Source organism: Nostoc sp. DedQUE02, from assembly GCF_034531035.1.
In the GTDB taxonomy this organism is placed as follows: domain Bacteria; phylum Cyanobacteriota; class Cyanobacteriia; order Cyanobacteriales; family Nostocaceae; genus Nostoc.
In genome coordinates, this window is record NZ_JAVRBY020000054.1 from 1 (window position 1) to 47,495 (window position 47,495).

Here is a 47,495-nt window from a genome sequence, read left to right on the forward strand (position 1 = left end):
CTATGGGTCAGCCACTTTATATAGTACATAAATACTATAAAATAGCGATCACGCTGTGCCAGTTGCGTAAGTCCTGATTGCAATTTATCAAAATCCCTATTAGGGATTGAAACAGCAGAAACCTTCTTCAGTTCAGCTTGAGATTTAGATTGCAATTTATCAAAATCCCTATTAGGGATTGAAACGAATATACGCTCTAAAGCAGAAACTAAAAGCTGTATGTGAATTGCAATTTATCAAAATCCCTATTAGGGATTGAAACATTGTGAGGGACATGCAACTGAATGTGCTGCTTTCGGATTGCAATTTATCAAAATCCCTATTAGGGATTGAAACGACTCTGTGATTATTAATAATCAGCCGCTAGACCAATTGCAATTTATCAAAATCCCTATTAGGGATTGAAACCTCGGAGTGAAGTTTATTGGACTCGGTGAGCGATCGCATATTGCAATTTATCAAAATCCCTATTAGGGATTGAAACTAATCCTAAATCAGTAAATATTTACCTGCAACGGATTGCAATTTATCAAAATCCCTATTAGGGATTGAAACTAGAGTTCCAGCGTAGGGTAGCAGTATCATATCTATTGCAATTTATCAAAATCCCTATTAGGGATTGAAACGCTACCTAAATCTAGTTTTAAAGGGAAGTAAATTTATTGCAATTTATCAAAATCCCTATTAGGGATTGAAACGGAATGCGTTTAACGTAGGCTGAAAGCTTATCAAGAAATTGCAATTTATCAAAATCCCTATTAGGGATTGAAACTGTTTATCAAGTGTCATCACCAGAACTCCGCTTATAAGTCCAAATTGCAATTTATCAAAATCCCTATTAGGGATTGAAACCCAACTGTTCATCGGAAGAAAAATTATCTTTCCATTATTGCAATTTATCAAAATCCCTATTAGGGATTGAAACCCAACTCGAAAATTTGACAGGCTATGATTTTCATTGCAATTCATCAAAATCCCTATTAGGGATTGAAATAAATCTAATTTCTTTTGATAAATTGCCATTTTGTATTGCAATTCATCAAAATTATTATATATAGGACTCATATTTTATTTCTGAAAAAACATAGTACAACTCAAAGAGGCTTCTTGACTATTGCCTATTGCCTATTGCCTATTGCCTCTTGCCTCTTGCCTCCTATGCAAATAAGTATGGCTACGCTCCCGTAAGGGATACAGAAATCAAATCGGATTGCTATATAAAAACTGTTTTACTCCTGCCTCTTACATATCTCTCAGCAGATAGCTTGCTTGTTAAGCTTATCCGTGGTTTTATTAAAATACGACATCTACATCAATTTAGCGTATTTTATTGACAACTCAATTACCTGAATTAACTTGTCAGCCCTAAAATAAATATAAAACTTTCCATGCCTATCCAAACTATTGGTATTTTAAGTCCAGGTGATATGGGACAGGCGATCGCAGCTGTTCTCAATCAACATGGATTGAAAACTATTGCAGCCCTAGACGATCGCAGTGAACGAACTCGGCAATTAGCAGCCGCCGCCAACATTCAAGATGTAGGTTCCCTCAGACAACTGGTAATTGAATCTGATGTGGTGCTGTCAGTTCTAGTCCCGGCAGAGGCTACCCAAGCCGCGAAGCAAGTAGCTGAGGCGATCAGTAATGTTGGTAAACCCATTCTCTACGTCGATTGTAATGCGATCGCACCCCAAAAAGTCATAAATATCGGCCACCTCATTGAATCAGTTGGGGGAACATTCGTAGATGCATCAATTATTGGCCCACCACCGCGAGTTCCCAATCGCACCCGCATTTACACTTCCGGAAAACAGGCAAATCAACTCCTACAACTGCGGGATCATGGCTTGGATGTGCGGGTAATTGGTGATGAAATTGGTCAGGCTTCCGGGTTGAAAATGTCCTACGCAGCCCTGACAAAAGGGCTTACAGCAATCGGCACAGAATTACTAATTGCAGCCCATCGTTTAGGTTTAGATAAAGAACTATGGGATGAAATATCTAATAGTCAACAAGAACTTGCTAGCATTTTAACCCGTTCTATTCCAGCGATGACACCGAAAGCGCATCGTTGGGTAGGAGAAATGGAAGAGATTGCAGAAACCTTTAAAGAGTTAGGTTTAACTGAGCGCATTTTTTACGGAGCAGCTGACGTTTACCGTTTGGTGAAAGAAACCTCCTTGGGTAAAGAAACACCAGAAGAGTCTAATCGCGATCGCTCTTTGGATGAAATCATTACAATCCTTTCCGATGAAGCAAGGTCTGATATCATGTCCGCCTGATTGCTTATTAAACCCGAAGAACCCCACCCCGCCAAAGCTGTGCTTTGTCTCCCCTCCCCGCAAGCCTACGGTGTACACACATCTCTGTGCCAAGTGCAAAATGTGGTTTGATCCCCCTAAATCCCCCGATAAATTGGGGGACTTTGAGAGCTTTTTGCCCCCCAATTTATCGGGGGGTTGGGGGGATCAAAACGTTGTGGGGCTAGGTTATCATACTTGTGTGTACACCGTAGCCCCGCAAGCGGGGAGGGGTTGGGGGTGGGTATGGGTAATTTGGCGGACATGATATGACACTTAATCGTAAAAGCGTTGGGAAGCAAGAATCAAAGCCTCTCGACCTTTCGCGCAGAGGAATGGAAGCGGGGTTCCAATTTCGGTAATTATGCAATTCTACTGATTAACCCCAAACGCTTCTACGTTCCCAATATTGGGCGACTCTTTTTTCCCACTGCTCCCAATAATCTTTGATGACTGCTGATTCAAACCAAAATACTTCTGCTGGCATTTCTGGAATCGCTACTACCAAGAGAGCGTGCTTTAGCTGAATACCATAATCTCGATAATATTCGTTAGCTGCTCCTATATATGCTGTAAGTTGCAGTGGATGTTCATATAAATGCTCAATTGAACCTTTGGGTTTGTCTGCTGTTTTCCACTCGCAAATACAGGGAATACTTTGATAGCTGGCAATACAATCAACTTTGCCAGAATAACCTAAATTACGATGAAAAACAGAGCCTTCCACAAGTCTAACTGTGTCGATTTGTTGTAAAACTGGCTGGATACTCTCCCAATAAGGGCGACTCGCTTCGGGACAAACAGGGTTTTGTCCGAGAAGGTAGCGCTCAATTTGTTTGTGTGTTTGGGTTCCCCGCCGACTAGCAGTTGTAGTAATGCGGGTAGCTTCTTCTGTACCAACACGCGTTTTCCAGTTTAATAATCTGTCTCTGTCTGCTTGTGATTTGGTGGCATTAAGTATTGTAGTCACACTGGGAAAGCGATTTCCGTTGGCATCTACATAATATTGTTTACCATTTTCTCTCTTGGCTGTGGCATTAATGCGTGGTAGCAGTTGGGTATCAAATTGCATCAGTTGGTGTGTTGACTTTAATCTGTGTGATATATTTCCGAAATAGACAGAATTGCATTTGTATTTCCCAGTATGATGTCGTATTTTATTACTAAATTATGCAACCTGTAACATTAACAGCAGTTGCAACAGCGATCGCTACTATAGTTTTAACGAGCTATTTTGAAGCGAGTCGGGAGAAAATACTTGTTGCAACAGCGATCGCTACTATCAAAATATTTCATAGTTGCTGACAAAAAGCTGTTGCGTATGCTGAATGACTTTGTTTTTGAGGGTGATTTTTAAGACAAAGTAAAAGAGAATATCAAAGTTAAATTACTGATGGGAGGAGCGATCGCACTCATTAAAAGATTTTCAAAGATAAAAGTGCCTAGTTTACCTCCATAGGCATAGCACTAAAATACAGCTTGTGTACATTAGACAGGGGGTTGGGTTCTGGTATCTCACTCAACCAAGAACTGCTATATTAGGATAAATAAAGTTTTGAAACACCTAATACACACAAAGCGGGCGATGGGACTCGAACCCACGACGTTCACCATGGGAAGATGACATTCTACCACTGAATTACACCCGCGAATTGCTGCCATAAACTTATGGCTAAGGTGAAGTATAGCACTATCTACAACTGTTTTCAATCGTCCTTAATTGAATGATGTTGGAAGTCCTAACCTCAGCAAAGCAGGTTGCTGTACTTCACCTAAAGAACAATGTCCTTACCTTGCTCAGTAAAGCGAACCTCTTTAATATTCCATTGAGCATTACTCGTTAGGGTTTTGCGGAGACTGCCAAACAGAGCAAACTGTTCACAACTAGAAAGAGAAGTTATTTGCCGCTTTGACTCAGGAGATATTCGCAAATCAACTGTAGCAATGCCATTTTTGATGTTGACACGATACCCAGACAAGCTAAAGTCGCTTGTATCTCGTTTTTCTAATATTTTACTTACTACATTTTTAACTGGTTCTTCGGCTGGTACTGAAACCTTTTCTGGAATTAGTTTTTGACATTGAGTGTCACTTGTATAGAGTGTGACGTTGGTAGTTTTGCTAGTGACAGCTTTAGGAGTTGATGAGGAAGGCGTATTTTCCTTAAGAGGTTCTTGATTAGAAGATTTTTCTCTCAACTGAGCTACGCTAGGAATTTGGCTGGGAGTTTGAGACGGAGTTTGAGCCGCTACGCTATTTGTCGGTGTTGTAGTAGGGAATGGCGTTTTGCTCTCAATATTACTAGTGGTGGGGTTAGAACTACAACTGCTGAGGCTGACAACCATTGTCACAAAAATAAAGGGTAAAAAATATCTTTTGGTTGTGTTCATAAATTTTGCTTATAAATGGTGTTGCTGCTATCAATTTCGGTGTCGCTGATATCAATTCCGCATAAATTTGTGAATATTGAGCCAGTCTATAAAGTGTCAACCCGAAATCTGTTTAAGTCAAGGGCTATACAATATACCAAAATGGCCTTGCAGAACAGTGGGATAAGCAGGGGAGGCAGGGGAGGCAGAGGAAGCCGGGGAGGCAATTTTAGAAGTTGCCAAATCAGCCCATTTTTTCTACAATGCCACCAAAATTAGCACATCTGCAATTACTAGTTTTCACTACTTTTTTGTTTGGTTAACTCCTGAACTAATAATTGAACTCCCAGAGCCAACAAACCAATTGCTACTATACCGAATACTCCGCTTCCTAAAGCAACTACACCAACAACTAAAGTGCGGACAGCAGAAGAAATCTTCACCACCAACGGATTAATTGAATGTATAGGTTTAGCCGCAAAATTTGTTGCGATCGCAATCATCAACGAATAGGCTGCAAATCCCATTCCTCCCGAAATCACCGCTCCAGTAAAACAGCGTAATGGACTAGCTGTAACCTCTTTTTTAGCATCTGTTTGCGGCGTTAGATTTTGGTCATTCATAACATTTTAGATTTTAGGTTTTAGATTTGGGATTGGAGCATTAGGAACAATTTTCTCTTCAACTAATCGTCATTCAAATTGCTTCTGTGCGTTCTTTAGTAGTAACTTGAACTATAGGACTCATATTTGATTGCGTGAAAAAAATTCGGTACACCTTAATCTTCTGAAATCCTCTTGCCTATTGCCTATTGCTTATTGCCTATTGCCTACTAAGCCAAGTGATTTCAGTAATCAAACCGGATTCCTATACGCAACTTCAAAACTCATCATATTCCTTATACTCTATTAACGATAAAGATTTATTAAATTGAGGATGCTACCTGAATTCCATGTGTAATTGTCCGAATCACAAATAATTCTAAGTCTTCATCAACAATTGCTTGCCTCACTTGCTGCAAAACTAGTTCTGCTTGCTGTTGAGACTCAAAAAGAGCAAATACTGTTGGGCCAGAACCAGACATCATTGTTCCTAAAACTCCTTCTTGATTTGCAAACACTTCTCGCAGTTGCAAAACTTGGGGATAGGCTGGTAATACCACCCGTTCTAAATCATTGTGCAGTTTTTGGGCAATTTCTTTCGCATTTTTATCCAGGACAGCTTTTACAATTGCTCCCGAATGAACTGCATTCGCACGCGCTACCAAGTCGTCACTATTTCTAATATAAGAATTACCAAACTGCTCTCGATAGGTTTTGTATGCCCAAGCGGTGGAAACTTCCAGACTGCGGTATTTTGCTAACACTATATATATACTATCCAAACTTGGTAGTGGAGAAAGTTGTTCACCTCTACCTGTTGCGATCGCAGTTCCACCCGCTATACAAAATGGTACGTCAGAACCAAGCGTGCCTCCCAACTCTTCTAATTCTGACTGAGTTAATCCCAACTTCCACAGTAAATTTATCCCTACCAACACAGCTGCTGCATTCGTGGAACCCCCAGCCAACCCAGCAGCTACAGGAATCTGTTTGTTGATGGTAATCTCCACGCCTCCATATTTAGCAAAGGTTTCGGGAAATTGCCTCACCATTAATTCTGCTGCGCGGTATGCCAGATTAGTTTTATCTGTTGGTACTTGTGGGTGGTTGCAGTGAACACGGATATTGTCAGTGCTAATCGAACGCACATCAATTTGGTCTGCAAGCCCGATACTTTGGAGGATCATGGCTAACTCGTGATAGCCATCGGGGCGATCGCCAATGATTTCCAGATACAAGTTGATTTTAGCAGGAGCAATTAGGCTGTAGGAACGCATTTTCTGGGAGTGGGGAATGGGGAATGGGGAAGGTGGGGCCCCCTCTGGGGATAAGGGGTAATGGGGAATGGGGAATGTGGGGCCCCCTCTGGGGATAAGGGGTAATGGGGAATGGGAAAAAATCTGCCTTATCCTCTTTTTCCTTACTCTTTTGTACAGACGCGATCAATCGCCTCTCCTCCCATTCCCAATTCATTTGCTAGAATTACCCATTGCTGAACGCTGAGGTCTTCGGCTCTAGCTTGGGGATTTATTTTTAATTGTTCCAGTAAGTGGCTCAAGCGATCGCGTTCTATAACTGATTGCAAATTATTTCGTAACATTTTGCGCTTGGCACCAAACCCCAATTTTAAGAAATTCTCTAACTGTCGGGGATTAAGTGCTGGTATTTCTATTTTTCGGGGGCGCAATCGCACCACTGCTGAATCGACTTTTGGCGGTGGATGGAATGCGGCGGCTGGAACTGTGCAGATTAACTCACACTCAGCCAAATACTGTACTCGCACACTCAACGCCCCAAAAGCTTTTGATCCTGCTTTAGCATACAATCTTTCTGCGACTTCTTTTTGTACCAGCAACACTATTGAGTCAAATGGTTCGGGATTGGGGTTAGCGATCGTACCCAGTAGTTTCTCGATGATTGGCCCTGTAATGTTGTAGGGAATATTGGCTACTACCTTATTTGGCTTTTGGAAATTGGGAAAGGCTGCTAGATAAGATGGTAAATCTAGAGTGAGAAAATCGCCTTGCAGCAGTAAAAAATTTTCAGTCTTACCAAGCTGCTTTGACAACATTTGGCATAAGTCGCGGTCTATTTCAACTGCAATCAGAGATTGCACTAAGGGTAATAAACGACGAGTCAGAATGCCAGTTCCAGGGCCAATTTCCAAGACGCGATCGCCTTTGAGGGAGCGATCGCTTTCTGTACATGCTGCTTGAATAATTGCATTGAGCGCCTTTTCACTTTTGAGCCAATGTTGAGCAAAGACCTTACGCGGTCGGATCATCTGTATTTACTGCCTAGTCTAGTTTTTAGCTTTTTATCAAAATTTAATTATAGATTTTCAAGTCCCTCTACAGCGCTAGACTCACTGTAACGCCTACAGGGGCAGGGAGCAGGTGGTCACTGAATCTCGACTTCGCTCGATTTCCGCGTAGCCGAAGTGGGGCAGGGGGTTACTGAATCTCGACTCACTTCGACTGCGCGGTAGTTGAATCTCGACTCACAACGACTGCGCGATAGTTGAATCTCGACTTCGCTCGATTACCGCGTAGTCGAAACTCAGTGCAAGTCGCTCGATTTCCGCCAAGCGATGCACTGAGCGCAGTCGTTGTGTCGAAACTCAGTGCAAGTCGCTCGATTTCCGCTTAGTCGTTGGCGCAGCCTCTCCGACAGGAGAAGTGAGGCAGGTGGTAGAAACTCTTTATGTCTGATGTTGAGTCCTGTATTTTTTACCTTATTTACTCGAAAACTGCTGTATATTCACCCTATGAAAGTTGCGTAAATAAACCACCCATTCCAAACCAATGAAACGCTTATACTGTATTCATTTTTAATTTTTAATACTTCGGCTACGCTCAGTACAAGTTTTTAATTTTTAATTCCGCTTTGCGGTACTAGCTACTTCATACATTTGCTTATGTTTGGCTAAAAGCTCTTGATATTTCTCATTTGTCTTTGCTTGTACCCACTTGGCTTTAAATATTGCTGCTGACTCGGCTTTAACTGAGTCTACTTCATAAGGAAGAATCTCTTTTTTGGAATCTGAAGTTTCGGAAATTTGTTTATACTTCCTGCCGCTTTTGTGATTAGCGTAACGGCGAGAGCGAGTATAACCCATTTGGATAAACTTTCGTGCCATATCCGCGCCGACAAAATCATCTTTCTCTAAATAATCAAGAAACATCTCATAGATTTTTTCACTTGATTCTCTAGCAATATCAGGAGTTTTGAAGCGCCAGTAAGGAAGAATTTCTGATTTGTATGGTTCTACCAAAAGTACACCCTGCTCACCTTTGCCAACACGATATAGTTCGGGATGTTGGCGAAAATCAATATTTTTAAAGTCTAAAGAATAATCAAAAGCCATGATAGATTTTTATTAGGAATAGTAAACTTTAAAAAAAAGTTCAACTTCTATCTAAGTATTGAGATTTTATTCTACTATGCTATCTAGCACCCAATCCGTGAACAGTGTGCTTGCGCCAGGAAATCTGCGTAAAGTGCATCATATTGCCCTCAACGTCCAAGATATGCAAGCTTCTCGTTACTTTTATGGCACAATCCTGGGTTTGCATGAACTCACAGGCGACGAAGTACCTGCAACCCTAGTGGAACTTGTCGCATCTGGGAAAGTAGCCAACTTCATCACCCCGGATGGAACGATACTAGATTTATTTGGGGAACCCAATTTAACACCACCAAATCCAGACCCAGAAAAGACTTTCACCAGAGCGTACCATCTAGCCTTTGACATCGATCCGCAGTTATTCGATCGCGCGGTGACAGTGATCAGAGAAAATAAAATAGCGATCGCACACGGCCCAGTCACTCGTCCTACTGGTAGAGGAGTGTATTTTTACGATCCAGATGGCTTTATGATCGAAATTCGTTGCGATCCAGAAGCTAGTTAACTTAGGGATAATCACAAAAGTATCTACTATGACCGCAAAAATCACGCAACTCTTTAAAGTAATTGAAGATACAATCACCAAACCGCCAATTCCACACGAACCATACAAGCAATCATTGAAAGCTTGGGCGATGTATTGTTTGCGAGACAAAGGTTTTATAGTCGTTTATGCTCAAAATGCCGACTTTGCTATTGAAAGAAAAGGCGCAGAAAAGCTATATTTTAAAGTTTCAAATAGCGGCGATGATTTAGATAATTCTATTAATTGGATTGTTTGGGATAGTGCAACCAAAAGTGCTAGCCTCATTCCTCAAAAAATAGACTGATGCCAAAAAATCGCCGATAAGCATTCCAAATGCTTATTTTATATACCTAACTCATTTAGCGATCGCTGTAACTCCTGCCCAAAGAGTAAGTGGCTGCCCGACCTTTTTATACAATAAACTTTCTAAAATCACACCATTATTGTTGGCTGTAAGAGTTTTATTCGGCTGGCGTAGAGACTCATAAAAGCCGTTGTACCAACCATCTTTAGATTTAAGGTTAGCTTGGACGAAATCAAATAATTGGGTGGTGTAAGTCGTATTATAAAGTACATGCCAGCCGATCGCAGCTTTGGCACTGAGGAATCGCAAATCGTTGTGCTGTTGTTGAGTATCTGTGATCGTTGCCCAAGGTTCTCCGTTGACAAACAAACTGCTGTAAACAAAATATGGAGGTCGATCTAAGTTGTCTTCGGTGAGAGCGGTTAATTGTTTTGTTGCTTCATAACGCGCTGCTTGAGCAGCTAAAATTCGATCGGCATAAGCTTTAGGCAAAGCTTGAAATCCAGTTTCGATACCATCTAAAATATAGGGTTCGCTAAGAACATAGTTATTAGCTCCAGAGTTTTTATAATCTCGTTTGTCGTAAGGAATTCCCTGCCCGTAAAGATCAACAAAGGCAGTATGGGATTGATAATCCAAAGCTTGCTTAACATCTAAGCCCCAAAGCTTTAAACCGTAGGCAGCATAATTCTCATAGCCCAAGCGACCTTCTTGGTTGTACTGTTCTTTGCCTTTGATCGCGGCAGTACCGTACATTTGTCCATTTTGGGTCAGGCGCTTAACTTGCCAATGTTTCCAAACGTCCGTGGAAAGCGATCGCAATTCGGGATACTTTGCCCCGACAATTTTCAGCCAGATTGCCATCCGCCCTAAATCAATGGCTGACCAACCAATTTCTTCGCGTTTTTCTAGTTGACCATAATTAACGGGTACGAGGGTTTTGGCATTGTAGACCTTGTTGGGAAGTTCGCCTTTGTATAAGGGCATAGATGCCAGTGTTTTTAACATTTTGCTCATTTTGGCATCAAATTCAGCCACAGGCACGATATTGAGTTCTCTCGCGCTGACTAAAGCTGCGATCGCTGCTGTTTGATCCCACATACTTACAGAGGCAAAGCCATCAACAGAATTCACCAAGCCAGTTTCATCGTTCCAATTACGCTGAAAGTATGACCAAGCCTGACGGGCAGTTGTTGTTTCCTCTGGGGTGAGTTTTCCAGAACCAGGAGCAACGTATGGAATTATCGCTACTGTTAGTTGGTTCTTAGGAATCGGTTGACCTGGCAAAACTACAGATTTCGCATCCAAGCTGGCTACTCTTTCAGCTTCTTGAGCAGAGAGGGAACTTTGGGCTTTTTCTGGTTGTATCGGCTGCCGTGGAGCCGTTTCGGATGTTGATATTTGAGGTTTTTCTATAGAAGTTTTAGAAAGTTGCTTAGACCAAACATTTAAAACTGCGATCGCGATTACAGCAGTAACTACTCCTCCTACAGAAGCTAGTACGGACAAGCTTTTAGGTGGCGGTTGAAAATCAGAACTCATGCAGATTAAAGCCTTATGTTGTAAGTCAGGGTTGCTTGCGTAGTTTCACCAAATACATTCTTCCCAACTTTGAAATCTAACTAACACCCAGAAGTTCATCGTGAAAGAAAGCACTTCTCCCGCCTTTCCTTGACTGCTTGTGTTTAGCTAACCAGCGCTGCATTCACTAACGTAATTTTCTTTTGTCATGTCTTAACAAGCATATATTGTGGGCATCATAATCCCAAGCTGAATACATCAGTTAAGTAAGTAGACGTGATTAAACCGAACTATGTAAAGTTTTGTATGGGTAAAGGGAAAAGGTTATGGTTCGGCAAGCTCACCAACCAGGGGAAAGGTTTTTCCCTTTTCCCCTTGGTTGCCCGATTTGATGTTGCGCTCGTACTTGTCGGGAAAAGGTTATGGTTCGGCAAGCTCACCAACCAGGGGAAAGGTTTTCCCCTTTTCCCCTTACCCTTTACCCTTCTTAATATAGTTATATTTATTTCCGTCGGCTTACTTAGCAGCCATAAAACTATTTGGCAGCAAGTTTTTGATTTACAACTATAGTATCGACCTATGGCAGATGATTTTAGACGTTATTTCTTTGTTTCTCGATATAGTTTGTCCACTAAGTTAATTTTAGGATGCCTACAGATTCAATTGGGAGTAATCTGTAGCGTAGGTATTTGGACATTATCAGGAGCTAAGTTACAAGCTGCCCAAGCACATCAGACGTGGAAATCACCTTTAGAATTAACCGAGCGAGTCACCAAGGTAAATCCTGAGTCAGCACGATACTCAAAACTTAGAACACACAGATATGTCAGAGCAGAGGCTTTGGCTGTTGGCTTTTCTAAAGGCGAATTGAACTTTGGTGACTTAGAATTGTCGATGCCGCTCCCCTCTAAATTAAAGCGAACACCTATTTTGATGGCGGCACCCGAAAACTTCAATCCTGATTTGCAATTACCACCAGCGTTACCCGAACCACCGCAGAATTCCAATCCAGCACCAACTTCTACCGAACCAAAAACGCCAGATGCAGTTTTGGAAAGTATTTATACAGACTATCGCTATGACACAGACAACTTTGACCAAACCAATTTATTCTTTGAACCAACGGTTCAGTTTGGATTGAGTAATGGCAATAAAATATTTTTCAAAACAGGTTTTAACTTCTTTGAGCAACCTGGTGTTGAATCAATTACCAATTTTCCTTTGCAAGTTGGATGGCAGGGAAAAATTGGGCAAGTAACTCTGCGAACAGCCGCCGGAGTCGATGTATTCAATCGTTTACCTACAGCTATCAATCTCAATGCTAAGGCAGAGGTTCCCATTTCGCCGCCGCAAGTTTCGTCATCTGGTCAATTGTTATCAGTAGTAGTACTATCAGGTAATTTAGAACAAGGGCCTTATAAATCCAATGCCCGAACTTTAGATAATCAAATTACTGCTTGGCGATTTGGGCCTGATTTATATTGGCAGATTAACCGTAATACCAGCTTTTTTTCATCATTGCGTTTGGGCAGTTACAACGATGGTAATTCCGAAGTGCAGTCATTTAGTAGGCTAGAGCGCAAGTTTGGACAGTTTTCTCTAGCAGCTAACTTATTCAGTTGGAGTTTCGATCGCGATTTAGAACGCACAAGTGGCTATTTTTCTCCACCAGATTTCCTAGTTTACAACGCTGAGGTGGCTTGGGAGGGAGATATTGCTAATTTCTTACGCTGCCGCCTTGCTGCCAATTTAGGACAGCAACGGCTTAAAGGAGAATTTGACAACGCTAATACCTATCAAACGCGTTGTACGGTAAAGGTTTCGCCAAATATAGAAGCAGACTTAGGCTATAGCTTTAGTAATGTCCGAAATCAAGAAACCGGGGGAAGTGCTTACGGTGGTAATTCCTTGACAGGGCAGTTGCGGGTCAAATTTTAGGGGGCAGGGGGCCACTTCGACTTCGCTCAGTGACCGGGGGCAGGAGGCCACTTCGACTACGCGGAAATCGAGCGACTTGCACTGAGCGGCGTCGTTGGCGCAGCCTCTCCGACAGGAGAAGTGAGTCGAGATTTAGTGACCGGGGGCAGAAGTAAATCCAAAATCTAAAATCTAAAATCTAAAATCCAAAATCTAAAATTCAAAATGGTATAAGGCTGAAAAATGAAAGCACCATTACCTGATAACGAAACACAGCGAATCGAATCTCTTTTGGAGTATAAAATCCTCGATACTCCTTCGGAAGCTGCCTTTGATGACCTTACCCGTTTAGCGTCATATATTTGTGGAACTCCCATTGCCTTAATCAGTTTAATTGATAGCGATCGCCAGTGGTTCAAGTCAAAAGTTGGTTTGGATGCCTTAGAAACACCCCGAAATGTGGCATTCTGCGCCCATGCTATTATGCAACCTGAAGTTTTTGTTGTGCCTGATGCCACAGTTGACGAAAGGTTTGCGACAAACCCACTAGTTACCTCTGATCCAAATGTTCGATTTTATGCTGGTGTACCACTGACTAACCCTGAAGGATATGCACTAGGAACACTTTGCGTAATTGACCGTGTACCAAGAAACCTCTCTCCAGAACAAGTTGAAGCATTACGAATTCTCGGTCGCCAGGTAATCAAGCAACTAGAAATGCGACGCACTTTAGCAAGTTTAGTATTGGCGAATGAGACGCGCAAACAGGCGCACAAGGGACGCAAACGATTTTTTCAAAGAGTAGCCGGAGGGTTTGGGTTAGCATCAGCAATTTTAGTTTTGATTGGGGTGATTTCTTATCAAAACACACGTATATTGATTGATAATAATAATCAATTACAAAAAACCCAAGAGAAAATCAATAAACTAGAAGAATTACTGTCCGACATGAAGGATGCTGAGACTGGAGAACGCGGTTACATCCTCACTGGACAAGAAAGTTATCTGGAACCTTATCAGGCAGTAATTGGAAACATCAATACAAAAATTGTAGAACTGAAAAATTTAATTGTAGATCAACCTAGCCAACTAAAGCAGTTTATAACCGTTGAAGCTCTAATAGGTGCAAAATTTGCCATACTCAAACAGACTATATACCTGCGTCAAAACCAGGGATTCGAGGCGGCGTTGCAGGTAATTCAGACAAATCAGGGAAAAAATCTCATGGATGATATCCGCAAGGTCATCAATGAGATAGAGAATAATGATAGAGGGTTGCTTCAACAGCAGTCACAAGCGGCAAAAGCCAGTGCTAAAAACACAGTTTTGACACTTGCGATCGCTATTTGTCTAAGCTTTTTGATTCTGGCTATAGTCTACTACTTTATTTATCATGAGGTCAGAGAGCGGAAATTAACAGAGGAAACACTAGACAAAGAACGCAACTTTATCTCAGCAGTCCTAGATACAACCAGCGCTTTAGTAATAGTTCTTGACCCTAAAGGGCAAATCGTTAGCTTCAATCAAGCTTGTGAACAAACAACTGGTTACTCATTTGATGAAGTGAAAGGAAGGCATTTCTGGAACCTGTTTCTACTTCCTGAAGAAATGGAGCCGGTTAAAACAGTTTTTGAGCAGTTGCGATTTGGTGAAGGGCCTAACAAATATGAAAATTATTGGTTAACTAAGGATGGCAGTCGGCGGCTGATTGCCTGGACTAACACTACCTTGCAAGACTATGAGGGTTGCGTTGAATACATTGTTGGCACGGGTATCGACATCAGCGATGTTTACGAGGAGCTTCGTTTACGTAAACGAACTGAACAACATTTGAAAGCACAATACTCCACAACACGCGTCTTAGCAGAGTCAACTACAGTCAACGAAGCCATGCCCCAAATCCTGCAAGGAATCTGCGAAAGTTTAAGATGGAATTTAAGTGAATTTTGGATGGTGGATCAGCAAGCAAATCTACTGTTTTTGTTAGATACATGGTATAAAAAATCCTACGAAATGCAAGAATTTGACATCCTAAGTCGGCAGACTACGTTTGCACCAGGAATTGGGTTGCCTGGTCGTGTCTGGGCTAGTGTTGAACCTGTTTGGATCGCTGATGTCGTTAAAGAACAGAATTTCGTCCGCTCTGAAATCGCTGCCCAAGCAGAACTGCACGGAGCTTTCGGTTTTCAGATCCGTAGTGGTAAAAAAATTTTCGGTGTGATTACCTGTTTTAGCCACGAGATCCAGCAAGCTGACCCAGATTTGGCAACAGTAATGAATTCTATTGGTGAGCAAGTAGGGCAGTTTATTGAGCGTAAGCAAGCAGAAGAAGAAGTTCAACGGCAAAATTTGCGATCGCAACTATTTACTGAAATCACTCTCAAGATTCGTCAGTCTTTGCAAATCAAAGAAATTCTCCAAATTAGTGTTACGGAAGTCCAAAAAATTCTCCATAGCGACCGAGTTTTGATTTATCAACCTTTAGCAGATGGATCTGGAAGTACTGTGGTTGAGGCAGTAGTTTCTGGGTGGTTGGCAATCAAAGACAAAAAGCTGACCGATTCTTACTTTCAAGCAGAATATACACAGCAGTACTATCTACAGCAGTATCGTCAAAAACGGCATCTGGGGCTTGCTGACTTGGATATAACTGAAGTCCAAAAAAGCCACATAGAATTACTCCAACAATTTGGGGTCAAGTCCAATTTGGTCATACCCATTCTGGTCAAAGAAGAACTCTGCGGTTTGCTGATTGTCCATCAGTGCGGCAATTCCCGCCAATGGTCTAGCTTTGAAACTCATCTTTTAGGGCAAATAGCCGATCAAGTAGGTATTGCCTTAGCCCAAGCCCAAATGTTAAATGCAGAAACTCAACAGCGACGAGAACTTGAAATTGCCCGTCATCAAGCTGAATTAGCTTCTAAAACCAAAAGTGCCTTTTTGGCGAACATGAGCCATGAAATTCGGACTCCAATGAATGCTGTGTTGGGTATGACAGGCTTAATGTTAGAAACTCCCCTAAATTCGGAGCAACGGGATTTTATTGAAACAATTCGCATTAGTGGAGATGCTCTCTTAAGCCTGATCAACGAAATTTTGGATCTATCCAAACTTGAGGCTGGGGAAATGGCACTAGAAACTCTAGATTTTGATTTATCTACCTGTGTGGAAGAGGTATTAGAATTATTAGCTCCCCCAGCCCATAATAAGGGATTAGAAATTGCCGCATTAATTTATCATAACGTCCCCACCCAACTCCAAGGCGATGCTGGCCGCCTGCGGCAAATTCTCATGAACCTGATTAGCAATGCCATCAAATTCACCAGCAATGGAGAGGTCATACTACGAGCAAAATTGCGATCGCAAAACTCTACTACAGCCACTATCCATTTTGCCATCACAGATACTGGTCTTGGCATTACCTCCGAAGACCAATGCAAACTCTTTACGCCATTTACTCAAGTAGATGCTTCCACCACCCGTAAATATGGCGGCACAGGTTTGGGATTAGCCATCTGTAAGCAACTTGTGAGCTTAATGGGGGGAGAAATTGGCGTAGAAAGTCGGTTGGGGAAAGGATCTAAGTTTTGGTTTGAAGTAACTTTTGCCAAGCAACTTCACTCTATTTCCTCACCAGGTGATGGCTTGCCTGCGACACCTGACACCAGCACCAAGGGCGAATTGACTAATCGGCGCTTGTTAATAGTGGATGATAATGCTACTAATCGCAAAATTATCCACCATCAAGCTACCCGTTGGGGGATGCAGGTAGATCAGGCTGCTTCGGCTGCTACTGCCCTCAAAGCTATTCAGGAGGCTGCCAAGCAGAAAAGTTTTTATGACGTTGCTGTGATTGATATGCAGATGCCAGAAATAGATGGCATGACCTTGGGAGAACAAATTAAGGCAAATTCAGCGATCGCTAGTCTACCTTTGATTATGCTTACTTCTACTAATCAACGAGATGAAATTCAACAGGCGCTAAAAATAGGATTTGTGGCTTATTTGGTCAAACCTATTAAGCCGTCCCGACTCCTCGATACCATCATGACTATTTTCGGAACGCAGGCAGAACAAGAGGAGTCAGAAGTCAGAATTGAAGAGTTAAAAGTGGAAAGTTACGAAAACAATAGCAGCGATCATTCTCCTGTCCCTAACTCGCCCAAACTTAGCAATTCCACTACACTCACGGCTAAAATTGAACGAAGCCAAAGTTTTAGAATTCTCTTAGCTGAAGATAATTTGGTGAATCAAAAAGTAGCTTTGAAGCAACTCCAAAGCCTGGGTTATAGTGCTGATGTCGCAGGTAATGGAAAAGAAGCCTTGCAGCTATTAGAAAAAATTCCCTACGATTTAATTCTGATGGATTGCCAAATGCCAGTTCTCGACGGTTTAGAAGCTACAAAAGAAATTCATCGTTGGCAAGAGAGCAGCTTTGCTAATGGTCGTCGTCCTGTAGTAATTGCGATGACAGCTAATGCTATGAAAGAAGATCAACAACTGTGTATAGATGCCGGAATGGATGACTATCTGAGTAAGCCAGTAATCAAAGAAAAATTGGCGGCGGCGTTAGAGCATTGGGGAAATGTGATATTTAGGGCAAAAGAAACAGATGCTTTGGAGAAGACAGTTTCTACAACAGATGTAGGTTCAGTTGACCTCCCAATTGATTGGAAACGGTTGCATCAACTCTCGGAAAATAACCCAGAATTTGAATTGGAACTACTGCAAATGTTTGTTGAAGATATTCAACCTCGTTTAGAACTAATTAAAATAGCGATCGCCGATCATGATTATGAGCAAATAGCGCTCCAAACTCATCAAATTAAAGGTGCTAGTGCCAATATTGGAGCCACAACTATGCATTTAGCGGCAGAAAAGCTCGAACAACTAGCTCATCATCAAGAACGTCGAGGTACTACTAACTTAATTTCAGAGTTAGAAGAGTTTGTTAAATACATCCAAGAATTTTTAATCAGGACTCTGAATTCCTAACTTTTGGCGCTCAACTCCGGTTGTAATTTTAATAATATTTACTAATAAATAAACAGTAACGATTATCTCCTGTCGGTTCATAACTCAACTTGTCGGCAATGGTAGACATGATTTTTAACCCACGACCACGCTCTTGCTCATTCTCCTCAAATTCAGATGTTTGTTGTAATTGCTGTTCTAAATCAAAGGGTTCACCTTGAGACAAAATGCGGATTTCTATATATTCATCTAATCGCACAGCTTCTATTTCAATAGGAGTTTCAAGAGGTAAATTTTTGTGAGCATGTTCAACAATGTTAGTAAAGCCTTCGATCAAAAGTGTTTGACATTGCCACCAAATTTGTTTATTGGGGATAGGTGGTTGATTCATCTGCTCGAACCAAGACAGCACTTGAGGCGATGCTGTCAGGTCTGTGTTAACTTTTAGATAAATTTTATTTTTCACTTCTTAACCAAAAAATCTTTTGAGATCATCATATTCGCTAACTATTTTATTTAATTTGAGTAATTTTACTATACATTCCCAATTAAATTGCATAATATAAGTTGAATTAGAGCAAATTCTTACTTTTCATTCCACTGAGAAAAATTTAATTTATGTTTAAAATTCTGGTTATTGATGATGACCCGATAGTGCGAACAGTACTAAAAAGAACACTCCAAAATCAGGGTTATGATATCAGTGTAGCCAGCAATGGCGAGGAAGGAATTACACAAGCTCAATTACTACGTCCGGCTCTGATTATCTGTGACTGGATGATGTCTCAGCTAGATGGGTTAGAAGTGTGTCGTCGAATTAGAACAGATCCAGAGTTGGCAACTACTTTTTTTATTCTATTGACGGCTAGGGGAGCAGCTCGAGGGGAGGAGGAAGATAGAGTTAGGGGACTTGACGCTGGAGCAGACGAGTTTATCTCTAAACCAATAGAGATGAATGAATTGAAAGCACGGGTAAGAGCAGGATTAAGATTACACCAGCTAAACCAGGATTTACAAAGTCAAAAGCAAGCTTTAGAGAAGCTAAATCAGGATTTGCAAACCCAAAAGCAAATTTTGGAAGCAGAATTGTCTGAGGCCGCTGATTATGTGCGATCGCTTCTACCCTCACCGCTTGTAGGAGCAGTAACTACAGAAAATCTGTTTATTCCCTCAGCACAGCTAGGGGGTGATTGCTTCGACCATCATTGGATTGACGAGGATCATTTGGCAATTTATTTGTTAGATGTATCCGGTCATGGGGTGGGTTCAGCTCTTTTATCTGTATCGGTGCTGAATGTTTTGCGATCGCAATCTCTACCAAATACTAACTTTTGTCAACCAAGTGAAGTCCTAAAAGCGCTCAATCACGCCTTCCAAATGACGAAGCACGGTGATAAATACTTCACAATCTGGTATGGAGTTTATCACCGTCTTAAACGTCAACTTATTTATGCTAACGCCGGACATCCACCAGCTTTACTGTTATCTAATACCTCTACAACAACTATCCAAGTTAAACAGCTAACTTCTTTAGATTTACCAATCGGCTTTTTACCTGATGTCCAATTTGAGGATGCTGTTTTTGATATCGAAGAAAACAGCACTTTATACATTTTTAGTGATGGTATTTATGAAATTAATCAGTCAGATGGTAAAAATTGGGGTATTGATGCTTTCATTGACTTACTAACTAAATATAGCCGGAATACTTGTAATCTAAATCAAGTATTAGCGAAGATTCTTGCCTTAAATGCTCAAGAAAATCTTGATGATGACTTGTCTTTAGTAAAAGTTAACTTCGGTTAATCTAGTCAAATGTGTGGATTTTAATCTGGGATTTTCTCGCAGTTTATTGTGTCGCTAATATTTCGCGATTGAATTCATCTTGATCAGCAAAGCTTTGAAAAATTCTATCCATTTTAGTCAGTTCAAACAACATCTTAACTTGAGCGCTGATAGAACAGACAAAAAGTTTAGCATTAGCATTTCGCGCCATTTGCATTGCTGATACTAAAGAGCCTAAACCAGAGCTATCGATAAATTTTACTTCTTTCATATCAATCAACAAAATTTCGGTTCCATTTGCCAAAATACTGCTAACCTCACGACGCAGTTCATTACCTCTAATACCATCTAAAATTCCAGATAATTCTAGTACTTCCACACTCAAGCTCATGATTTTGTCCTATTTTTTGATTTGAAAATATGTATTTATATTTTGGCACTGACACAAGGTAAACTGCAATAGATATAACAATATTTTTGTGATTTTATGCAACTATCTGTGTCTAATCACTTGTAGTTATTATTTGCTATTGCAGTAAAAAAGCTAGCATTTACACATTGGCGAGAAATTTCAAAAGCTTCAAAATAACCATCTTTTTGTCCTAACTCTCGTGCCCAAAAACGAGATAAAATCAGTATGGCATCAAGTTGCATAAATGCTTTATTTGACTCTGATTCATAACAACCTATAGCTGCGACTTTATCTTCAATTACAGAAGTAATATCTACAAAGAAGTTGGGTTCAAAACCACGTAAAAAAACAGGCGGTGCTGAATACCATAAAGATATGTTTTTGCGGGTAGCAACATTAGAAACTGCGATCGCACACACTTCATGATCCCTATGTCCATATTTTTCAGGTTGTGGTGCGTGAGTAATAATCAGATCCGGTTGCCAACGCCTAATAGCTTCTTCAGTAACTTTAATCACTGCTTGGGTTGAAAAATTATACTCTTCAAGTGCATAAAACTCATAAGTTGCACCGATGATTTTACCTGCTGCATCCGCTTCTTGATGACGTGTGCCCTTAATAGACGAACTGGAAAGACTGCCATCAGTCAAAATTAAGCAACGAATATTCCATCCTGCCTTTGACATCAGACTGAGAGTGCCAGCAGCAGGTAGAACTTCATCATCAGCATGAGCATAAATTGTTAAGACAGTTCGTTGACCAAAGTGATTTGAGTCTAAGTGGGTGTTCATTACTGTTTCCTTTTTAGATTGAATTTATAAAGAAGTTAACAGTTATTCTCCTTATCTTTACGTCTGTCTTAGGCTTCTTTTGAAGGCTGCCAAACAGAGGCGCGGATGATAGCCGACAAAAGTAACAAGTTATAGATAGCCCACGCACCATTGAGTAGGTGAACCAAAGGATTATTTAGATGACCAATTGCAAAGTTGTAAATACTCCATAATATCCCCAGAATAGTGAGGGTAAAGACAACTAACTGTGGCCAAACCAGCCGGAGATAAATACCAGATTGCCTCTGCTTAGGTGTAACTTGAAAATTGATTTTTTGTCCTGTAAATACGCTCCATACAGCTTGAATCAATAAGGGGAATAAAGCGATCGCATATTGTTCAGAGCGCCAAACTTCTCTAGCTGGAATGCCCCAGGTAGCTGCTAAAAAAGTCAGACGGTTGATAATAAAAGCTGGAAAAAAGTGTATGGCAAAGTCAGAACCGTAGGTTTTAACTGGAACAATGTCCGTAAAAAAATAGATAATCGGACAAGAAATAAATACCAGAGTTGCAAAACCAGAGAAATAACTATACATCGTCTTAAAATATTGCAACCTTTGCCAAAAGGTTAGCCCTGATTTTGTCAATGGATTTTCTCGCACTAGCACTTGAATAGTTCCTTGTGCCCAGCGTAGTCGTTGTTTAAGAGTAGAACTCAAATCATCTGGCGCTAAACCTTCTGCCAAAAGTTCATTGTGATAAATCGATTTCCAGCCAGCGCTATGCAGACGCATAGCTGTATTCATGTCTTCGGTAATGCTATTACTCGATACCCCACCAACTAAATCAAATTCATCTAAACGTTTTTCATTTTTGGCAAATTCATCAGCAAAATTTTGCAGTCCTACACTAACTAATGCCTCACGTCTCAAGATTGCATTTGTGCCTGTATAAAAGGCAGCGTTCATGCCATCTTTACCTTGTTGAAGTGGCCCATAAAATAAATTTGCTCGATGTCCAAAAGGATCACCTGGAGGAATATTGTAAAAATCCTGGCGAGTCTGTACAAAAGCAATTTGATTCTGGTCGTATTTTCCGGTTGAAAGATTATAGGTGTAGAAATAAGGCACAACTCGCTTGAGAAAATTTGGCTTGGGAATATGGTCGGCATCGAGAGTAACAATAAAATTTCCTGCCGTTTCTCCAGAAAAAATTGCGTAATTGATGTTGCCTGCTTTAGCATGATGCGCTACACCAGGTGTCTTGGGACGAGCAATGTAGCGAAACCGGGAAAGTTCCACCAATTCTAGTTCTTTTTTACGAATAGCTTCTTCTAAAGCTTTTCGTTCGGTAGTGAGGCGATCGCTAATACTTTGATGAGTCGGAGGTAGCCAAAGAATAAACTGTCGTAGACTTTGCACAAATTCAGTAGCAAATTGGTTAACCACTGGTTCTGATGCTGATGCTTGCAGCCATTGTTCTGCGGCTTGAGTATTAGGTGTGAGATTTTGCAGTTGCTTCAGGCGTTGCAACAAACTAGAGTGTTCTGCATCAATCCGATTTGCTTCCTGTTGTAGTTGTGCTGACTGCAAATCCTCGATACACAATCTTTCTGTCATAGCTCGCATATCGGCCGAGTTACCATCATCCAGCACATAAACGCGTAACTTTGTTGGTGGGTAATCCATTGACAGAGCTGCTTTGGCAGTTTCTTCTACAATTTCCGGCGGCTCATTGTAGCAGGTTACAAACACATCCACTGTTGGCCAGTCAGCTCTAGGTAAAGGTGGGGTCATTTGGTCAAGAGACTTAATCTGTCGCACTAAAGGACGCCATAACCCAATCACAAACATTACACCACCCAAGTAGCTATAAATTTCTGCTATCAGCAAAGGAATCGAGAGCCAGAGCGCATCAAAATTGATGGAATGAGTAACGCGCCATTGCAAATACCAGATCCCAAAAATTAAATTGATTTCTGCTAGATAGCGAAATAACAGCGTTCTTTTTTTGAGTAATGAACGGCTGTTACCAGAAAAGTTTGAGGAATTATCAATAAGAGAAACTGAAGTCATATTAGTACCAGGGATTAAAACAATTAAAAATTGATGATTGAAAATTAAAAATTAAAGTAATTCAATTTTTAATTTCCGAAGACTCAAGCACTAGTGGATGTCTACCTATAGCTTTGTAAAGCAGACTTTCTAAAACGATCGCATTTGTATTAATGTCAACTGAAGCATTAACACCTAGTTGGGAATTTTCATATCGCCCCGAAAGATAGCCACGATTTTTATCGGATAAATTTTGAGCAAAATCTCGCAGCTTTTTCGTGTAAGGCTGATCTGGCATGAGCGCAAACCAAGAGAATGCTGCTTTTGTGCTGACAAACCGCAATTGGGGATAGGCTTTTCCTGTGGTGTTCACGGCTTGCCAAGATTGACCATTGGCGTAGACGCTGTAATACAAAAAGTAAGGAGGACGATCCAAGGAGTCTTCATTTACAGCAGTTAAAATTCCAGTGCGTTTAAACCGTTGTTCTTGCACTTTGAAAAGATTTTGCACTTGAGGCTTAACAGCATCATTCCAACCTATTTCTAAACCCCAGAGTAAATAAGGATCATTCGTTAGGTAGTTAGTAGCCCCAGAGTTTTTGAAATTACGCTCGTCGATTTGCAGTTTAATTCCATCTATTTCAACGGTTTTTACTGGGGGATTGGAAAGAGCATTTGAAGCTTGAATATTCCACAACTTTAGACTGTGGGCAGCATATTGCTCGTAGCCTAATCGTCCTTCCTGCACTTCAAGAAGTTTTCCTGCTTTGGGAATAGCACCGTTTAACCAACCATCTTTGACAAGTTTCGATGTCTGCCAACGAGCGACGATGCGATTGATACGTGAAGCGAAGCTGTCGCCCTTAGGCGAATCGCTATATTCTGGATAATGCGATCGCATAACATGCAATGCTAATAAAAATCGTCCCATATCCAAAGCTGACCAACCACTTGTACCCTTGGGATCGGGGGTATCATTGAGATGGCGCATCTGGGCAGTACGGGTGCTATAAGCTTTATTGGGCAAACCAGTTGCAGGTAGCGGTAGTTTTTCTAATGTCTGTAGCAATGTGTTCATCCGCTTTTGGAAAACATCTTGCGGCAATAACCCTAACTGGTAAGCTGCATGAATTCCCAATAAGGCGCTACCCTGATCCCACCAAGTTGTCCACGGTAGATTATCTACCGAATTTACTAAACCTGTTTGGGAATTCCAGTTACGCTCAAAATATTTCCAAGCCCGCTCGGCGGCAATTTGATCTGCTTCTTGAGTCAATCGTGGGAAAGAAGTTGTGGGCGTTGGAGTAGCAGGTTTTTCTGGCGTAGCGGTTGGTTTTGGTTTTAGTGGTAGTGGCGTGACTATAGGAGCAATCGGTTTTGGAACGGTTGGTGACGGTGGTGTTTGGACATTAGGGTTAAAGTTATCAGGAGCAGCAATGATCATAGATGGGGCAATACGGTTCGGATAAGCAGGGGAGGGAAGAGAGTAGTTATTATTAAGCAATTTCTCTTCCCCTGCTTCTCTTCTCCCCCTGCTCCCCCTGCTTGCCTCAACAGATAACTTTGTTAACCGAACCGTATTGATAGATGGGGTAGGAGAGCATTGCCAGGTTGCGGTACTCGGACAAAGCAGGGGTTGTTGATTTGTCGTTGCGTACAAAACTGATTGCAAAATCATGCTTTTAATCCCGCTTGTTGCCATTTATATCTTCTTTGCCAACTCAGCAGGCGACAAATAGCCGAAAGCTGGATTATTTACTGCGTCTTTATAACCAGCAGATTTGCCGCTATTACTGTTAATTGCCCAATCACATTCCTTATTAATATTGAAATAAAGAATGGCTCTTACACCCATCCCTGGTAGCTGAGTGTAAGAGTCTCTTAACCATTGGTCTTTGCCAGTATTGGGCAAACCATTTTGCGTATTACTCGTACTAGCTGTTTGAGCGATGAAAATTGGCTTACTGCCAGCCATAACCTTCATTCGCTTGATATATGGTTCAAAAACTTCTTTTGGGCTACTCCAGTGTTTCCAAGAAGAATTACTACAATACCCCCAGTTGTATGAACTAAAGGCAACGACATCTACCGACTTGTCCCCAGGATAGTAGTTTTCAAAACGATGTTCATTGTTTTCACTCCAACCATTGGGCGCAAATACCCAACGGATTGCCTGTGAAGAGACACCAGCTTCTTTAAATATCTTTTGAATACGTTGATAAGCTAACTTGAAGTTTTGCGGGTCTTTGCTGTATGCTTCTCCAGGAATGTTCATCTCTTGCAATGGAGCGATAAACGCAATACGACCCTCGCCTCGTTTTGCCCAATCAGAGTAGGCTTTTGCCACTTTTTGCAGAGAACTATCTACGTCTCCTTTAGCAATCTGCGCTGCTGTACGAGTGGATTTGAGATTAATAAAGGCTGTGTATCCGTTGTGCTTCAGTTGTTCTAGGGAAACTGGAATGTTGTAGGCAGGATTCGAGTCTTCGATATCAAAGAAAAATCCAGCAATAGAATGGCGCTTACCAACCCATTGATCGACTTGACGTAATTGGTTGTCAATTGTACTTTGATTTCCGATGTAATCTGGAGCGTACAGCCCCAGTAGTACAGGGGTATTGGAAGCTATTGGGTTGCGAATTTGGTTTAATTTCTGGCTTTCGAGCTGCTTTGAGGCATCAGCGATCGCCATTAGATTTTTACTCGCAAAGATGCTTCCTAGTAAAATTAGCATCATCAGCGCCAGTCGCACCTTGTTCATAGATTTGAAGGAATAATCCAGGATTTTGAATCGAGATGTCTGTTGCTCGTGCAAGCTACGGACTGCATTGACTCATATACAAGTATTCCCAAATACAACTGATTATTAACAAACACGGCTTTGTAATTACAGGGAGTTGTATCAATGCTTGTCGGGTTTTGGGGAAAAGGGGAAAGAAAAAACCTTTAACCTTTACCCTTTAACCTTTTCCCCAAACCCAACTCCGAGTTAAAAATCCAAAACCCGAGCAGTATTGGGAGTTGTATTTCAACTTATTCTGTGACTTTTGTGCCATTTACCAACGGAGTCTTTTCGCTACTTGAAACCCAGTAACTTCCAGAACTATCAGAAATTAGCTTAGTTCGTTGTATTGCAGTGTTGGGTAAACCTCGTCCAGAATTTCCCTTAGTAACTTCTTGCCACCAAGGAGATTTCATGCTAATGGTCGGACGAATTAGGGGTTGTTGATTCATCACCTTGTACAGCAAGGATTGTAAAATCATACTGTTGGTGCTGCTGGTGAAACCAATTGCCGTTTTACCTGTGGCTTCATAGAAACCTTCATAAAATCCAGCTAATGGGTTGTATAAGTCAGTCGTTCCTTGCAGTAACTGTTGACTATACTTATTTTCTGGAAGCAAAGCATGATAGGCAAAAGCGACTGCTGTACTTACCAATCGTCCCTTTGCTACAGGTTGACCGTCATCTCCTAAAGCCACCCAAGATTCACCCTGCCCAGTAATTGAACTGTGAACAGTGTAAGGTTTACGATCAATCAAAGTAGTAGCTGAGGCTGTGAGAGTGCCGGTGCGACGGTAACGTTCAGCTTGCGCCTGAAAAATTGGCTCAAAAAGCGATCGCATTTGTGGATCTAGTCCAAACTCCAGTGCATAGAGTAAGAATGGATTGCTAACTGTGTATTTGTTAACTTTAGAGTTAGTATCCGTGCGACGGCGTTGGATTGGAACTTTCACACCCTCAACTAAGGTAGTTTGATATTCACCGCCAACAGCAGAACTATCAACATTAAATCCCCATAATTGAAAAGCACGAGCGGCATATTCCTCATAACCCAAGCGGGTTTCAGGGTTGACGCGGGTAAGCGATCGCCCATCTTGCTCTTTAGCGGTTGTCGCACTAGAGAGAATACCTTCGCGCACCACACGCAAGTATGACCAATCCAGCACAATTTTATCTACAGCCGCCGTGTATTCTGGATGACAGGTTTTTAAGTTGTAAAGCGCTGCCAGTATTCTGCCTAAATCTAAAGCTGACCAGCCGTTGCCTTCTGGAATCGGATTTCCACCATAATCTACAGCTTGCAGCGATCGCGTATCGTAACCCCGCCCTGGCAATTCCTTTGCAAACAATGGTAACTTTGTCAAGGCTGCTAAAAGATGTCGAGTGCGCTGGTCAAATTCTTTGGGGGTAATTATATCGAGCGATCGCGCTGCATGGAGTGCTGCCAGGTAATCTCCTAAGCCCCACAGCGTTGCACCTTTGAAATCACTGCGATCGTCTATCAGCCCACTCTTTGAGTGATAATTCGCTTGAAAGTATCGCCAAGCCGCCTCTGCATAACGCTGTTCAATTACTGACAGTGGTCGATTTAGTTTGAGGTTAGATGATTGGGGACTTTCCACTGGTGGAATTGGTGCAATGGCCACTTCCGTAGGTTTAGAAGTATCCGCAGGGGTTGCGGTAGAAGTTGTAACAGTAGAATTCGCTTGATTTGCAGTTGGAGTTGTAACAGTAGAATTCGGTTGATTTGAGGGTGTTGTTGGAGAAGCATTTTCACTGGGCTTGCCAGTAGACACACTTACAGAGCCAGAAGCAATTAAAGGGTGATTTCCCTTAGCTTTATAGTATAAAATCTCCAAAATCAACCCATTAGTATTACCTGTCAAAGCTTTGTTGGGTTGTTTTGATTCTTCATAGATACCAGCATAGTAACCGCTATCATCAGGACTGCGGAGATCCTTGACTGCATCAAAAACTTTTTGGGCATAGGCATTATCTGGAAAAAGATAGCGCCAACCAAAAGCAGCTTTGGTGCTGATGCTGCGAAACTGGGGATAAGGTTGATTGGCATCGGTGATTGTTGCCCAGTTTGCACCGTTTGCATAAATGGTGTTGTAGAGAAAATAAGGCGCTTGGTCAATATTATCTTCTGTAACCGCAGTCAATTGGCCTGTGGTATCATAACGCCGTTTTTGCACATCTAAAACTCTGGCAGCAAAATCAGCTAACTCACCTTGTAGGCCAAATTCAATCCCATCAAGGATATAAGACTCACTCACAACGTAATTATTAGCGTTGGTGCTTTGAAAGTCACGGGTATCAACAGGAATTTGCACACCGTTAATTTCGACTAATTTAAATGGTTCTAAAGAGATAGCTTTTGGTGCAGAAAAACCCCAAAGTTGATAACCTCTCGCGCCGTATTCTTCGTAGCCGAGTCGTCCTTCTTGCACCAGTAATGTTTTGTTATCTGGGAGAACAGTAGCACCAAAAAGTTGCCCATCTTTGAGCGATCGCGCAACTTGCCACTTTGCTACAATTCCTTTGAGCCAATCATTATATTGGGGATGACAGGTACGGATAACATCAAAGGCAGCCAAGATTCGCCCCACATCCAAGGCAGACCAACCAATACCCCGCTCTAATGGATTGTTGCCATAATCAACCATCTGTGCATTGGCTGCGTTATAGACTTTATTGGGTAAGGTATCTTCAAATAATTTCAGACTGTTGAGAGTTGTCAAAAACTTATTCAGACGGGAATCAAAATCTGCTTGGTCGGTAAGATTCAACCATCGTGCAGCATTCAATGCCATCAGGTAGTTACCCATATCCCAGAGTGTACCAGAAGGATAACCCCCAGTAGAGTTGGTAAATCCCGTTGCTGGCTGATAATTTTTGACAAAATACTGCCAAGCAGCACGAGCATAAGTTTGTTCTTCAGATGTGAGCGGAGTTGTAATATCGCTACAACTACTGGATTGGGATAAGACTGGTGTCGGGATGTAAAACAACAATTGCAGAAATGTTCCAACAAGGAACAATGCAATCCATCTCAACAGCTTTTGTTGACGTGGTTTATATATCATAATGCAAAAAAGGAGTTAGGAGCGTCATAGCCAGTCTGCACAAGTAGATTCATAAATCGAGTTTGATTGAATCTATTCTTTTTTTAATAGCGCCAGAAATCGGGCACACTTAATGATTGATTTTTAGTTGACTTAGCAGCATTTTTCGGCGTTATTGCATAGACTAATATCTATAAAATTTACGTATAATGTTCTGATTCGAATGTTATCTGTAAAACGTCTGAATATCACCAAGGAATATACTTAAAATCAGAGGTTTCAAAGTAAAACAGGGTATTTATACGTAAATATTAGGTCTAACTGTTATCTAAAATTGGGTATTTGCACAAGGGTGTAATCACCAATTTGGAGTGCCCTAGAAGAATAGTTAGCCACTAGTTTATGTTACAAGGTAATCGCTTTTAATTTATAACCCTTGGGTACGGAATCCCTATGTTAATAATTTTCTCCAGTTGGGAATAATTAAACTAGAACCCCTTTTATGACAGAACGGGGGTGATGCTAACTTTGTAACTTCATAGTCAAAAATCAATGCCAAATCGTAGTGGATATCAAATCAACTCGACTCTCCACGAAGGAATCCAAACAATTATTTATCAAACACAAACGCCAAAAACGCAACAGCGAGTTATTCTGAAGCTACTTAAAAATGAATATCCTACTCTTGATGCCTTTACTCGTATTAAAAATGAGTATCAAATTCAGCAGGGTTTAGACCATCCCAATATAGTTAAAGCTATCAGTCTAGAAACCTTTGGAAATCGTGTGGGACTATTGTTAGAAGATTTTGGTGGCCAGTCTTTAAGTCAGCTGCTAGAAATAGATAAACTTGATTTAATTAAACATTTAAAAATTGCTATTCAACTGACTAAAGCCTTAGACTATTTGCATAAACATCAAATTATTCATAAAGATATCAAACCTAGTAATATCATCATCAATTCACAGAGAGATATTGTTAAACTCACTGATTTTGGTATAGCTTCCCGTCTCAATAAAGAAAACCCCCAATTTAATAATCCTAACTGCGTTGAAGGTACACTTGCCTATATGTCTCCTGAGCAAACTGGGAGAATGAATCGCATTCTTGATTATCGTACTGACTTTTATTCTCTTGGTGTGACTTTATATGAAATGCTCACCGATAAAACACCATTTTTTAGCCAAGATCCCCTAGAAATAGTTTATAGCCACATCGCTGTTCAGCCGATAAATCCACAGTCATTAAACTCACAAATTCCTACCGCACTCTCTGAAATTGTGATGAAGTTAATGGCAAAAAACGCAGAAGACAGATATCAAAGTACTACAGGATTATTAGCAGATTTAGAATTATGTCTTAACCAGTTAGAAACTAAAGGAATAATTGCTGATTTTGTTCCAGGACGCTTAGATATTTTGAGCCAGTTATTAATCCCTCAAAAATTATATGGTCGTGAAGAACAAGTTAATGAACTATTAGCCGCATTTGAACGCGTTGCTAACTCCAATGAGCAGAGACTCAGGGGGGTAGAAATGATGCTAGTTTCTGGTTATTCTGGGATTGGCAAATCAGTTTTAGTTAACGAAGTTAATAAACCCATTACTCGCAGACAAGGTTATTTTATCTCTGGTAAATTTGACCAATTAAAGCGGAATATACCTTATGCCTCTTTAATTCAAGCCTTTGCTTATTTGATGCGGTATTTGTTGACTGAGGATAATGAAAAAATAGAAATATGGCGTAGTAAAATATTATCAGCTTTAGGAACAAATGGAAAAGTTATTACTGATGTAATTCCAGAAGTAGAATTAATCATCGGTATACAGCCAGAAGTTGCCCAAATTGGGGCAACAGAATCACAAAATCGCTTTAATCATGTTTTTAAAGAATTTATCCAAGTTTTTACTCAAAAAGAACACCCCTTAGTCATATTTTTAGATGATTTACAATGGGCAGATTCAGCAACTTTAAATTTAATTCAACTGCTAATAACTGATACCGACAGCAAATATTTTTTATTTATTGGGGCATATAGAGATAATGAAGTTAGTCCGGCACATCCTTTAATCCAAAAAATAGAAGAAATTAAGAATAGTGGCACGATTGTTAATAATATTGTCTTACAACCTTTAAATTTAGATAATGTAACTCAGCTAGTTACCGAAACTCTCCAAGAGACAGAGGCTAACCAGGGCGAAGAAAACATAGTCTTTAACAAGCAAATTAGTAAACTAGCCGAACTAATTTCTAATAAAACAGGTGGAAATCCATTTTTTATCACACAATTAATTCAGGTATTTTATCAAGAAAAGCTATTAAGATTTGACTTTGCTCATGCTAAATGGCAATGGAGTCTAAAAGATATACAAGCGATAGGAATTACCGATAAAAATGTAGTTGAGTTAGTTGCCAGCCGAATTGAGAAACTACCAAAATCCACTCAAGATGTTTTAAAATTAGCAGCTTGTGTGGGTGACAGATTTAGCTTAGATATTTTATCGATAGTCAATGAAAAATCGCCTTCTTTAACGGCAAACGATTTACACTCGGCTTTGCAAGTGGGATTAATTCTGCCTTTAAGTGAAGCTTACCGTATTCCTTTAGTTTTTAATCAAGAAGAAGCAGTTAATTTAAATTTCGACACTTCACGGGTGGGTTACAAGTTCTTACATGACAGAGTACAACAAGCAGCATATTTGTTGATTCCAGCAGAACTAAAGAAATCTACTCATCTTAAAATTGGGCAATTGCTTCTCAAAAATATACCGAAAGAGGAAATAGAAGCTAATATTTTTGATATCGTCAATCAGTTGAATGTAGGTATTGTTAATCTTGTAGAGCAATCTGAAAAAACTGAATTGGCACGATTAAATTTAATTGCAGGGCGAAAAGCTAAAGCTTCTACAGCTTACGAAGTGGCTCTTAAATACTTCACGAATGGGATAGAACTTTTAAATATAGATGCTTGGCAAACTGAATATACCTTAACCATCGGTTTATATGAAGGAGCCGCGGAGGTAGCTTATCTAGGCGGTGATTTTGAGCAGATGCAACAATGGGCTGAAGTAGTACAGCAACAAGCAAAATTCCTTCTAGATAAAGTAAAAGTCTATGAAGTACAAATTATCGCTTCTATAATTCAAAGCAAACAACTAGAAGCCATTCAAATAGCAGTATCAATTCTGCAATTGTTAGGAATAAGTTTTCCAGATGAACCAACATCAACTGATATTCAGCAGGGGATGGATGAAATTGCTACTTCTTTGAAATGGAAAGCTATTGCAGATTTAATTAACTTACCATTAATGACTGATCCTAACAAGATTGCAGCTATGAGAATCTTAATGGGAGTTCTCCCTGCGGCTTTTCAAACTGCGCCTGCAATGATGCCAATTATTGTCTGTAAAATGGTCAATTTGTCCTTAATGTATGGAAATACGGCTGTATCTGCCTATGGTTATAGTCTTTATGGATTGCTTCTTTGTGGAGTTCAAGGAGAAATTGATTCTGGCTATGAATTTGGTAAATTAGCTTCTAGTTTGGTATCACAATTTAATGCTGAAGAACTCAAGGCTAAGATTTTGACGGTTGTTAGCGCCCATGTTATGCACTGGAAAGATCATGTTAGAGAGACTTTAACATCATCAATGGCAGGGTATTCTAGCGGTTTGGAAACTGGAGATTTAGAATATGCTGGTTATTGTGGTTATATTTATCCTTATCATTCATTTTGGCTAGGTAAGGAACTTTGGATTTTAGAAAAAGAACTGATAGCTTATTGTGATTCGTTGAAAAAAATTAAGCAACAAGTAGCATTAACTTGGAACTTAGTATATTTACAAACAGTTTTGAACTTGAAAGGAAATTTTGAAAATGTGGACTGTTTAATTGGAGAAGCTTATGACGAGCAAACTATGCTGCCAATTCATCAGCAAGTAAATGACGTTTACACAATTAACCATCTATTTGTTAATAAGCTAATGCTCTCTTACATATTTGGAGAGTATTTTAAAGCTGTAGAAAATGCTGCGATCGCAGAAAAAGCTTTAGGTGGTGTTACTGGGTTGTTTGTTGTTCCACTGTTCTATTTCTACGATTCTTTAGCTCACTTGGCAATATATCATACTGCTAAAGAGTCTGAGAAGCAAGCAATTCTAGAAAAAGTCCAAGTTAATCAGCAAAAGATGGAACTCTGGGCTACTCATGCTCCTACAAATCACTTACATAGATTTTATCTCGTGGAGGCAGAACGGTATCAGGTTTTGGGTCAAAAGCTAGAAGCAATGGACTATTATGAAAACTCTATTGCCAAATCTCAAGAAAATGGTTTTCTCCAAGAGGAAGCTTTAGCTTATGAGTTAGCAGGGAAATTTTATCAGTCTCTAGGTAAAGAATTAATTCATCAAACTTACATAACTAAAGCCTATTATGCCTATATTCGTTGGGGTGCGATCGCTAAAGTTAAACACTTAGAATCAAAGTATATTTTTCTAGTAAAACAAAGTACTACTTTAGAAAATACTAATTCCAAAATAGATACAATTCACCTTACTACTAACACTACTACCAATAGCAGCTTGAGCGATTTTCTAGATTTTAATACATTCATCAAGTTTTCCCAAGCGATTACCAATGAAATTGTTTTGGAAAATTTATTAGGCAAGCTGATCAAAATTTTACTAGAAAATGCTGCCGCCCAAAAAGCAGTTTTACTCTTACTTAAAGATAATCACTTATATATCGAAGCTTCTGGAAATTCTACTGACGAAGCGGTGGCAGTTTTACGCTCCATTCCTGTTGAAACTTATCAAGAGCTACCGCTTTCTGTAATTAATTACGTTTTCCGAACTCAGCAATATCTTGTATTAAATGATGCAGTAATTACAGAACCTTTTAACTTTGATATCTATATCCAAAAATCTCAAACAAAATCAATCTTTTGTTTGCCCATTATGTACCAATCACAGCTTACTGGTATTATTTATTTAGAAAATCAGTTATCATCAGGGGCTTTTGTTTTAGAAAGGGTAGAGGTACTAAAAGTTTTAGTTTCCCAAATGGCTATTGCAATAGAAAATGCCAGTTTGTACACAAGGGCGCAAGAGAAATCTAAAGAATTAGAACAATCGATAAAAGATTTACAAGAGGCACAGCTACAACTTATCCAAAGTGAAAAAATGTCTTCTTTAGGGAATTTAGTTGCAGGTGTAGCACACGAAATAAATAACCCAATTGCTTTTATTACAGGTAGTATTACCCAAGCAAAAGATATTGTTAAAGATTTAATAGACTATTTACAACTGTACCGAGAAAAATTTCCCCATCCTGGTGCAGAACTTGAAGAAAAAGCTGAAGAAATAGATATAGATTTTCTGTTAAAAGATTTACCAAAAATGATTGATGGTATGACAGTAGGCACACAGCGCATTCGCAATATTAGTACTTCTCTGCGTACTTTTTCCCGTGCTGATACTACCTCTAAAGTGTCAGCTAATATCCATGAAGGTATTGATAGTACTTTGATGATTTTACAACATCGTCTGAAAGCTGATCATCATCGTCCTGCCATTCAAATCATTAAAAATTATGCAGATATTCCATTAGTAAAATGCTATTTGGGACAATTGAATCAAGTATTTATGAATATTGTTGCAAATGCCATTGATGCTTTAGAAGAAGCAAATATTGGTCGCGGGTTTTTAGAAATTCAAGAAATGTATCCTAATATTATTACTATTGAAACTAATCTTTTAGATGAAAATGTGGTAATTAAAATTAGAGATAATGCCAAAGGAATGCCAGAAGAAGTTAAAGCCTGCATTTTTGAAAACTTATTTACTACTAAATGTGTAGGAAAAGGTACAGGATTAGGATTATCTATTAGCCGACAAATTATAGTAGAAAATCATGCTGGAAGTTTGATTTGTGAATCCGTATTGGGACAAGGAACACAATTTATAATTTCTATTCCCATTTTAGGAGAATAATATCTCATAGCGTTTCTTAAGAGATATATTATGGTTCCCTCTTCGCTTCGGAGGGTTTTTTGTACCTCACTCAAGCGAAAACCGCTATAGCAAAGGTTTCTCCAGTCTCTATCAAGAGGGGAAATATCTGATACTAAACTTATTTTTCATAGCAATATTGATAATACAAAGATTATTGAAAAATTAATATAAATATAAAATTTTTCAATTAATTACTTAACCAAATCAACATAAACCTAGTTGCTGATAGCACTTATAAACTTAATAATCACCTGTTATAACTGATTGTATACATCAAATATTGTACTAGCTTCATCATTTACTAGAAAATAATTTTTCTGGTTGATAGTGTACGTAAGGTTTATTAAATTACAAAGATGCTAGCCTATTTTTATAAGCTAGCACCCTCAGCTTTAATTTGATTTTACAGCAAAGTACAAAATGCAGAATTCGTAAAAATTAAGGTGGTTATCCTGTGGAAAAAAGAAAACAAAATGGGCAAATAGTTTCAAGGACTATCTCGTTTTTGTTAAATCGTTTAACTTTGATTGTACTTGCAGTGACTCTTGTGCTATTTGTTGGCGGTAGATTTGATTTAGCAAGTGCAACTCAACCTAACGCAGAATTAGAAATTCAAAAATTAACGTCCTGTTATGCCCTGGGAACTGACGCTATTGGTAGAGGAAATCTCCAAGAAGGAAAGAATATTTATCGGGATTGTTTTACTCAAGATGCAGTTCTCACTGCCATTTTTCCTGATGGAGCAACTCAAACAAATTATGGGACAGATTCTTGGGCAGATTTTGTCTATTCAGTATTCCAAGGAAATGGTTATACGGCTACTCAACACTTGATGGGTACAATAAACATTTCAGTTCAAAATAATCAAGCAACGATGACCTCTTACCTCCATGCGACTCACAAACGCTCGGAAACCAGCATTGATGTCGCTAATGGCACTTATGAAGATCAAGTCGTCAACAGAAATGGACGCTGGAAAATTCGTAATCGTACTCTCAAACTCATCGATTTCTTGAATCTCAGTTCACCAACCACTAATTCTTCAGCCGCTAATTCTAGAACCATTAATTCTTCAGCTACTTCGGTAATACCAAAGATACCTCGCTTAAAGGAGTAATTGTTCAGACTTGGATGGCACTAATATTGTTTGGATAAGTATTCTTTACCTTCCTTGTAGTCTGGGAAAAAGGTAAGAAAAAAAGGTAAGGGGTGAATTCAAATATTCACCCCTTTTTCATTTGCCACTTAACAGAAACATAATTTGATCCAAAACACTGTTTTACATTCAAGCAGTAGGGGTGTAAGACCCAATACGGTTTATTTCTCTCCCCCTGCCTCGTCTGCCTCCCTCAACAGATTATTTTCTTAACTGAACTGTATTGGTGTAAAACCTTGCATTCCTACTCACCGCTTCTGAGCTTTTTACTGCAAGTATGCATTTGCTGTTCTCCTGCGCTGTCAATGTGTCGTTTCAATAACCTAACATTGATTAAAAGTTTTAGCCTTAAAGACTCAAGTTACTATCTTTAATTGCAACTCAGTATTACAATCTAGAGGTTCCCACTCGCTGGGGAAAATATATGGAATTAAAATATGACTAAGCTGATTGAATACGAAGAAGCCAGCGACGAAGTACGTGCAGTGTATGACGACATCCGCGTTACACGTCAGAATGATTACATCAATAATTTTTGGAAAGCCATAGCCAATCATCCCCCCACCCTGCAACGAACGTGGCAAGCTGTAAAGGAAGTGATGATTAGCCCTGGTGAAATTGATCCACTGATGCGCGAACTGATTTATATTGCCGTGAGTGCGACGAATGGCTGTGAGTACTGCATCGCCTCGCACACAGCAGCAGCGCGTGCCAAGGGTATGAATGATATTATATTTGGGGAACTAATGGCGATCGCAGCCACTGCCAATATGACCAATCGCCTTGCCAACGGCTATCAGATTCCGGTAGACGAGAAATTCAAGACGTAGCAGTATCGCCTTGTCTATTGCTACTAAAAAATAAGGTTTAGCAGAATTATTTACTATGCCCAAGGTTCAAATTAACGGGATTGATTTGTTCTACGACATTAAGGGAACTGGTGAGCCTTTGCTATTAATAGCTGGTTATCTTTGCGATCATACGTATTGGTCGCTAATTATGCCATCGCTGATTTCGCAGTATCAAGTCATCCGCTTGGACAACCGAGGTATGGGGAGAAGTTCTGCTCCCGAAAACCCCTATAGTCTCAAACAGATGGCTAGTGACGTTGCAGCATTGCTCGATCGCATCGGAATTAATCAGGTGCATCTAGCAGGTCATTCAATGGGTAGTCAGATAGCTCAAGAGTTAGTGTTAGCATACCCTAAAAAGGTAAAAAGTCTGATGCTACTTTCATCTTTAGCAAAAGGTGATGCTTTATTCAACAGCATCATCGAGACTTGGGGCGAACTTCCTAATAATGTAGACCTAAAACTTTATGAAAAAATCATATTGCCCTGGATATTTACAGATGCGTTCTACTCAATTCCTGAAATGATCGAAGGTCTGATTGAATTTGCTATCAGATATCCTTTCCCGCCTGCAACTCATTCACTCTATCATCACAGCCAAGCCATTCTTAACAGTGACACAACAGACCGTCTCCAACAAATTCATTGTCCTACCTTAGTTTTAGTTGGTAAACAAGATATTCTCACTCCACTAAAGTTTTCCCAGCAACTTGCTCAAGGTATTCCCAATGCTGAACTTGTAGTCATCGAACGTGGTGGTCATGGCTTCTTGATTGAGTCGCCGGATGCTGTAGTTTCAGCTATGCTCAATTTCCTAGGGAAGTTGAAGCCAGCTTATAGCAATTTTGGATTTTAGATTTGGGATTCAAATTCTTGATTAAAAATCTGTTTTAATCGTCTCAGATAATACTCGCATCCTAATTTTAGATTAAGTCTAATTTATCGATTTAAACTTTACATATTATTACGATTTAACTAGCTAATCTAATTTTTGCAACTAAAATATTTACCAGATTTTTTAAGAATATAGCAATCCGCTTTGATTTCTGTTGGCGCAGTGTGGCGTAGCCATAATTATTTGCGTAGGAGGTAAGAAGCAATAGGTAATAGTCAAAAAATCTCTTTAAGTTGTACTGAATTTTTTCAGAAATTAAATATGAGTCCTATATAAATATAATAATTTAATATTTTATGCTACCTCTTACTGTTGGCGACCCAATTCCCTGGTTCATTCTTCCCTCAACCTCAAATCCAACCTTTCACTTTAATTCGATTGGCGGATACCGGAGCATTTTGTTTTTTTTCGGAAGTTCTAAAAATAACTATATTCGGAAGATCATCGATGATTTCTGCAACCAACAGCAGCAGTTAGCTACGTATCAAGTGCCATTTTTTGGTGTGAGTATAGATCCAGATGATATTTTATTAGCAGAGTTAATACAGAATAAAACCTATTTCAAATTTCTTTGGGATTTTGAACGGAAAGTTAGTTTCCAATACGGGATTTGTCAACCAAGTAATCAGACAAACAACGAACTGCAATACAAACCAACAATTTTTGTTTTAGATGAAAATTTACGAGTTATAAAGGTTTTGCCCATCTTAGCTACTACTCAACCTTGCGAGCAAGTATTTGAGTTTATTAAAAACTTACCCGCAATCCCACAAAATATTCCAGCAGCGAGACAAGCACCTGTTTTATTTATACCCAATGTGCTAAATCAAAGCTTTTGCCAACATTTAATTGATTTGTACGAAGCAGATGGTGGTCAAGATTCTGGCTTCATGCAACAAATCGATGGCAAAACAGTTGGAGTCTATGACTATGAATTTAAAAAACGCCGAGACTATTTAATTTCTAATCCTCAGTTATTAAAGCAAATCAATGAAATGATGATGCGACGGGTTAAGCCAGAAATTGAGAAGGCATTCCAGTTTAGCATCAGTCGTTTTGAACGCTACTTGGTCTCTTGTTACGAAGCAACTGATAAAGGCTTCTTTAATCGTCATCGTGATAATACTACCAGAGGTACATTGCACCGACGATTTGCTATGTCACTAAATCTCAATACTGGTGCTTACGAAGGCGGAGAACTACGATTTCCAGAGTATGGACTCCAGCTTTATAGTCCCAATGCAGGAGAAGCAGTGATTTTTTCTTGCTCTCTACTGCATGAAGCTACTCCTGTTACAAGTGGGCGGCGTTTTGTTCTTCTGTCGTTCTTTTATAACGATCAAGATGCTCGGTTACGGGAAGAAAATAGCAAGTACGTTGTACTCGATAATACTGATGGTAATTAGAGGTAAAAAAGTTTGTAAACAGACATATTTTTCTATTCAAAACAGGATTCAGGATAACATTTAGCGAAGCGGTATGTTAGCTTTTGGCATAACCCACTCTAATAAAACTAGGCAAACTTTTTAATTAAGAGACTTTACCAAATCCACCGCCGCCAGGAGTTTCTATCACAAAAACATCTCCAGTTTTCATCTCTACTGTTGCTGTGCTGTCTAAATTTTCTTGAATTCCATTCTGACGTTGTATCCAGTTACGTCCTACTTTTCCTGCTTCCCCATCATTTAATCCAAAGGGAGGAATAACCCGATGGCTAGAGAGAATATTTGCTGTCATAGGTTCTAAAAAACGTATGCGGCGGACAACTCCATTACCACCCGAATATTTTCCTTTACCACCGCTATCGGCACGAAGACTAAAGCTTTCTAAAAGTACAGGATAACGGGTTTCTAAAACTTCTGGATCGGTCAAGCGAGAATTCGTCATGTGGGAATGAACACCATCAGTTCCATCAAAATTAATTCCTGCTCCAGAACCGCCGCAGATAGTTTCATAATATTGATATTGTTCATTACCAAAAGTAAAATTATTCATCGTTCCTTGAGAAGCGGCCATGATACCTAAAGCACCATATAAAGCATCAACAATGGTTTGAGAAGTTTCTACATTACCCGCTACTACTGCGGCTGGATAGGTTGGGTTGAGCATACAGCCAACCGGGATAATAATTTCTAGAGGATTAAGACACCCAGCATTGAGAGGAATATTATCATCAACTAAAGTACGAAAGACATATAATACTGCCGCTTGAGTTACAGCTTTGGGAGCATTAAAATTACTATTTACCTGCCCAGATGTTCCAGTAAAATCAATGGTAGCACTGCGGTTTTCTAGGTGAATCGTTATTTTAATTTGAATTTGTGCCTCATTATCCATTTTATAAGTAAATGAGCCATCCTTGAGAACTGCGATCGCTCGTCTAACGGACTCCTCAGCATTAGCTTGCACAAATTTCATATAAGCTTGAACAGTATCAAGTCCGTATTGCGAAACCATTTTACGAAGTTCTTTAACTCCAGTTTCATTTGCGGCAATTTGTGCTTTTAAATCAGCGATATTTTGGTCAGGGTTACGAGCAGGATAAGTATGGTTTGAAAGGTGCTGCCTGACTGCGGTTTCTTGAAAATCACCCTCTTCAACTAAGAGAAAATTATCAAAAATAATTCCTTCTTCTTCTACTGTGCTACTGTGTGGAGGCATTGAACCGGCAGTAATTCCCCCGATATCTGCTTGGTGTCCACGAGAAGCAACAAAAAATAGGGGGGTAGGGAATAGAGTATTTTCAGTACTTTCTAAAAATACAGGGGTAATTGCAGTGACATCAGGTAGGTGGGTTCCGCCGTTATAGGGGTTATTAGATAGATAAACATTTCCCGGTTTTAGGGTGTCGCCTTTATCATTAATTAAACTGCGGACACTTTCACTCATTGAGCCTAAATGTACGGGAATATGGGGGGCATTTGCTACTAATAATCCTGAAGAGTCAAAAATAGCGCAGGAGAAATCCAGCCTTTCTTTAATATTCACTGATGTAGCTGTATTTTGTAAAACAATCCCCATTTGTTCAGCAAGAAATTGATAAAGATTTTTGAATATTTCTAATCGGACGGGATTTGGTTGCGTTATTATGTACATTTTTAATTTTTTTAAAAAATTGTGTAGTAATCGCTTAAGTACTTTTTTAAAGACTTCACACTATCTATAGTAATCCGATTTGATTTCTGTTCACGAAGCGTGGCGTAGCCATACTTATTTGTGTAAGAGGCAAGAGGCAATAGGCAAGAAACCTCTTTGAGTTGTACTGAATTTTTTCAGAAATCAAATATGAGTCCTATATTTGGCAATACGCTTGGGTTAAGCATTTTTCTCTCCCCCTGCAATGCCAGCCTCCCCTGCCTGCCTCAACAGATTATTTTCTGAACTGAACTGTATTGAGTGGGCGGGAGCGAGATGTGCAAGATTTCGCCTATTGTAGAGAATCCGGCGCGGGTGTAAATTCGTGCTTCCTCTTGATGTGCCGCCATGAGAAACGCCACCGTAACACCTGAGTCGAAAGCTTCTCGCACTAATCGGGTTGTTAAGGCTCCTGCTATACCGCGTCGGCGAAAAGCAACACGCACACCGATACCAGCGATTTCTGTCGTCTGATTTACTGGCACGGAACACACTCCAGCCCCCGCAGGTTCACCTGTTGCGGCAACACGAGCAAGTACAGCGATTCCGCCTGCTGCTAGACTATTTCCAAGACGCTTAACATCTTCGGGGCTTGGTGCAGACTCTCCGTAAGCTTCGTTTTGTACCGTAACTGTAGCAAGCATTTCAGCGTCCGAAACTGGCACAATTAATTCGATATCCGGGGGAATAGGAAGCAATTGCTCTGAACCGGGAGTGCAAATCATAAGTGGCAAGCGTCCCTCAACAGTGAAAGCAGCAGCTAATAGTGCTTCCTCGACAGCAGGCGCAAGAGAAGCAACGTACTCCAAACGTGGTTTTCGTCCGCGACTTTTATATGCAGCAATTAGTGCCTTGATGTCGGGGAGTGACGGTGTGGCTGCATCGTTAGGGATGGCATAGTTAAGAAAGGGATTAACGCTATGGCGGTTAAAGCTAGCCAGGAAAGGCCCGATTTGCTCCGTATCACGTTGCTGGCTCACGGCGAAGCGCAAATATGACTGAATGCGAGAGTCCATAAACGGATAGCCTTTTTATTGTAAAACCGTGTTCAGATTAGTGTAGTGAGGGTAAGTATTTTGCAGAACAACAGCTAATTTATAAACGTTCTAAAATTAAATGGTTCTGTTGAGTTAATTTTGCTTGCCAGTTAGGTTCAATTACAATTGTGCTAATTTTTTCGACAACGATCGCAGGCCCATTAATACTATCTTTTGGTTGTAAATCTTCTCGTCTATAAACAGGAGTATCATACCATTTTTCAGCAGTAAACATCCTTACTATCTCAAGAAATGGAGGTGTTTGATCTAAAGGGCGAGTACGAGTAATTAAGGGTTCTTCGGGAGTATCCATCTTCTGAATTACTTCCACTGAAGCGGATTCGACAATTAAACTTTTTTCTAATTGAATAAAACCATAGCGAGATTGATGTTCAATCTCAAACTCTTGTTTCATCACCATTACATTATCAGTAAAATTAATAGTCAATGTAGAGTTAGTCCCCTCATATTTTAAATTAGCTTTTCGGATTACTTCTACTTGATTATGCGCTTCATCTATTTCACTTCTAGTTTGAGTTTCTAAAGACTCCATTAATTGCTGTAGTTGAGGAATTAATACTTGAGTTAAAGGCTGTTCTACTCCTCTTTCTCTAATTGCCCGCACATCAGCTAATCCCATCCCGTAAGCAGAGAGAACACCAGCATAAGGATGTAGAAATATTTTTTCCATTCCTAATGTATCGGCAATTAAACAAGCAACTTGCCCACCTGCACCACCAAAACAACAAAGCACATATTGGCTAACATCATAACCGCGTTGCAGACTGATTTTTTTAATTGCGTTCGCCATATTTTCCACTGCGATCGCAATAAACCCTACGGCTACTTCTTCAGGAGTACAATCATTTAATGTAGCGGCTTGAATGTCCTGGGTTAATTGTGTAAATTTCTGAATTACAGTATCTTTATCTAAAGGTAAATTGCCATCAATTCCAAAAACTGAGGGAAAATATTGTGGGTGAATTTTGCCTAACATCACATTAGCATCAGTAATCGTTAATGGCCCGCCACGTTGATAACAAGCAGGCCCAGGATTTGAGCCAGCAGATTTAGGGCCGACACGATAACTAGAACCATCAAAAAAGAGGACTGAACCACCTCCAGCAGCAATAGTATTAATTGCTAATACAGGAACTCGCATCCGCGCCCCAGCAATTTCCGAATCTAGTTGTCGTTCATATTCTCCTTTAAAGTGAGCAACATCTGTACTTGTCCCTCCCATATCAAAGGTGATAACTAACTCGAAACCTGCCCTTTTGCTAGTCTGAACTGCGCCGACAATCCCGCCAGCCGGGCCACTTAAAATACTATCTTTTCCTTGAAATTGTTCGGCTGCAACTAAACCCCCGTCAGATTTCATGAACATTAATTTGACTTTGGGTAACTGACTCGCTACTTGGTTAACATAGCAGCGCAGAATAGGAGTTAAATAAGCATCGACGACTGTTGTATCTCCTCGGCTAACCAACTTCATTAAAGGACTAACTTGATGAGATACGGATATTTGGATAAAGCCAATTTCTTGGGCAAGTTGGGCTATTTGTTGTTCGTGATTAGGATAGCGATCGCTGTGCATAAAAACAATAGCACAACTTCGAATTCCTGTATGGTAGACTGCTTGTAAATCACTTTTGACTTGTTCAATATTTATCGGTATTAATTCATTTCCATTAGCATCATAGCGTTCATCTATTTCAATCAACTGTTCATAAAGCATACTTGGTAAAACGATATGACGGGCAAAGATGTTGGGACGATTTTGGTAGCCAATTCGTAGCGCATCTTTAAACCCTTTGGTGATCAGAAGAACAAGGCGATCGCCTTTTCTTTCTAACAGCGCATTTGTTGCTACCGTTGTCCCCATTTTTATCACTTCTATCGCTTCAGTAGGAATGGGTTCGTTGCTAGCAATACCCATAATATCTCGAATACCTTGAATGGCTGCATCTTGATATTGTTCGGGATTTTCTGAAAGTAGTTTGTAGACTATAACCCATTGCTGATTGGGCAGAGTCACAATTAAAAAACGTTCAGGATGTTTTGATAGTCCATCTATAATTGCTCGATTATTCGTAATAGCAACAATATCTGTGAATGTACCACCACGGTCAGCAAAAACCTTCAACATTACTCTATTTCCTCGACGCTATAGAGCTAGTATAATAATCATAAAAAAATATCATATTCTGAGCTAATAAATATGATTAAATACTCAGTTAAATTATTTATTTCATATTTAAGTTATAGAAAAATATTTGGGCTTAACTGATTCATTTCTCATTTATGCAACGTCAATTACCATTCTTTAACTATAGGACTCATATTTGATTTTTAAAAAAATTCAGTATACTTTAATCTCCTGAAATCCTCTTGCCTATTGCCTATTGCCTATTACCTATTATCTATTGCCTATTACCTACTAAGCCAAGTGATTTTAGTAATCAAACCGGATTCCTATAGATAAATCAGGAAAAATTACGGAATAGCTCTAATATTCGCTGTCGCACTCGTTCTATCACTACTTCCTCCTCATTAGATAGCCCATCAGATAATATCTTACATATCAATGGTACGCCCAACTCTAACTCTGATAAAAGTTTACGTTGCCTAAATACATCTTGTGGTTCGCCTTCTAGCATCAGCCGCCCTTTATCCATCACAAAAACCCAATCTGCCCAACGATAAACTAAATCCAAATCGTGGGTTGCCATCAATAAAGTGGTTCCATCTTGATGAATTTTTTTCATGGTTGCTATCAAGTTACGAGTATGCTTGATATCTAAGTATGCGGTTGGTTCATCCAGCACTAATAGTTCTGGTTGAAGTACCATCACATCAGCTATCGAAACTCGTTTCTTTTGTCCTAAACTCAGATGATGTACTGGTCTTTGTGCTAAAGTAGTCAGTTCAAATTCAATTAATGCTTGCTCTACTCGGTCTTTAATTTCTGCCTCTGGTAAACCTAAATTACACAAACCGTAAGATATATCTTCTTCAACAGTAGAAGCTACTAATTGTTGTTCTGGATCTTGAAATACTAGTCCAACTTTCTGACGTAAATTTCCCAGATAATTACGATTATAAATTAACGGTTTACCACGCCAAATGACAATACCAGAATCAGGTTTATACAGACCATTAGCTAATAAAAAAAGTGTCGTTTTGCCACAACCATTTTGACCAATTAATGCACACTTTTTACCTGATGGAATCTTCAATGTTAGACCATTCAAAGCTGATTGCTGTGCGCCTGAATAGGTGTAATATACCTGCTCAAATTCGAGTAAATATTCCTGCATTTCGCCAAAATTCTAATCCTATTAATCCTACACAGCCGCAAATTGCTTCGATGATATACCGCGCTTGGGGACGATAGCGACGAGGATGCCAAACTCGAAATTCACTTACAAACCCTCGTGCTTGCAGTCCAAGAGAAAACTGACTATATCGTTGTAAGGTTCGCTGTAATAGTTGTCCGATTAGTAGTGCTAAACTTTTCATTCCAATAGGAAGAGTGCGGTAGCCACCACGAGAATTTTGTGCTGTCCATAACTCATTAGCTGTGTTTAGCAGAATGAAAATAAACCGATACATTAGTAATAATAAATCGGTTAAAAGCACTGGAAATCGCAAGTAACGCAGAGTTTGTAATATTTCTGTGAAAGGGACGGTTAACATGAGAAAATATAAGCAAGAAACAGAGGCTAATGCTCTGGTTAAAATTCCCAATGCTTGAATAGTGCCACTATGACTGACATAAATATAGAAATGTCCGAGAGTTAGCCCACACCACGAATCTAATTGTACCCTTGACAAATCAGCGTTCGCAACTCCATTTACCATCAGTGCTGGTAAACTTGTTAAACAAAAAACTATGGTGAACATTAACAACCGAAAATAAACACCAGCCGGAATTCTTGCATAAATAACTGTCCAAATACCCATCCAAAGCGCCATCAAAATTTGCACTAGCGGATGGGTAGCAAGGGAAATAGCAAGAGTGGTAAATGCAAAAATCAGTTTATGTTCTGGTGGCAATCCTCGCAGTCGATTAGTATAAGCTAAAGTATCTAGTTGCAGGCTCATTCTTCACGTTTTTGTTGTTGGGAACGTCCTTTATATAATCCAATTGCATAACCGACGACTCCAGCACCTAAAGCTGCTTGGGATGCAAATAATAAGCTTTCTATTTCCCCACTAGCTGGCTCAAAAAATGATTTAAACCAGGGTTTATATCCAGGTTGGATTTCAGTAATAGCTTTTTCTGCTTTGTCATCGGAACCGGCAAATTCACCACCGCGCACAAATATTAATGGTGCAACTGCTAAAGCTAATACGGCTACTACCAACAGCCAGTTACTCAATCCTTTTTTAGATTGACTCATTGCTTTGATGCTCCCGTTTGATTAATTTCAATAATTCTAATTCTTGAGGATTATAAGATTGCAACCAGTTCCACACCAACACAGTTAGTAATCCTTCACTAATTGCTAAGGGAACTTGAGTAATGGCAAAAATTCCGGCGAATTTGGTAAAAGAAGCGATAAACCCGCCAACAGGTGCAGGAAAAGCTAGGGCGAGTTGAATAGAAGTGATAATGTAAGTGAGTAAATCTGCGATCGCAGCTGCTAAAAAGATGGCGATTTTTTCTTTACCACCTAACTTTATTGTCAAATTATATATCCAGTAAGCCGCAAATGGGCCAGCGATCGCCATCGAAAAAGCATTTGCCCCCAACGTCGTCAAGCCGCCATGCGCCAATAACAAAGCTTGAAACAATAAAACTAAGCTACCCAAAACCGACATAGCAAGGGGGCCAAACAGCACCGCACCTAACCCTGTCCCCGTAGGATGAGAACAACTACCTGTCACAGAAGGGATTTTCAACGCTGACAGCACAAAAGTAAAAGCACCAGCCAAGCCTAGCAGTAATTTCAATTCCGGGTTAGCTTGGGTAATGCGAGTTAGACTACGCAATCCTAGTAAAAAAAATGGTAATGCCACAATCCACCAAAAAATCGCCCACTGCACGGGTAAAAAACCTTCCATAATGTGCATGGCGTAGGCGGGTTTGGGTAAACCAACTACTAAATAAAAACTGATAACTCCCATCAGGGTTAGACTGACTAACGCCTGTTTTTTTCTTTTCATAATCTGTACCTCGCAGATTTATGTAAACGAATTGATTCTAACCGGCGGGCATCCTGACTTACGCAATTTTGGATTTTGAGATTTTGCGGAAAGTCTGAGTGAAGATTTCCTCTGTAGACGCTTTGCGGCTTGCCGCACGCATCAACACTTCCCAAGACGAATTTTGGATTATTAAGTGGCTTCCCAATCCAAAATTTAAAATCTAAAATCCAAAATCGGTTTACAGTTGCGGGACAGCGCTGGATTTACACCAGACTTTCCCCCTTACGTCCGATGGCTGCTCCCATCAGAACCGATTGGAGTAACTATATCACTATTACTAATTTTGAACAGCGATTTTTTACCAGGTTTCACCAAAAAAATGCTGATACTATTTCTTTGTGAGGCTGCGCTAAATTCTCTTGGCTTCTTTCTTTGCGTTCTTTGCGCCCTTTGCGGTTCGTT

The 47,495-nt window shown here is 40.0% G+C and carries 34 protein-coding genes, 1 tRNA gene, 1 CRISPR repeat array and 1 riboswitch; of the genes, 13 read left to right on the plus strand and 22 right to left on the minus strand.

The annotated features are described in order from the left end of the window. Positions 1–76 precede the first annotated feature (76 nt). A CRISPR array of direct repeats spans positions 77–994; the repeat unit is 37 nt; unit sequence ATTGCAATTTATCAAAATCCCTATTAGGGATTGAAAC. A 394-nt stretch (positions 995–1,388) separates the two neighbouring features. Then, positions 1,389–2,285: a DUF1932 domain-containing protein gene (locus tag RMX98_RS28360; protein WP_409881926.1), complete on the plus strand. Its 897-nt coding sequence runs from the start codon at positions 1,389–1,391 to the stop codon at positions 2,283–2,285. Between the two features lie 397 nt (positions 2,286–2,682). Here the strand turns inward: RMX98_RS28360 and RMX98_RS28365 are convergent, their stop codons facing one another. Next, positions 2,683–3,375: a PD-(D/E)XK nuclease family protein gene (locus RMX98_RS28365; protein ID WP_409881928.1), complete on the minus strand. Its 693-nt coding sequence runs from the start codon at positions 3,373–3,375 to the stop codon at positions 2,683–2,685. Positions 3,376–3,473: 98 nt separating this feature from the next. Between RMX98_RS28365 and RMX98_RS28370 the strand changes: the two genes are divergently transcribed. Beyond that, the gene (locus RMX98_RS28370) at positions 3,474–3,608 is read left to right on the plus strand and encodes a hypothetical protein (protein ID WP_409881930.1); all 135 of its coding nucleotides are present in this window, start codon (positions 3,474–3,476) and stop codon (positions 3,606–3,608) included. 272 nt (positions 3,609–3,880) lie between these two features. Here the strand turns inward: RMX98_RS28370 and RMX98_RS28375 are convergent. From RMX98_RS28375 to RMX98_RS28400, 6 genes are all read right to left on the minus strand, one after another. Next, positions 3,881–3,952, minus strand: a tRNA-Gly gene (locus tag RMX98_RS28375). 123 nt (positions 3,953–4,075) lie between these two features. Continuing rightward, positions 4,076–4,693 (minus strand): sporulation/spore germination protein, encoded by a 618-nt coding sequence (locus RMX98_RS28380; protein ID WP_409881931.1) that lies wholly within the window; start codon positions 4,691–4,693, stop codon positions 4,076–4,078. Positions 4,694–4,965: 272 nt separating this feature from the next. Further along, positions 4,966–5,295, minus strand: a complete 330-nt coding sequence (locus RMX98_RS28385) for a DUF3082 domain-containing protein (protein ID WP_409881932.1) — start codon at positions 5,293–5,295, stop codon at positions 4,966–4,968. Between the two features lie 302 nt (positions 5,296–5,597). After that, a complete protein-coding gene (gene ispE, locus RMX98_RS28390) occupies positions 5,598–6,551 on the minus strand; it encodes a 4-(cytidine 5'-diphospho)-2-C-methyl-D-erythritol kinase (RefSeq protein WP_409881933.1) in 954 nt (317 codons plus the stop codon). Between the two features lie 143 nt (positions 6,552–6,694). Beyond that, complete coding sequence (gene rsmA, locus RMX98_RS28395) at positions 6,695–7,558, minus strand: 16S rRNA (adenine(1518)-N(6)/adenine(1519)-N(6))-dimethyltransferase RsmA (RefSeq protein ID WP_409881935.1); 864 nt, start codon at positions 7,556–7,558, stop codon at positions 6,695–6,697. 591 nt (positions 7,559–8,149) lie between these two features. Next, positions 8,150–8,641 (minus strand): DUF4385 domain-containing protein, encoded by a 492-nt coding sequence (locus RMX98_RS28400; RefSeq protein WP_322677911.1) that lies wholly within the window; start codon positions 8,639–8,641, stop codon positions 8,150–8,152. A 76-nt stretch (positions 8,642–8,717) separates the two neighbouring features. Between RMX98_RS28400 and RMX98_RS28405 the strand changes: the two genes are divergently transcribed. Then, positions 8,718–9,185: a VOC family protein gene (locus RMX98_RS28405; protein ID WP_322677910.1), complete on the plus strand. Its 468-nt coding sequence runs from the start codon at positions 8,718–8,720 to the stop codon at positions 9,183–9,185. A gap of 28 nt (positions 9,186–9,213) precedes the next feature. Continuing rightward, entirely contained in the window at positions 9,214–9,510 is a 297-nt protein-coding gene (locus RMX98_RS28410; protein WP_322677909.1) for a hypothetical protein, read from the plus strand. A gap of 51 nt (positions 9,511–9,561) precedes the next feature. Here the strand turns inward: RMX98_RS28410 and RMX98_RS28415 are convergent, their stop codons facing one another. After that, positions 9,562–11,052, minus strand: a complete 1,491-nt coding sequence (locus tag RMX98_RS28415) for a DUF3131 domain-containing protein (RefSeq protein ID WP_322677908.1) — start codon at positions 11,050–11,052, stop codon at positions 9,562–9,564. Between the two features lie 255 nt (positions 11,053–11,307). On the opposite strand from RMX98_RS28415, the gene RMX98_RS28420 reads away from it, so the two are divergent. From RMX98_RS28420 to RMX98_RS28430, 3 genes are all read left to right on the plus strand, one after another. Then, positions 11,308–11,601, plus strand: coding sequence for a hypothetical protein (locus RMX98_RS28420; protein ID WP_409881936.1), 294 nt, complete (start codon positions 11,308–11,310; stop codon positions 11,599–11,601). 9 nt (positions 11,602–11,610) lie between these two features. After that, positions 11,611–12,969 (plus strand): hypothetical protein, encoded by a 1,359-nt coding sequence (locus RMX98_RS28425; RefSeq protein WP_322677906.1) that lies wholly within the window; start codon positions 11,611–11,613, stop codon positions 12,967–12,969. A 222-nt stretch (positions 12,970–13,191) separates the two neighbouring features. Beyond that, positions 13,192–17,943 (plus strand): response regulator, encoded by a 4,752-nt coding sequence (locus RMX98_RS28430; protein WP_322677905.1) that lies wholly within the window; start codon positions 13,192–13,194, stop codon positions 17,941–17,943. A 28-nt stretch (positions 17,944–17,971) separates the two neighbouring features. On the opposite strand, the gene RMX98_RS28435 is transcribed toward RMX98_RS28430, so the two are convergent. After that, complete coding sequence (locus tag RMX98_RS28435) at positions 17,972–18,388, minus strand: anti-sigma regulatory factor (protein ID WP_322677904.1); 417 nt, start codon at positions 18,386–18,388, stop codon at positions 17,972–17,974. A gap of 152 nt (positions 18,389–18,540) precedes the next feature. Between RMX98_RS28435 and RMX98_RS28440 the strand changes: the two genes are divergently transcribed. Further along, positions 18,541–19,728 carry a SpoIIE family protein phosphatase gene (locus RMX98_RS28440; protein WP_322677903.1) on the plus strand — a complete coding sequence of 396 codons (1,188 nt, stop codon included), beginning with the start codon at positions 18,541–18,543 and terminating at the stop codon, positions 19,726–19,728. 43 nt (positions 19,729–19,771) lie between these two features. Here the strand turns inward: RMX98_RS28440 and RMX98_RS28445 are convergent, their stop codons facing one another. The 6 genes from RMX98_RS28445 to RMX98_RS28470 form a co-directional block, all read right to left on the minus strand. Then, the gene (locus RMX98_RS28445) at positions 19,772–20,098 is read right to left on the minus strand and encodes an STAS domain-containing protein (RefSeq protein ID WP_322677902.1); all 327 of its coding nucleotides are present in this window, start codon (positions 20,096–20,098) and stop codon (positions 19,772–19,774) included. 116 nt (positions 20,099–20,214) lie between these two features. Continuing rightward, on the minus strand, positions 20,215–20,910 hold the full coding sequence (locus RMX98_RS28450; RefSeq protein ID WP_322677901.1) for a PIG-L deacetylase family protein: 696 nt from the start codon (positions 20,908–20,910) through the stop codon (positions 20,215–20,217). A 68-nt stretch (positions 20,911–20,978) separates the two neighbouring features. Beyond that, complete coding sequence (locus RMX98_RS28455; RefSeq protein WP_322677900.1) at positions 20,979–22,964, minus strand: glycosyltransferase; 1,986 nt, start codon at positions 22,962–22,964, stop codon at positions 20,979–20,981. A gap of 61 nt (positions 22,965–23,025) precedes the next feature. Beyond that, positions 23,026–24,645: a DUF3131 domain-containing protein gene (locus RMX98_RS28460; RefSeq protein WP_322677899.1), complete on the minus strand. Its 1,620-nt coding sequence runs from the start codon at positions 24,643–24,645 to the stop codon at positions 23,026–23,028. Then, positions 24,646–25,704: a hypothetical protein gene (locus RMX98_RS28465; RefSeq protein ID WP_322677898.1), complete on the minus strand. Its 1,059-nt coding sequence runs from the start codon at positions 25,702–25,704 to the stop codon at positions 24,646–24,648. 272 nt (positions 25,705–25,976) lie between these two features. Further along, positions 25,977–28,814 carry a DUF3131 domain-containing protein gene (locus RMX98_RS28470; protein WP_322677897.1) on the minus strand — a complete coding sequence of 946 codons (2,838 nt, stop codon included), beginning with the start codon at positions 28,812–28,814 and terminating at the stop codon, positions 25,977–25,979. A gap of 531 nt (positions 28,815–29,345) precedes the next feature. Here RMX98_RS28470 and RMX98_RS28475 point away from each other — a divergent pair. From RMX98_RS28475 to RMX98_RS28495, 5 genes are all read left to right on the plus strand, one after another. Then, complete coding sequence (locus tag RMX98_RS28475; protein WP_322677896.1) at positions 29,346–34,784, plus strand: protein kinase domain-containing protein; 5,439 nt, start codon at positions 29,346–29,348, stop codon at positions 34,782–34,784. A gap of 475 nt (positions 34,785–35,259) precedes the next feature. After that, complete coding sequence (locus tag RMX98_RS28480; protein ID WP_409881937.1) at positions 35,260–35,922, plus strand: nuclear transport factor 2 family protein; 663 nt, start codon at positions 35,260–35,262, stop codon at positions 35,920–35,922. A gap of 476 nt (positions 35,923–36,398) precedes the next feature. After that, positions 36,399–36,791 carry a carboxymuconolactone decarboxylase family protein gene (locus RMX98_RS28485; protein WP_322677894.1) on the plus strand — a complete coding sequence of 131 codons (393 nt, stop codon included), beginning with the start codon at positions 36,399–36,401 and terminating at the stop codon, positions 36,789–36,791. 55 nt (positions 36,792–36,846) lie between these two features. Further along, positions 36,847–37,668 (plus strand): alpha/beta hydrolase, encoded by an 822-nt coding sequence (locus RMX98_RS28490; protein ID WP_322677893.1) that lies wholly within the window; start codon positions 36,847–36,849, stop codon positions 37,666–37,668. Between the two features lie 335 nt (positions 37,669–38,003). Then, positions 38,004–39,113, plus strand: a complete 1,110-nt coding sequence (locus tag RMX98_RS28495) for a 2OG-Fe(II) oxygenase (RefSeq protein ID WP_322677892.1) — start codon at positions 38,004–38,006, stop codon at positions 39,111–39,113. Between the two features lie 124 nt (positions 39,114–39,237). On the opposite strand, the gene RMX98_RS28500 is transcribed toward RMX98_RS28495, so the two are convergent. From RMX98_RS28500 to RMX98_RS28530, 7 genes are all read right to left on the minus strand, one after another. Then, a complete protein-coding gene (locus RMX98_RS28500; protein WP_322677891.1) occupies positions 39,238–40,803 on the minus strand; it encodes a hydantoinase B/oxoprolinase family protein in 1,566 nt (521 codons plus the stop codon). Between the two features lie 266 nt (positions 40,804–41,069). Then, positions 41,070–41,858, minus strand: coding sequence for a GNAT family N-acetyltransferase (locus RMX98_RS28505; protein WP_322677890.1), 789 nt, complete (start codon positions 41,856–41,858; stop codon positions 41,070–41,072). Between the two features lie 79 nt (positions 41,859–41,937). After that, positions 41,938–44,028 carry a hydantoinase/oxoprolinase family protein gene (locus RMX98_RS28510; protein WP_322677889.1) on the minus strand — a complete coding sequence of 697 codons (2,091 nt, stop codon included), beginning with the start codon at positions 44,026–44,028 and terminating at the stop codon, positions 41,938–41,940. A 337-nt stretch (positions 44,029–44,365) separates the two neighbouring features. Next, positions 44,366–45,199 (minus strand): ABC transporter ATP-binding protein, encoded by an 834-nt coding sequence (locus RMX98_RS28515; protein WP_322677888.1) that lies wholly within the window; start codon positions 45,197–45,199, stop codon positions 44,366–44,368. Then, positions 45,174–45,986, minus strand: coding sequence for a cobalt ECF transporter T component CbiQ (cbiQ, locus tag RMX98_RS28520; protein WP_322677887.1), 813 nt, complete (start codon positions 45,984–45,986; stop codon positions 45,174–45,176). The genes RMX98_RS28515 and cbiQ overlap by 26 nt, the downstream gene beginning before the upstream one ends. Beyond that, complete coding sequence (locus tag RMX98_RS28525) at positions 45,983–46,285, minus strand: energy-coupling factor ABC transporter substrate-binding protein (protein ID WP_322677886.1); 303 nt, start codon at positions 46,283–46,285, stop codon at positions 45,983–45,985. The genes cbiQ and RMX98_RS28525 overlap by 4 nt, the downstream gene beginning before the upstream one ends. After that, complete coding sequence (locus RMX98_RS28530; RefSeq protein ID WP_322677885.1) at positions 46,272–47,051, minus strand: energy-coupling factor ABC transporter permease; 780 nt, start codon at positions 47,049–47,051, stop codon at positions 46,272–46,274. The genes RMX98_RS28525 and RMX98_RS28530 overlap by 14 nt, the downstream gene beginning before the upstream one ends. A gap of 25 nt (positions 47,052–47,076) precedes the next feature. Beyond that, positions 47,077–47,363, minus strand: a riboswitch (cobalamin riboswitch). Between the last annotated feature and the right edge of the window lie 132 nt (positions 47,364–47,495).

Coding starts and splice junctions, on each gene's coding strand:
- RMX98_RS28360 (WP_409881926.1), top strand. CDS start 1,389: ATGCCTATCCAAACTATTGGTATTTTAAGTCCAGGTGATATGGGACAG.
- RMX98_RS28470 (WP_322677897.1), bottom strand. CDS start 28,814: ATGATATATAAACCACGTCAACAAAAGCTGTTGAGATGGATTGCATTG.
- RMX98_RS28380 (WP_409881931.1), bottom strand. CDS start 4,693: ATGAACACAACCAAAAGATATTTTTTACCCTTTATTTTTGTGACAATG.
- RMX98_RS28460 (WP_322677899.1), bottom strand. CDS start 24,645: ATGGCAACAAGCGGGATTAAAAGCATGATTTTGCAATCAGTTTTGTAC.
- RMX98_RS28455 (WP_322677900.1), bottom strand. CDS start 22,964: ATGACTTCAGTTTCTCTTATTGATAATTCCTCAAACTTTTCTGGTAAC.
- RMX98_RS28530 (WP_322677885.1), bottom strand. CDS start 47,051: ATGAAAAGAAAAAAACAGGCGTTAGTCAGTCTAACCCTGATGGGAGTT.
- RMX98_RS28450 (WP_322677901.1), bottom strand. CDS start 20,910: ATGAACACCCACTTAGACTCAAATCACTTTGGTCAACGAACTGTCTTA.
- RMX98_RS28410 (WP_322677909.1), top strand. CDS start 9,214: ATGACCGCAAAAATCACGCAACTCTTTAAAGTAATTGAAGATACAATC.
- RMX98_RS28495 (WP_322677892.1), top strand. CDS start 38,004: ATGCTACCTCTTACTGTTGGCGACCCAATTCCCTGGTTCATTCTTCCC.
- RMX98_RS28405 (WP_322677910.1), top strand. CDS start 8,718: ATGCTATCTAGCACCCAATCCGTGAACAGTGTGCTTGCGCCAGGAAAT.
- RMX98_RS28510 (WP_322677889.1), bottom strand. CDS start 44,028: ATGTTGAAGGTTTTTGCTGACCGTGGTGGTACATTCACAGATATTGTT.
- RMX98_RS28475 (WP_322677896.1), top strand. CDS start 29,346: ATGCCAAATCGTAGTGGATATCAAATCAACTCGACTCTCCACGAAGGA.
- RMX98_RS28440 (WP_322677903.1), top strand. CDS start 18,541: ATGTTTAAAATTCTGGTTATTGATGATGACCCGATAGTGCGAACAGTA.
- RMX98_RS28505 (WP_322677890.1), bottom strand. CDS start 41,858: ATGGACTCTCGCATTCAGTCATATTTGCGCTTCGCCGTGAGCCAGCAA.
- RMX98_RS28365 (WP_409881928.1), bottom strand. CDS start 3,375: ATGCAATTTGATACCCAACTGCTACCACGCATTAATGCCACAGCCAAG.
- rsmA (WP_409881935.1), bottom strand. CDS start 7,558: ATGATCCGACCGCGTAAGGTCTTTGCTCAACATTGGCTCAAAAGTGAA.
- RMX98_RS28370 (WP_409881930.1), top strand. CDS start 3,474: ATGCAACCTGTAACATTAACAGCAGTTGCAACAGCGATCGCTACTATA.
- RMX98_RS28425 (WP_322677906.1), top strand. CDS start 11,611: ATGGCAGATGATTTTAGACGTTATTTCTTTGTTTCTCGATATAGTTTG.
- RMX98_RS28385 (WP_409881932.1), bottom strand. CDS start 5,295: ATGAATGACCAAAATCTAACGCCGCAAACAGATGCTAAAAAAGAGGTT.
- RMX98_RS28445 (WP_322677902.1), bottom strand. CDS start 20,098: ATGAGCTTGAGTGTGGAAGTACTAGAATTATCTGGAATTTTAGATGGT.
- RMX98_RS28415 (WP_322677908.1), bottom strand. CDS start 11,052: ATGAGTTCTGATTTTCAACCGCCACCTAAAAGCTTGTCCGTACTAGCT.
- RMX98_RS28430 (WP_322677905.1), top strand. CDS start 13,192: ATGAAAGCACCATTACCTGATAACGAAACACAGCGAATCGAATCTCTT.
- RMX98_RS28490 (WP_322677893.1), top strand. CDS start 36,847: ATGCCCAAGGTTCAAATTAACGGGATTGATTTGTTCTACGACATTAAG.
- RMX98_RS28485 (WP_322677894.1), top strand. CDS start 36,399: ATGACTAAGCTGATTGAATACGAAGAAGCCAGCGACGAAGTACGTGCA.
- RMX98_RS28400 (WP_322677911.1), bottom strand. CDS start 8,641: ATGGCTTTTGATTATTCTTTAGACTTTAAAAATATTGATTTTCGCCAA.
- RMX98_RS28515 (WP_322677888.1), bottom strand. CDS start 45,199: ATGCAGGAATATTTACTCGAATTTGAGCAGGTATATTACACCTATTCA.
- ispE (WP_409881933.1), bottom strand. CDS start 6,551: ATGCGTTCCTACAGCCTAATTGCTCCTGCTAAAATCAACTTGTATCTG.
- RMX98_RS28525 (WP_322677886.1), bottom strand. CDS start 46,285: ATGAGTCAATCTAAAAAAGGATTGAGTAACTGGCTGTTGGTAGTAGCC.
- cbiQ (WP_322677887.1), bottom strand. CDS start 45,986: ATGAGCCTGCAACTAGATACTTTAGCTTATACTAATCGACTGCGAGGA.
- RMX98_RS28500 (WP_322677891.1), bottom strand. CDS start 40,803: ATGTACATAATAACGCAACCAAATCCCGTCCGATTAGAAATATTCAAA.
- RMX98_RS28465 (WP_322677898.1), bottom strand. CDS start 25,704: ATGAACAAGGTGCGACTGGCGCTGATGATGCTAATTTTACTAGGAAGC.